Source organism: Rubrimonas sp., from assembly GCF_036788415.1.
Lineage (GTDB): Bacteria > Pseudomonadota > Alphaproteobacteria > Rhodobacterales > Rhodobacteraceae > Rubrimonas.
In genome coordinates this window covers 1-56232 of sequence record NZ_DAIQNN010000011.1, presented here as the reverse complement: position 1 = coordinate 56232, position 56232 = coordinate 1, and the positions used below count along the sequence as shown (strand labels likewise).

The window sequence follows — 56232 nt, the reverse complement described above, 5'->3', positions numbered from 1 at the left end:
CGCAACAGGCGGAGCGTCTCCAGCGCCTCCAGATGGGGCGGGTCGAGATCGAGCAGCGCGAGCGTCGCGTCGCCCTCGGCGAGACGCGCCGTCAGCGCCGCGGCGTCGGGCGCGAGCGCATGGGCGAGCCCCGCGCGGCCGAGCGCGGCGGAGATCAGGCCGGCTTGCGCCGGGTCGCCTTCGACGATCAGGATCATCGCGGTCCAGCGGGCGGGGCGGTCCCGGGACGGTCCCGGGCGCGTTCGGGGATGCTGCCCGGACAATCCTTAAAATTCCGACGATGCGCAGAGTTGCGCGCCACTGTTGTCATTCTGCGACGGCGCCCTCAAACTGATCGCATGCCGGCGGGCGGAGGGCGATCCGCGATTGTGAGCCGACTTGTTTCGTGCCAAAGCACCGGAGTGGAGCCCGATGGGCCGACGAGGGCGTTATCTAATAAGGGGCGGCGGATGCACGCATGCCCCGCAACTGGAACGGAGAGAGGGATGAAAACCATTTCCCGCACGATGGTCGCCTGCGCGGCGCTCGCCGCCGCTGGCTGCACGACGAACCTGCCGGGCGGCTCGCTCGTGGAGACCTTCACTTCCGCCGAGAGCTTCCTCGGCGAGACGATCGGCGGCTCGTCGTTCAACGACGCGCTGGCCCGCGAGTATCAGCAGATCGCCGCCTACAATGCGAACACCGAGGTCAACTGGCTCGACACGACGGTCTATATGGGCCGTTCGCGCGCCGCGTCCGCCGGCTCGCCGCTGCCGCTGTACGATCCGGCCGATTTCGGCGTGAACGGCGACGCCGCCGCGCTCCGCGCCACGACGCTGGCCAATGTCGACCGGTATGCGGGCGACCGTCCGGCCGAATGCGCCAAGATGATGGCGCTCTACGACTTCTACGTCGAGTCGCTCTACCAGGCTCCCGGTCAGGACCCCGAAGCCGCGCGCGCCCAGTACGACGCCGCTGCGACCGCCTGCACCGGCGTGCAGGTCGGCGACATGACGGTCTTCTTCGGCTTCGGCAGCTCCGCGCTGACCGCCGCCGCGAACAGCGTGATCCAGGACGTCGTGAGCGCCATCGGCGGCGCGTCCAAGGCGGTCTCGCTGGTCGGCCACACCGACACGGTCGGCTCGCTCGACTTCAACCAGCGCCTCTCCGAGCGTCGCGCCTTCGCCGTCCGCGACCGCATGGTAGATCTGGGCGTGCCCGCCGGCGACATCACCACGGCCGGCCGCTCCTGGACCGAGCCCGCGGTGGACACCGGCCCGAACGTCCGCGAGGCGCGCAACCGCCGCGTCGAGATCACCGTCTCCGACTGATCGCCCGATCGGCCCTTTCGGCCCGCAACCGCCCCGCGCCCACGCGCGGGGCGGTTCGCTTTCGAGCGCCGCCGCGACGGCGCCCCGCTGGCGGCGCCGCGGCGAACAGGCTAGGCTCCGACGCAGGTTTCCCGCTGCGAGGTTCCGATGCGCGCCCACCCCATCTGTCGCGACCAGCCCGAGACGCCCGGCGGCGGCGGCGCGCTCGGCGATCTGCCGGTGTGGCGGCTCGACGACCTCTATCGCGCGCCCGACGATCCGGCCCTGCGCGCCGATCTCGACTGGGCCCGCGCGCAGGCCGCCGACTTCGCCGCGCGCCTCGAAGGAAAGCTCGCCGCGCTGAGCGGCGACGCGCTGGCCGAGGCGGTCGCGGCCTATGAGCGCATCGAGATGAAGCTCGGGCGGGTCATGTCCTACGCCGGCCTGCGCTACCAGCAGGACACGACCGACGTCGCGCGCGCCAAGATGATGGGCGACCTTCAGGCGGAGATCGCCGACCTCACTTCGCCTCTGGTGTTCTTCTCGCTCGAACTCAACCGCATCGACGACGGCGCGCTCGCCGACAAGCTGGCGGAGAGCCCGGCGCTCGGGCGCTACCGACCCTGGCTCGATCGCGTCCGCGCCTTCCGCCCGCACCAGCTCTCCGACGAGATCGAGCGGCTGGAGCACGACCGCTCGGTCGTCGGCCCCTCCGCCTGGATGCGCCTCTACGACGAGACCACCGCCTCGCTGAGCTTCGAGGTGGGCGGCGAGACGCTCGGCCTTGAGGCGACGCTCAACCGCCTGTCCGACGCCGACCGCGCGCGCCGCGAGACCGCCGCCCATGCGCTGGCGAAGGTCTTCAAGGCCAATCTGCGCCTCTTCGCCCTGATCATGAACACGCTGGTCAAGGAGAAGGAGATCGACGACCGCTGGCGCAAATATCCGACGCCGCAGGCGTTCCGGCACCTCTCCAACCATGTCGAGCCGGAAGTGGTCGACGCTCTGGCGGCGGCGGTGACGGCGGCGCTGCCGCAGCTTTCGCACCGTTATTACGCGCTTAAGGCGCGCTGGCTCGGGCTGGAGAAGCTGCAACACTGGGACCGCAACGCGCCCTTGCCCGAAGCCGACGACCGGGTCGTCCCCTGGGCGGAGGCGCGCGAGATCGTGCTCGGGGCCTACGGCGATTTCGATCCGCGGATGGCCGATCTCGCCCGCCCCTTCTTCGAGGAAGGCTGGATCGACGCGCCGGCGACCAAGGGCAAGAGCCCGGGCGCCTTCGCGCACCCGACCGTGTCGGACGCGCATCCCTTCGTGCTGCTGAACTATCTGGGCAAGACGCGCGACGTGATGACGCTGGCGCACGAACTCGGCCATGGCGTGCACCAGCGCCTCGCCGCGGGCCAGGGAGAGCTGCTCTCGCGCACGCCGCTGACGCTGGCCGAGACGGCTTCCGTGTTCGGCGAGATGCTGACTTTCCAGCGCCTGCTGTCGGCCGCGACCGACCCCGCGAAGCGCAAGGCGCTCCTCGCCGGCAAGGTCGAGGACATGCTCAACACCGTGGTGCGCCAGATGGCGTTCTACGCCTTCGAGGGCCGGGTGCACGCCGCCCGCCGCGAGGGCGAGCTGACGCCCGACGCGCTCGGCGAGATCTGGCTCGGCGTCCAGCGCGAGAGCCTCGGGCCGGCCTTTGAATTCGCCGAGGGCTACGAGACCTTCTGGACCTACATTCCGCACTTCATCCACACGCCGTTCTACGTCTACGCCTACGCCTTCGGCGACGGGCTGGTGAACGCGCTCTACGCCGCCTACGAGGCGCAGCCCGCAGGTTTTCAGGAGAGATATTTCGAGATGCTGCGCGCCGGCGGCGCCCGGCATCACGCGGAGCTGCTCGCGCCTTTCGGGCTGAACGCCGCCGATCCCGATTTCTGGCGCTGCGGCCTGTCGTTGATCTCGGGCATGATCGACCAGCTGGAAGCGATGGAGCAGTGAGCGTCGCCCCGTCCCCACGCCCCGCCGCGGGCGGCGGCCCTGAGGCGTCGGCGCTGGCCGGGGTGGGTCTGAGCCTCGACCATTCGGCGGACGCGCTGCAGGAGCTCGGGCCGGCGCTCGACATGTTCGAGAAGCTCGACCTCGACAGCGTCGAGATCTTCCTGCCCGCGCTCGGCGTGGTCATGGGCGGGCGAATCCGGCGCGGCCCGCTGATGCAGATGCGCCGCGTCTGCGCGGACCGACCGTTTTCGCTGACCGTCCACGGCGCGCTGTCGTGCAATCTCGGCGACCGCCCGAACGCGCAGCTGCATCGAGACATCGTGCGCGCCACCATCGAGGTGGCCGCCGAGATCGGCGCGCCGCTGATGGTGCAGCACGCGGCCCATGTCCTCGACCCAACGCCGGCGCGCGTCGCCGACGCGCTCGCCTGCGAGCGCGAGGGCCTCGCCGAGCTCGCCGCGACCGCGCAGGCCGCGAAGGTCGTCGTCGCGGTCGAGACCGTGAACCCGGACGCGACCGCATGGGCCGCCTCGCCGCGCGAACTCGCCGCCCAGCTCGACGCGGCGGCGAGCCCCTGGATCGCCGCGACGCTGGATTTCAGCCACGCGGCCCTCAACGCCGCGCGGCGCGGCTTCGACATGGTCGCCGAGATGCGCGACCTCGCCCGCCATGCGCGCCATCTGCACCTGCATGACAGCTTCGGGCGCGTCCCCGCCTTCCGGCCCTGGTCGCATGGCGATGCGATGATGTTCGGCTTCGGCGACCTGCATCTGCCGCCGGGCGCGGGCGCGCTGCCATGGGACGCGCTGGCGGGTCTGCCCTATGCCGGACCCGCGATCGCCAATCTCGAATTGAACAAGCGCTGGCAACCCGAATGGCCCGAGGCGCTCGCCTGGGCGCGCCGCTGGGTCGCGCAGGCGCGAGACGCGCAGGCGGCGCGCGCCCGCTGAAGCTCGCCGTTCAGCCGCCGGCGCGCCGCGCCGCGTCCTGCGTCCAGTCCGGCGCGATCACGGGCCGTCCGTAGCGATAGCCCTGCAGACAGTCCACGCCGAGCGCGCGCAGCGTCTCCGCCTCGGCTTCGGTTTCGACGAATTCGGCGACGGTCGCCATGTCGAAATTGCGCGCGATGCCAACGAGAGTGTCCACGAACAGCTTGTTGTCGGGGTCTTCGGCCACGCCCTTCACGAAGCCGCCGTCGATCTTGACCCAGTCGGGCCGGAAGTCGCGCAGCAGCCGGAAGCTCGAATAGCCCGCCCCGAAATCGTCGAGCGCGATCGCGACGCCAAGCGCGCGGATCTCGTCGAGAAACGCCAAGGTGCGCTCGGGGTCGGTGACGGCGGAGCTCTCGGTCAGCTCCACGATCAGCCGCTCCACCACGCCCGGCGTGCGGGCCGTGGCCTCCTGCAGGTCGCGCAGCCAGCCCCGGTCGCGCATCGTGCGCACAGAGACGTTGACCGACAGCCGCTCGGTCGGATGGGCCTCCAGCGAGGCCAGCGCCAGCGCCAGCACCCGACGGTCGAGCGCGCGCACCAGATCGAGCCTCTCGATCTTGGGCAGGAACATCCCCGCGGCGATCCAGCGCCCGTCGTCGTCGAGCACCCGCGCGAGGCACTCGCGGAAGGCGATGCGGTCGGGATCGGCGGAGGTCACGACAGGCTGGAAGGCGATGGCCACGCGGTCCTGCTCGAGCGCGCGCATCACCGCCCGCGCCCCCGCCCGCATCGCGGAGGGCGACAGCAGGGGCGGCTCGTCGTCGGGACCGGCGATGAACAGCCCGGCCTCGCCCTCGCCCGTCGCCTCGTCGAGCGCGGCGAGCGCCGCGTCGAAGGGTTCGGGCGTCGCCAGCGCCTCGGGCCGCGCGAAGGCCGCCCCGATCGACAGCGTCATCGAGACCGGGCCGAAGCCCACGTCGAAGCTCGCCTCGCGCAGTTCGGCGCCGATCGTCTCCGCCAGCGCGCGGAAGCTCTCGGCGGTCTGGCCGACCATCACCGCGCCGAACTTGGCGCCCGCCAGGCGGGCGAATGCCGCGTCCTCGGGCAGAAGCGCGGCGAGCCGGCGGCCAAGCGCCAGCGCCAGCGCGTCGCCCGCGTCGTAGCCATAGGCGCGCACGAATTCGCGCATCCCGTCCACGCCGAAGGCGGCGCAGACCACCAGCGACTCGGGCGGCAGCGTCTCGCCCAAATGCGTCAGATGCGCCTGCAGCCCCGAGCGGCCCTCGCGATGCGACAGCAGGCAGGTCGGCGCGGCCCCGTCCGCCGCGCGCACCACGCCCAGAAAGCGCGGACCGCCCTCGGGGCAGTCGCCGAGCCGCAGCAGATGCGCGTCGACGCCGGGCCCCGGGTCGCCGATCCGGTCGCCTGCCGCGCCGCGATGCGCGCCTTCGAACAGCGCGGCCCCTGCGAGCCAGCGGCGCGACTGGCGCGCCCCCTCATAGAGAAACACGCCCACGCCCGCCGCTTCGAGCGCCTCGGCGAGTTCGCCGAATGTCGCGCGGGGTCCGATCATCGCTCCCTCCACGCTGCTGCGGAACAGGTCCCGCCGCTTCGAGTCAGGCTTACGCCGTCGAGGATGAATCTATCATAAATCCGCCGCGTCATCGCCGCCGCGCCGGTCGATCCCCAGCGCCGCGTCGAGCGCCGCGAGCCACAGATCGGGCGCGCCGTCGGACGGCGCGCGCCAGTCGCCGCGGGGCGAGAGCGCGCCGCCGGAGCTGATCTTCGGCCCGTTCGGCATGGCCGAGCGCTTGAACTGGCTAGACCCGAAGAAGCGCGTCAGGAACACCCGCAGCCACCGCGCGATCTCGTCGAGGTCGTAGGCGCGGCGATCCGCCTCGGCGATCCCCTCCGGCCAGCGCCCCGCCTGCGCGTCGCGCCACGCATGCCAGGCGAGGAACGCCACGCGCCCGGGGTCCATCCCGTAGCGGGTGATGTGGAACAGGTTGAAATCCTGCAGCGCGTAAGGCCCGACCACGTCCTCGGTGCGCTGCGCCGGGCCATCCGCGCCCGCATCGCCCGGCACCAATTCCGGCGAGATTTCGGTGGCGAGGATGTCGCGGATCGCGGCCGACGCCTCCGCCCCGAAGCGCCCGCCCTCCGCCACCCAGCGCAGCAGATGCTGGATCAGCGTCTTGGGGGCCGAGGCGTTGACGTTGTAATGGCTCATCTGGTCGCCGACGCCATAGGTCGCCCAGCCGAGCGCCAGCTCAGACAGATCGCCGGTCCCCAGCACCATGCCCCCTTCATGGTTGGCGACGCGGAACAGGAACGAGGTGCGCGCGCCGGCCTGCACGTTCTCGAAAGCGATGTCGTGCTGCGGCGCGCCGTTCGCCGCAGGGTGGCCGATGTCGCGCAGCATCTGCAGGCAGGCGGGCGTCATGTCGACTTCGCGCGCCGTCACCCCGAGCGCCGCCATCAACCGATGCGCCTGGGCGCGGGTGCGCCGCGAGGTGGCGAAGGCGGGGAGGCTGTGGGCGAGGACGTCGGTGCGGGGCCGCCCCAGCAGGTCCATGCACTGGCATGCCACCAGCAGCGCCTGCGTCGAATCGAGCCCGCCCGAGACGCCGATCACCAGCCGCTTCACCCCGGTCGCCGCGATCCGCTGGCGCAGCCCGTCCACCTGGATCTGGTAGGCCTCGGCGCAGAGCGCGTCGCGCCGCGCCGCATCGTCGGGAACGAAGGGAAAGCGCGGCACGGCCCGCAGCAGCCCCGCGTCGCGCTCGAGATCGGGCGACAGGCGAAGCGCGACGCGGCGATAGGCGCGCGCCGGCGGGTTCGCGCGCGCGCAATCGGCGAAGCTGGAATTGCGGATGCGCTCCGCCTGCAGCAGCCGCAGGTCCACATCCGCCGGGATGATCCGGGGCTCCAGCGCGAAGCGTTCCGACTCCGCCAGCAGCGCGCCCGCCTCGTAGATCATCGCCTGCCCGTCCCAGGCGAGGTCGGTCGTCGATTCGCCCGCCCCAGCCGCCGAATAGAGATAGGCGCAGAGCTGGCGCGCCGAAGTCACCGCGCAGAGCGCGTGCCGGTAATCCGCCTTGCCGACCGACGCGTTGGAGGCGGAGAGGTTGGCGACCACCGTCGCCCCCGCCATCGCCGCGCGCGCCGAAGGCGGGATCGGCGTCCAGACGTCCTCGCAGAGCTCGAGCGCCAGCGTGAAGCCGGGGACGTCCTCGACCTCGAACAGCAGATCGGTCCCGAAGGGCGCCTCCACGCCGGCGATCCGCACGGCGTCGGCCCCTGCGGCGGCGGCCCCCGCCGGCGCGAAATGCCGCGCCTCGTAGAATTCCCGGTAATTGGGCAGATGCGATTTCGGAACGGCGCCCAGGACCCGCCCGCGATGCAGCACCAGCGCGCAATTGTGCAGCCGCCCCGCGACCCTCAGCGGCGCGCCGACGACCAGAAGAACGCCCAAATCGCGCGTCGCCGAGCCGAGCGCCGCAAGGCCCGCCTCGACCCCGTCGAGCAGCGCGTCCTGATGCAGCAGGTCGTCGATGGCGTAGCCGCTCAGGCCCAGCTCGGGCGTCAGCAGGAGGAGCGCGCCCGCCGCCTCGGCCCGCCGCGCCATCCCGGCGATCGCCGCGGCGTTGAAGGCGGGGTCCGCGGGGCGCACCGCTGGGGTCGCCACCGCGACGCGGGCGAAGCCCTGCGCCGTGGCGTTGAAGAAGCGCGGTGGCGGGGCGAGCGTCGGCATCGGCGGATCCATCGGGCGCGGCGCGCGCCGGCGGGAGAGTGCCGCGAAGCGCCTCCCCGAGGCAAGACGCAGGGCGGCGCATCGAAGTGCCGCGCCGATTGACAGGGCGCGGCGCGCGCGCGATGCAGCGTCATGGCCGTCACCCCTCGCACCCGCCTCCTGTTCGCCGCTTTCGGCGTCGCCGCGGCGCTCGGCGCGTTCGGCGTCGGCTGGGCGACCTCCGGGCTGATCGAGCGGACGACCGAGAAGCGCGCGGTCGCCTCCGCGCGCGCCGCAGGACTCGACTGGATGACGGTCGAGGCCGACGGGGTCGCCCTCGCCCTCACCGGCGTTCCGCCGGACGCCGCCGCCGCAGCGCGCGCCAGAACGCTGGCGCGGGAGTTCGAGCGCTTCGCCGCGGTGCGCGACGCCCTCGCCGACCCCGAGACGCCCGCCGCGGCCGAGGCGCCGACCGCCGCCGCGCCGCCGCCGGTCGGCCTGACGGTCCTCGTAGCCCCGGGAACCGCCTCGTTCGCGGGGGCGCTTCCCGACGCCGAGAGCCGCGAGCGCGTCGCTGAGACGCTTGCAACGGCGCTCGGCCGCGCGCCGCAGGATTTCTGCCTGACGGGCTCGGTCGCCCCGCCCGAAAACTGGCCCGAGACCGAACGCGCGGCCGTCGCCGCCGCAGCCCAGCTCGCCCATGGCAAGGTCGTCGCCGAAGCGGGCGCGGTCGCCGTCGAAGGCGCCGCCCGCGACGGCGCAGCCGCAGCGCGCCTCGCGGCGCTCGTGGAGCGGGCCGCGGCGCAGGGCGTCGCGATGACGCTCGGCCTCGATGCGCCCGCGGACCCGGCGCCGATCCAGGCGGCGCCCGAGACCGAGACCGCCGCCGTTCCCGCTCTCGCGCAACCCCTGTCGCAGCCGCCGGCGCCGGACGCCTCGGCATGGCTGCGCGCCCAGCTCGCGCCCGACCTCGCGATCCTGACGGGCGCGGCCCCCGACGAGGCGACGCGCGCGGCGGTGCTGTCCTACGCCGGCGCGGCGCTCGGCGCGCATCGCCTGCATGCGGGCCTGACCCTGTCCGAGGCGCCTGCGCCAGACGGCTGGCGCGCCGCGGCGCTGGCCGCCATCGACGGGCTGGCGGCGCTGGAGCACGGCGCGGCGCTGGTCGCGTCGGGCGAGATCGTCCTGACCGGCGCGACGGGCGACGCCGTCGCCGCAGGTCGCGCCGCCCGCGCCCTCGACGCAGCCGCCCCGGAGGGCTGGGCGCGCCAAAGCCGGGTGACCGTGGACCTGCCCGCCCGCGCCGCGGCGACGCGCCTGCCTCCGGGCCGCTGCGCCGAACGCCTCACCGAGATCGCCGCCGCGGATCCGATCCTCTTCGCCCCCGGCGAGGCCGCCATCGACGCCGCGAGCGGCCCCACGCTCGACGCGCTCGCCGGCGCGCTGCGCCGCTGCGGCGGCGGGGCGATCCGCGTCGAAGGCCACACCGACTCGCAGGGCTCGGAGGGCTACAATGCGCGGCTCAGCCAGTCCCGGGCCGACGCGGTGCGCGCGGCGCTCGTCGCGCGCGGGGCGCCCGAAGGGACGCTGACCGCGCTCGGGGTCGGCGAGGCGCAGCCGATCGCGGACAACGCCACGGAAGAGGGCCGCGCCCGCAACCGCCGGATCGCATTCGCGCCGGTCCATACCGCCGCATCCGCGTCCGACGAGGCCCCATGACTCGCCTGCCCCTCTCCTTCGCCCTCGCGGCGATCCTGCTGCTCGCCGTCGGTCTCGGCTGGCTCGGCTGCTGGCTATGGCGCCGCGCCCATGACCACAGCGCCGAGGCGGCCGCCCACATGGCCGAACTCGCCGCCCGCCTGCACGCCGCCGAAGCCGCGCGCGACCTCGCCGAAGCCCGCCGCGCCGAAGCCGAGGCCGCCGGCGAGACCGGCGTCGCGGAGGTCCGCGCCGAGCTCGCCTCGGAGCTGTCGCAGACCCGCGCAGAGCTTGCGGCGGCCATGGACGCGCTCGGCTCGGCCCGCCGCGAGACCGCAGAATGGCGCGCCGCCTATGAGGCCCTCGTGAAGGAAGACGCCGAGGACCCCTGAGGCCCGCCGCCGCGACGCCGCTGCGCTCATAGCCCGCCTTTCGCGCGCACCAGCGCTGCGAGCGCCGCCGCTTCGGGCGCCGGTTCGGCGTCGAAGCCCTCCGCGACGCCGCGCCTGTCCGCTTCGGGGCGGTTCTGGCTCATCTTCACTTTCGCCTCGACCGAGGCGACGACGATCTCGACGCCCACGATCCCCCGCAGCTGCGCCGTCACGAACGGCGCCGGCGCATCGTCGACCGCCCAGGGCGCGCGCCGCGGCCCTTCCATCATCGCGGTCAGATCGTCGATCTGGCGGCGCAGCCAGCCGGCGTCATCGACGAGCCGCGCCGCGCCGCGCGCCTGAACCACGGCGTAGTTCCAGGTGGGCACGACCTTCCCGGTCTCGCGCTTGGAGGGATACCAGGACGGCGTCACATAGCCCTGCGGCCCCTGGAACACGACCAGCGCCTGCGGCGACGCCCGCAGCGCCTCGACCTGCGGATTGGCCCGCGCGAGATGGGCGCGCAGCGCGCCGAAGGGCCCGGGCTCGGGGTCGTGCAGCATGGGGACCGGATCGGCGACCGCACCGCCGGGGCCGAGCGCGATCAGCAGCGCCAGCGGATGGCTTGCGGCCAGCGCGCGCAGCGCAGCGGCGCCGTCCTCGACGAAAGCCGGCGGCGCGTACATCGCCTCAGCCCGCCCCCCAGCGCGCCGCCGCCGCGTCGTCGGCCTCGCGCGCGTCGACCCATGTCGCGCCCGCGGCGCTTTCCTGCCGCTTCCAGAACGGCGCTTTCGTCTTGAGCCAGTCCATCAGGAACTCAGCCGCCTCGAAGGCGGCCTGACGGTGCGCGCTCGCCGTGACCACAAGCACGATGCGGTCGCCGGGCGCCAGAGGTCCGACGCGGTGGACGATGGCCGACCCGCTCAGGGGCCAGCGCGCCTTCGCCTGCGCCTCGATCTCCGCCAGCGCCTTTTCCGTCATGCCCGGATAATGCTCTAGCGTCAGGCTCTGATCGCCCCCGCCCGCCACTTCGCGCACGAGGCCCGTGAAGGTGACGACCGCGCCGACATCCGTGCGTCCCGCGGTCAGCGCGTCGATCTCGGCGGCGATGTCGAAATCGGCCTCCTGAACGCGCGCGGCCATGCTCAGCCCCCCGTGACCGGCGGAAAGAAAGCGACTTCGCGCGCGCCGGCCAGCGGCGCGTCGAAATCGCGCATCTCCTGATCGATCGCCACGCGGATAGCGCCGAGATCGGCGAAGGCGGCCGCGTAGCGCGGCTCGCGCGCGCGCAGCTCGGCGACCAGATCGGCGACGGTCGCGGCCTCGGTCGCCACGTCCTCGCGCGCGGCGCCGATGCGCTCGCGCAGCCATGCGAAATAGAGAACCTGCATCCTCAGCGCCCCTTCGCCGCGTCGTCGGCCGCGATCACCGCGAGCCCGCGGGCAAAATAGTCCCAGCCGGTGACCGCCGTCAAAGCCGCGGCGAGCCAAAGCAGCCCGCCGCCGAGCCAGAGCATCCACCCCGCCCCGCTCGCCGTCGCCGCGAGCAGGACGGCGATGGCGGCGAGCTGCGCCGTGGTCTTCCATTTGGCCAGCCGCGTCACGGAGAGGATATCGGCGCCCTGGAGATATTCGCGCAGGCCGGCGACCGCCGTCTCGCGCAGCACGATCACCGCGACCGGGGCCGCGAGCCAGAAGGCCGGGCCGTGCAGGCCCATCAGCGCCGCCAGCGCGATCAGCGTCATCGCCTTGTCGGCGATCGGGTCGAGCATGCGCCCGAAGCCGCTCTCCTGCCCCCTCGCCCGAGCCAGCTTGCCGTCGAGCCAGTCCGTCAGCGCAGCGGCGGCGAAGAGGGCGAAGGCGGCCCAGGCCCCCTTCCCCTCCGGCAGCGCGACGATCGCGAGCAGCACGCAGGGCGCGGCGAGCAGGCGGCCGACGGTGAGGATGTTGGGAAGGGTCCACATGCGGCGTAGTTCCGGCTCTGGCGGCGGGCGCAAGGCTTAGCGCGTCGGGCGGAGCGGGAGAAGGATTTTCGCAGGGCGGGATGGCGAGCGTTCCCACCGGTTTACATGCGCGCCAAGGACCGCGCCCTCCCTCGGGTGGGCGCTTCGCTGCGAATGCGCTGTGCGGTTTATGGCCCCAAGTACTTCGAGCGTTCAGCTATTTTCGTCGTTGCAATGCGCCCTCCCCGGGGGGAGGGAGGGCGCGGTCCGCGCTGGTCGCACGGACCAAGGGGCGAGCGGGGAGCCTCGGCCAATGACCGAAACCCGCGCAACTGCGAAGGACGCGTCCTCAGAGGCTGAGCTGGTAGCTCTCCGGAATGAAGCGGAAGCCCTGCCCCTCCGCGACCACATAGCCGACGGCGGGCGGCGGCATGTGGTAGCCGATGAACGGAATCCGGTCGGCGGCGATCATCCCGAACACGCGCTGGCGCGCCGCCACCGCCTTCTCCTTGTCCATGTCGAAGCGCACATGCCAGTCGGGCCGCGCCAGCGACAGCGCGTAATGATTGGCGACGTCGCCCGCGATCACCAGCCGCCGGCCCTCGCTTTCGAGATGATAGGAGACGTGGCCGGGCGTGTGGCCCATCGAATCGATGACTTCGATCCCGGAGACGAGCGCGTCGCCCGGCGCGAGCATCGTCATCTCGTCGGCCAGCGGTTCGACATTGGAGATCACGAGGTCGGTCGCGTTCTCGATGTCGGTCCAGTGGTCGAACTCGACCGCCGAGGCGGCGTAGCGGGCGTTGGGAAAAGCGCGCGCGCCGTCCTCGATCACGCCGCCGATATGGTCGCCGTGGAAATGGGTGAAGGCGACGAGGTCGATCTGCTCCGGCGTCACGCCAGCCGCGGCGAGGCGCGAGAGCAGCAGGCCCGCATTGGGCCGCCGGCCCACGCCGTTGCCGGCGTCGAACAGGATCAGCTCCGACCCGGTGTTGACCAGCGTCACGGTGAAGCTGATCTGCATCTGGTCGGCCGGCAGCAGATTGGCCTCGGCGAAAGCCGCGACGTCCTCGGCGCTCTGGTTCTCGCCGAAGATCGGATGCGGCCCCGGCATCGAGACCGCGCCGTCATGAATCGTGGTCACCTCGAAGCCGCCGAGCTTGAAGCGGCGCACCGCCGGAACCATCGCGCCCTGCATCTCCGCCGCCGCCCGCGCGGGCCGCGCGCCGCCCGCAAGCGCCAGCGCCGCAGCCCCGCCGATCGCCGCGCCCATCGCGCCGCGCCGGGTCATTTCCATGGACATCACGCCTCTCCCCTGTTGAATCGTTGCGCGAAAGGTGACGCCGACGCGCCGCCCGGTCAATCGCGCAACAGTTGCGCTGCGCGTCCGAGGGCGTACAGATCGGTCAACAGATCGTTTCAGGCAGGGGTGGAGCCGATGGCCAGCGTGGCGACATTCGCGCAGCAGAAGGGCGGGGCCGGCAAGACGACGCTCCTCACCCAGCTCGCCGTCGCCTGGGCGCAGGAGGGCGTCCGCGTGGCGCTGATCGACCTCGACCCGCAGCGCAGCCTCGCCGCCTGGATCGACGCCCGCGCACGCTCCCGCGCCGAACGGGGGCTGGAGGGAGTGGACTTCCCGTTCTGGGAGAGCTCGGAATGGCGCGCGAGTTCCGACATCCGCCGCGCCAAGGCCGAGGCCGATCTCGTGCTGGTGGACTGCCCCGGCAACGCCGACGTGCTGCTGCGCGCGGCGCTGCGCGAGGCCGATCTGGTCGCCATCCCCGCCCAGCCCTCGGCGCCGGACGCCTGGGCGACGCGGGCCACGCTGAAGATGACCGCACGCGAGGGCGCGCTCGCCCGCGTCGTGCTCAACCGCCTGCCGCCCCGCGGCGGCCCCGGCGCGGAGGTCGAGCGCATCCTGCTCGACAGCGGCGCCGAGCTGACCGCCGCGCGCATCGGCAACCGCATCGCCTTCGCCACGGCCTTCATGGCCGGCGCCGGCGTCACCGAGATCGAGAAGGCCGGAAAGGCCGCCGCCGAGATCGCCGCCCTGCGCGACGAACTCGCCGCAGCGCTGGCATGAGCCTCGCTCCTCCCCTGCATGAGGGCCTGCGCCCCGGCCTCGGCTGGGACGACTTGCGCGCCGCCTTCCGCTGGCGTCTGCCCGCCCGCTTCAACATCGCCGAGGCGCTTGTCGGGGCGCGGGCGCGCGCCGAGCCCGACCGCCTCGCGCTGATCCATCTGCGCGCCGACGGGACGACCGAGCGCTGGCCCCATGGCGAGATCGACCGCCAGGCGCGCCGCCTCGCCAACGCGCTCGCGGCGCAGGGCGTGGGGCGCGGCGACCGTGTGGCGGTGCTGTTGCCGCAATCGCCGCAGACGCTGCTGGTCCACCTCGCCGCCTATCGCCTCGCCGCCATCGTCGTGCCGCTGTTCACCCTGTTCGGCGCCGACGGGCTGCGCTTCCGCCTTCAGGACAGCGGCGCGCGGGCGATCGTGACCGACGCGGCCAACCTGCCCAAGATCGCCGCGATCCGCGACGATCTCCCCGATCTGCGCCTGATCCTGAGCGTCGACGGCGCGGGCGACGACGCCGAGAGCTTCGACGCCCTGCTCGCCCGCGCCTCCGACGCGCAGGACTGCGCCGAGACCGGGCCGGACGATCCGGCCTTCATCTCCTACACCTCCGGCACCACCGGCCCGCCCAAGGGCGCGCTGCACGCGCATCGGGTGATGGCTGGCCACCTGCCGGGCGCGGCCCTCGTGCACGACTTCCCGCCGCAGCCGGGCGATCTGTTCTGGACGCCGGCCGACTGGGCGTGGATGGGCGGCCTGTGCAACGTGCTGATGCCGGCGCTGCACTGGGGCGTCCCCGTCCTGTCGCACCGGATGGAGCGCTTCGACCCCGAGCGCGCGGCGGCGCTGATGGCCGAGTTCGGCGTGCGCTGCGCCTTCCTGCCGCCGACTGCGCTGAAGCTTATGCGCCAGGCCGGCGCGCCCAAGCCCGGCGCTCTCGATCTTCGCACGGTCGGCTCGGGCGGCGAGGCTCTGGGCGCGGAGCTGGTGGAGTGGGGGCGCGAGGCCTTCGGGCTGACGATTGCGGAGTTCTACGGCCAGACCGAATGCAACAAGGTGCTCGCCAACAACGCCCGGATCATGCCGGTGAAGCCCGGCTCGATGGGCCGCCCCGTCCCCGGCCATGACGTCGCGATCATCGACGCGCAGGGGCGGGAACTGCCGCGCGGCGAGACCGGCGAGATCGCGATGCGCCGCGGCTCGCCGGCGATGTTCCTCGAATACTGGGGCCGGCCCGACAAGACAGCCGAAAAATTCGCCGGCGACTGGATGCGCTCGGGCGACGAGGGGACGATGGACGCCGAGGGCTACGTCTTCTTCTCTGGGCGCGGCGACGACGTCATCACGTCATCGGGCTATCGGATCGGGCCGACCGAGATCGAGAATTGCCTCGTCGCGCATGAGGCGGTGGCGCTCGCCGCGGTGATCGGTCTGCCCGACCCGGTGCGCACCGAAGCGGTGACGGCCTGCGTGACGCTGCGCCCCGGATACGCCGCCTCCGACGCGCTGGCCGAGGCGCTGCGGGCCCATGTCCGCGCCCGTCTCAGCCCGCACATGGCGCCGCGCCGGGTGATCTTCGCGCAGACGATGCCGACGACGGCGACCGGCAAGATCATGCGGCGCGAACTGCGCCGGCAGGCGCTCGAGGATCAGACCTCGTAGCCGAGCCGCGCCATGGTCGGTCCAAAGGCTTCGGTCAGCCGGCGCGCCTGCGCTTCCGACAGCGCCTCGCGCCAGCCGCCCGAGGCGCCCTTGCGGAAGAAGCGCTCGGTAGAACCGGGCGTCTCGGAGAAGCCCGCCCGCCCCTCCTCGGCCCGAAGCCGCGCGAAAGCCGTCGCCTCCACCGCCTTGCGCAGATCGACCGGGCGGAACTGCACGCCGAGCGCCGTCAGCATGCCCCCGAAGGCGCGCTTGGGGTCGGCCAGCATGTCCTCGTAGCGCAGGAGGACGACGCCGCGCGGGGGGTTGATGGTCCAGCTGTCGACATGCGCGCCCCAGCTTCCGAGCGCCCAGTAGGCGCCGTTCATCCGGTCGGTCAGCGCGGCGGGATTCAGCATGTGGTCGATCACCGCGTCCGCATCCATCCCGAGATAGCCGCGATAGCTGACCGCCACGTCGCGGGGGTCGCGCACGGCGACGATGGCGGCGCGGGTGACCTCGCCTGCGATGGTGGGCGTCCCGCGCTCGACCCCGAGGAAGTGATGGCACTTGACGAACATGTCCGCCGGGCGGGAGGCGGCGATGGCGGCTTGCGCGCGCGGGCGGACGGCGGCGATCTCGTCGAGCGCGCAGTCGGCGATGGGGCGCTTCAGGAAGGGCTGGAACCACTGGCCGTCGGCGTCCGACGCCTCGAAGGGGCTGCGCGCCGCCAGAAGCCGCGTCGGCGCCGCCCCGGCGCGGATGGCCGCGAAGGCGCGCAGGAACAGCCGGACCCAAGTGTTGCCCGATTTCGGGTAAGAGACGATCCAGACGATTCCCATCAGAAAGCGCCCGTCATCCGGGCCGGCGCGCGCCTCAGAAGTCCCGCCGGGACAGCGCCACGATCATCTCGCCCGTGCCTTCGTCGCGCTTGCCGTAGAGCGTCTCGCCGTCGAGCCAGTATTCGACCTTCACCCGCCCGAAATTCATCCGCAGCCGGCCGTCCTTGTCGATGTGGGCGGTGCGCCGGAAGGCGCTGGCGGGCTTGCCCCATTCGGGCAGCGGCGCATGCGTCTCGATGACCGTCGCAGCCCCCGAGGAGGCGATGTCGAGCACATAAAGGTCGTGGCACCATTTGCCGTTCCACGCCCCGCCGCCCCAGCGCCCCGAGAAGCCGCGCCATTTCGACGGCACGTCCGCGCCGGGCGCTCGGAGCGAAATCTTGTCGAAGATGTCGACCGTGTAGCACGCGTTGTCGCGGGTCAGCGCGAAAGGATCGACCTCCGGGGTCTTCGAACCGTTCGCGCAGCCGGCGGCCACCGCCGCGACCGCCAGCCATGCCCAATGCCGCACCGACGCCACCTCGATCCTCGCCGCGCTCTCAGAGGCGCTTCCGAAGCGGACTTTAGCGCGACCCGCTCCCGAAAGCGAGAGGATGCGCGCGACTGGCCTTTCGTCCTCTGGGCGTGGGACCGCCGAAGGTATACGCTCCGCCACGAGTCGGGGTGGACCCGCCCTCACGCGCCGCAAGCGCCGATCCGCGGGGAGTCGCTGGGAATGATCACACGCGCGGCCATCGCGCGCGCGCCGGGCGCGCCGCTTGAGATCGTCCGACTGCGCCTCGCCGATCCGGGGGCCCATGAGGCGCTGGTCGAGATCAAGGCGGCGGCGATCTGCGCGGCGGACGCCTTCTCCCGCTCCGGCGCCGACCCCGAGGGCGTCTTTCCGATCCTTCTCGGTCATGAAGGCGTCGGGGTCGTGCGGGCGATCGGCCGGCAGGTGCGCACGCTTCGGATCGGCGATCATGTGCTGCTCTCGCCGCCCGCGGAGTGCCGCGCCTGCGCCTATTGCCTGCATCCCAAGACCAATCTCTGCCAGGCGGTGCGCGGCCTGCCGCGCAATGCGCGGCGCGTCGGCGTCTCGGAGGCGTTCCAGACGCTCGACGGCGCGCCGATCCATCGCCGCAGCCCCGCGTCGAGCTTCGCCAATTTCACCGTCGCGCCCGAAGCGACGCTGCTGCGCATCCGCGACGACGCGCCCTTCGAGATGGTCTGCGCGATGGGCTGCGAGGCCTGCGCGAGCCTCGGCGGCCTGTTCCGCCCGGACCGCGTCCGCCCGGGGGCGCGCTGCGTGATCTTCGGCTTCGGCCCGTCGGGGCCGGCGCTGATCGACGCGCTGCGCGGCGCCGGCGCGCTGAGCGTCATCTGCGTCGCCGCCGACCCGCAGGCCCGCGCCCGCGCCCGCGACGCCGGCGCCTGCGCGGCGCTGGCGCCCGACCCCGACCGGCGCTCCGGAGGGGGGGTAGGCGGCGGGATCGCCGGCCTCGGCCTCGCCGGCGAGGTCGCAAGCCTCACCGAGGGGCGCGTGGACTACACCTTCGAGACCACAGGCCGCGTCGCCGCCATGCGGGACGCCCTCGAGATCGCCCGCGCCGGCTGGGGCGAGACGCTCATCGTGGCCGTCGCGCCCGCAATTGACGCCAAACCCGGCGCCGCGCTCGAAGGCCGCGCCTGGAGCGCTTCGGCCCTCGGCGCCCCGCATGAGGGAACAGCCCCGCGCCCCGAGGCGACCCGGCTGATCGACTGGATGATGGAGGGAACGCTCAGCCTCGACGACGCCCGCACCCATCCCCTGCCGCTCGACCGCGTGAACGAGGGCTTCGACCTGCTGCGCGACGACGCCGATCTGCGTCCGATCCTCGTCTACTGAAACGGCGGCTGATCCCTCGGGCCCAAACGAAAAAGGCGCCCGGTCTCCCGGGCGCCCCGTTCACGCGAACTGCTGCGCTCAGAAGCTCATGATCCGCGCGCCCTTGGCGAGCAGCTTCGCCGCCATGGCGGGCGGGGCCGCGACGCCGACGCCGTCGAGCAGCGCCGACTGGTCGGCGCCCTTGTTGGGCAGGTAGATCGCGCAGACTTCGACCACGGCGCCCTTGCCCATCAGCATCTTCATCAGCCCCTGCGGGCTCATGTCGCGCGGCTTCTGCGGCGCAGTTGCGGAGGCCGGCGCCTCCTTCAGGGCGAGATCGCCGCCGGGGCCGCAGAGCAGGATGTGGCTGGCCGCGCCCTGCTCCATCGCCTGCGCGGTCAGCACCATCGCCATCAGCTGGGTCTGCGGCTCGCCCGTCGCCACCATGGTGACGAGGGTGGTCTTGTCGTCCTCCGCCGAGGCCGGGGCCGCAACGAAGGCGGCGGCGGTCAGGGCGAGGGCGGCGAAGAGTTTGCGCATGGAAAAGCTCCTGTGCTTGCGCTTGGGGAACCCGGCCGGGGTGTCAGGGAGATCATTCGGCCGGAGCGGCGACGCCCGCGAACGGGCGGTCGGGGAAGTGGCGCTGCGCCAGACGCAGCACCAGCCAGATCGTCGCGGCTTGCACGACGAGCGCGAGGCCCGAGACCGCCCAGTAGGCGACCCCGAACTTCGCGATTGCGCCGGCGCCGACGAGACCGAGATTGACGAAGAAATGCAGCATCACGCCCAGCGCCACGCCCGGGCAGACCAGCGCCCAGGAGCCCGCCGATACGTCGCGCCCGAAGACGAAGCGGTCGAAATAGCCCTGCCGGCGCAGCACCGCCCAGCCGAGCAGCAGGAAGCCGAGCTGCGCGCTGAGGAAGGTGGCCAGCACCGAGAGGTTGTCGGCGGCGGTGGTCTCGGCCCCGAGATGGGCGTGCGCGCCATGGCCGGTGCGCATCAGCGCGATGCCGAGCACCGTCAGGATCGGCACGCCGATCCAGAGCGAGGGGGCGCTGTCGGCGTCGGCGCCGCGCTCCATCATCGCGCGCAGGCCGAGCATCATCGCGACGGAGCCGACAAGGACGGCGGCCACGATGAAGAAGCTCGCCAGCAGCCAGGAGAGCGCGGCGATCCAGGGCGTCGCGCTCATCGCCGCAGGCGCGGCGAGGCCCACGCCGACCATCGAGAGGGCGAAGGCGGGCAGCATCTGCGTGAAACTGTTGTTCTTCGCGCAGTCGAAGCCACCCTGCGTCAGCACGCGCCCGTAGAAGTCGCCGAGCATCCGCAGCGCCCAGATCCCGATGACGAGAAAGGCCGCGAGCGCCGCCGGGAACAGCCATTCCACGATCGACCACAGGCCGGGGACGAAGACGAGCCCGATGACGAAGCCGACATTGACGCTCATCGCGAGCGTCAGCGGCAGGGCGAGAAGCTGCGTCTCGGCGTTGCCCCGGCGCAGCGCCGCGCCGGCCGGCGTGGCGGCGAAACGGCGGTATTCGGCGATGTTCCAGACCAACAGGCGGACATGCAGCAGCGCGAACACGGCGACCCCGAGCACCGCGACCGCCGTGGCGATCTGAAGCGGCAGCGCGCCGCTGGAGAGCGCCGCCGCGACATCCTCGAAAGTCGGGACCGGGCGGCCCTCATGCGGGACCCAGAACATCAACCAGACGAAGAAATTCGCCGTCAGCCCGCCCGCGCCGAGCGCGGCGAGGAAATAGAGCGGCGAGTAGCGCTCGCCGAGCGCGTGCGGCATTCGCAGAGCCATGAGGGCGCCTCCCTGGTCAGGTCCCGTTCCGCGCGCCAAAGGCGACCGGCGAAGTCGGGTTTGCCCCTGAATGCCGCAGCACGGCGCGCCGCCCATTGATCGAGATCAATTCCGGGTCGATTTCACGGCAAGTTTTTGTGGATCGAAGGGGGTTGCGAATCGGCTCAGGAATACGGGTCGAGCGCGTCGCGCAGCCCGTCGCCGAGGAAGCTGAAGGCGAGGACCACCATCATCACCGGCGCGAGCGGCGCCAGCAGCCACGGATAAATTTCGACCACCGTCAGATCGAGCGCGTCGTTGAGCATCAGCCCCCACGACACCGCAGGCGCGCGCAGGCCAAGGCCGAGGAAGGACAGCGCCGTCTCGCCGAGGATCATCGTCGGCACGGCGAGCGCGGCCGACGCCACCAGATGGCTCATGAAATTGGGGATCATGTGCGCCCAGACGATGCGGTGCGGCGACGCCCCCATCAGCTCCGCCGCCTGCACGTAGTCCTCGCGCCGCAGCGCCAGGAATTTCGAGCGCACCGCGCGCGCGAGGCCCGGCCAGTCGAGCAGGCCCAGAATGATCGAGATCATGAAGAACACCGAGACCGGCCCCCAGGCCGGCGGGATCGCCGCCGAGAGCGCGAGCCAGATCGGCAACTCCGGCAGCGATCGCACGATCTCGATGGCGCGGCTGACGCCGGCGTCGACCCAGCCGCCGAAGAAGCCCGCCGCCCCGCCAAGCGCGAGGCCGATGGCGAAGCTGACCAAAACGCCGATCAGCCCCACCGTCAGCGACAGCTGCGCGCCGTACATGATCCGGCTGTGCACGTCGCGGCCCAGCCGATCCGTCCCCAGCAGGAAGAAGTCGTGGCCTTCGGGCGCGCAGAGCACGCGGAAATCGGTCTCGAACACGCCGAGAAACCGGTGAGGCGTCCCGCAGCGCGTGAAGAAACGCAAGGGCAGCGGCGTCGAGAGGTCGATCTCCGTCTCGTTCTGGAAGGTGTCGAGGTTGAGCGTCTCGCTCGTGGCGTAAGTGTGCGGGCCGATGAAGGCGCCCTCGTGGAACAAGCGCACCATCTGGGGGGCGGCGTAGATGCGGTCCTCGTTGCGCTCGGTGTGCAGATAGGGCGCGAAGAAGCCGATGAAGGGCAGCGCCAGATAGATCGCCAGCAAATAGACCCCGCAGGCGACCGCCAGCCGATGGCGCAGGAAGCGCCGCGCGATCAACGTCCAGGCCGGCGCGTCGAGATCGGCGCGCGCGCCGGCGCCGGGGTCGAAGCGCGGATCGTCCGCGCTGTCCGAGACGAAATGCGCGTCCGGGTCGCCAGCGGCGCGCGGGTCGGAGGCGAAACGCCAGTTCATCGCGCGAGCCTGATGCGAGGGTCGAGCAGCGCCAGCAGCAGGTCGGAGACCAGCATCCCCACCAGCGTCAGCGCCGAGACGAAGAGCAGGATGAAGCCGGCGAGGAAGATGTCCTGGCTCTTGAGCGCGGCCAGCAACACCGGCCCGATGGTCGGCAGGCTCATCACCACCGACACCAGCACCGAGCCCGACACAAGCTGCGGCAGCAGATTGCCGATGTCGGCGACGAAGGGGTTGAGCGCCATGCGCAGCGGATAGCGGATCAGCGCCTGAGTCGGCGGCGCGCCTTTGGCGCGGGCGGTCTGGACGTAGGGTTTGCCGAGTTCGTCAAGCAGATTGGCGCGCAGCCGGCGCGACATCGCGGCCATGCCGGCGGTGCCGATCACGATCACCGGCGCGATGAGATGCAGGAGGATCGAGCCGAGCTTGGCGAGGCTCATCGGCTCGTCGATGAATTCGGACGCCATGCCGCCGCCGATCGGCAGCCCGACCGCCTTGTTGCCGTAATACATCAGCACCAGCGCCAGCAGGAAATTCGGCGTGGCGAGCCCGACATAGCCGATGAAGGCGGCGAGCCGGTCGATCCAGCTGTTCGCCTTCACCGCCGAGATCACCCCGAGCGGCAGCGCCGTGACGTAGACGAACAGCACCACCGCGAGGTTGAGCCCGATGGTGAAGGCCATGCCTTCGGCCACCACCTCGGCGACCGGGCGGTCGAGTTCGAAGCTGTGGCCGAAATCGCCCTGCAACAGGCCCGAAAAACCGTCCGGCCCCGGCCAGATTCCCATCCACACGCCGAACTGTTCGAGCAGCGGTCGGTCGAGCGCGTATTCGCGCATCAGAAACTCGGCCTGCGCGACGCCCGACTCCTGCCCGCTCGCCCGCAGCTCGGCGATCTGGTTGGACAGGTAGTCGCCGGGCGGCAGGTTGATGATGAAGAAGATCAGCGCCGCGATGACGATCAGCGTGCCGAGCATCGTCCAGAGCCGAAGGATCACATAGCGCAGGAGCGCCGAACTGCTCCGCCTCAGCGCGACCAGCGCGCCGAGCAGCAGCGCCCAGCCCCAGATCGGCGTCGGCCCGGGCCAGAGGATGGTCGCCACCGCCGCAATCATGAGCGCGAGCCCGATCGGCCCCATGACGCGCCGCGTCTCGGGGCTCAGCTGCGTCGAGGGCAGGCGGGCGCGCAGCGGCATGGGCGCGTCACTCGGCATGAAACAGCTCGTCTATGCGGTGGACGCCGAAATGACCGCCCGGCTCCCAGGCGAACACCGCCTCCTCGGGCAGGTTGCGTAGAGACTTAGATACGACCACAGGCTGCGGCGCGGAGGACAGGAGCCCGATCGCGAAGACCTGATCGGCCTGGATGGCGAGGATTTCGCGCCAGGCGGCGGCCCGGCCTTCGTCGTCCGCCGCGGCGCTCCACATCCGCCACAGCTCCATCAGCCGGGCGCCCTCCGGCGTGTCGGGGGCCTCGCCGGATGCGCCGTCGGTCTGAAAATGCTGCCCCCAGGCCGGCCAGGAGAAAACCGACTGGTCGACCGGGGTCGTCTCGGTCGGGGCGGCGTCCGCCGTCGGCACGCCGACGTTCCAGCCGAACCAGGCGGGCATCATCGACTGGCCGGCGAAGACGCGGTTGCGCAGGATGTCGCGGTCGAGCGGGCGGAACACCAGCTTCACGCCGATCTCGGCCCACATCTCGGCGATGAGCTCGAGCGCGTCGAGCTCCTCGCGCCGCTCGCCCGCCGTCTCGACCACCACGTCGAGCCGGCGCCCGTCGGGCAACACGCGGAATCCCCCCGGCCCCTCCGCCAGCCCCATCTCGTCGAGCAGCGCGCGCGCGGCGCCGGGGTCGTAGGCCGCCCAGGCCTGCGCGTGCTCGGGGTCGAAGAACGGGCTCTCGGGCAGCGCCGCCATGTTCACCGGGCGCGCAAGCCCGAAAAAGAGCGAGCGGTTGAGCGTCTTGCGGCTTATCCCGAGGCTGAGCGCGCGGCGGAAGCGCACGTCGCGCAACACCGCGCGCCAGACCGGGTCTGCGACGGTGAGGTTGGGGTAGAGCGCGATCTCCGCACCGTAGCCGGAGGTCCACAGATGCATGCGGTAGCCGCTCGACGCCTCGCCCCGGCGCAGCACCGGCGCGTCGCCCAGCGACAGGCCGCGCGCCTGAAGGTCGCTCTCGCCGCGATTGGTCTTGGCCGGGATCAGCCCGCCCGCGGCGACCGTCATCTCGATCTCGTCGACATAGGGCAATTGCAGGCCGCGCGCGTCGACCCGATGGTAGAAGGGATTGCGCCGCAGCACGTAGCGCTGGCTGTTGGACGGGGTGACGTTCATCCAGGGCTCGAGCGTCGGCAACTCGGGATTGTCGAAATCGTAGAGATTGTCGCGCCGGTTGTGCAGCGCCGCCCAACTGCGCACGCCGGCCTGCGCCACGAGCCCCGCCAGCGCCTCGGGATCGGCGTGATCGGCGTGAAAGCGCTTCAGCGCATGGGCGGGGCGGTAGATGTAGAGCGGGCGGGCGCCGGCCAGCGCCGGCAGGAAGCGCGGATTGGGCGCGTCCCAGGCGAAGCGGATCGCGGTCTCGCTCAGGATGGCCACCTGCGGCGCCTTCCCATCCACCAGCAGCTGCGCGGGCGGACCCGAGGGCGAAAGCTCGGGATGGTTGGCGACATCCTCCCACCAGTAGCGGAAATCGTCGGTGGTGAAGGGCGCGCCGTCCGACCAGCGATGCCCCGGCCGCAGGCGCAGGGTGAAGACGCGGCCGCCCTCGACCTCGACCGCCTCCAGAATGTCGGGAACCAGCCGGTAGTCCGCATCGTAGCCTACGAGCCGCGCATAGCCGTAGACCGAAGCCATCCGCACGTCGCGGGCGCGGGCGATCAGCGTGCGGATGCGCCCGCCCTGCCGCCCGAACTCCCGCCCTTTCGCCGCCAGATCGACGACCAGCGGCGACTTCGGCAGGCGCTCGGCGACCGGCGGGAGCGCGCCTTGCGCGACGGCCTCCGCCAGCGCGGGCGTCTCGCGCAGCTCAAGCGCCGCCGCAGGCGCGGCCAGCAGGGCGCAGAGCGCCAGCGCAAGGGCGCGCGCGCCCCTCACGCCGCGCACCGCACGAAATGCCGCGGCGCCATCTCGCGCAGCGCCGGGACCGCCTCGGGGCCGTAGCCGAAAGGTTCGGGCCAGCTCTCGGGCTCGCCCGCCCCCTGCGCCACCAGCTTGAGGTCGAGCTTGCGCGCCAGATCCGGCTCCGGCGAGGCGGCGAGCAGCGCGCGGGTGTAGGGGTGGATCGGATCGGCCAACAGCCGCGCAGAGGGACCAGCCTCGACCACCCGCCCCCGCCGCATCACCGCCACCTGATCGGCCAGCGCCGCGACCACCGCGAGGTCGTGGCTGATGAAGAGATAGGACAAGCCGAACTCCTGTTGCAGCGCGCCCAGCAGCTCCAGCACCTGCGCCTGCACCGACACGTCGAGCGCGCTGGTCGGCTCGTCGCAGACCAGCAGCTCCGGCTGCAGCGCGAGCGCCCGCGCGATCGAGATGCGCTGCCGCTGCCCGCCCGAGAAGGCGTGCGGATAGCGCCCCAGCATGTCCGGCGACAGCCCGACCTTGCGCAGCAATTCCGCCGCCCGCTCGCGCTGCGCCGAGGGATCGCCGACGCCGTGCACCCGCAGCGGCTCGGTGAGGATGTCGCGGATCGTCATGCGCGGGCTGAGGGCTGCGAACGGGTCCTGGAACACCATCTGCGCGCGCCGGCGGAACTGCTTGAGCGCCGCGCCCCGCAGCGCCGGCACGTCGAGCTCCGCCCCGTCGGCGCCGCGGAACCGGATCTCTCCGCCCGGATCGGGCGCTTCCGCCCCGAGCGCCAGCCGCGCCACCGTGGTCTTGCCCGAACCGCTTTCGCCCACCAGCGCCAGCGTGCGCCCGCGCTCGAGCGTCAGCGAGATGTCCGCCGCCGCGACCACCGCCCGGCCGTCGCGCCCGCCATAGGTCTTGCCGACGTCGCGCAGGGCGAGGATCGGATCGACCCCCGCGCCCGCCGCGCGCCGCCCCGCGGCGATCGCCGAGGCCGCGATCAGCCGGCGCGTGTAGCCATGGCCGGGCGCCCCCAGCACGGCGGAGACCGGCCCCGATTCGACCACCTCGCCCGCCCGCAGCACCGTCACCGTGTCGGCGACATTGGCCACGACCCCCAGATCATGGGTGATCAGCAGCACCGCCATGCCGGTCTCCTCCTGCAGACGGCGGATCAGGTCGAGCACGACGGCTTGGGTGGTGACGTCGAGCGCCGTGGTCGGCTCGTCGGCGATCAGCAGCGAGGGCCGGCACACCATCGCCATCGCGATCATCGCGCGCTGGCGCAGGCCGCCCGACAGCTCGAACGGATAGGCCCGCCACGCCCGCTCCGCGTCGGGAAAGCCGACTTCGGCGAAGGTCTCGAGGCAGCGCGCCTTCGCGGCGCGGGCGTCGAGATCGCTGTGCAGCCGCACCGCCTCCACGACCTGCGCGCCGACCGTGTGCAGCGGCGACAGCGCGCTCATCGGTTCCTGAAACACCATCGCGACGCGGTCGCCGCGCAGCCTGCGCAGCTCCGGTTCCGACAGCGCCAGCAGATCGACCGGCGTCTCGCGGTCCGACAGCAGGGCGGTCCCGCCCAGCACGGTCGCGCCGCGCGGCAGGATGCCGAGCAGCGCCTTGCCGGTGAGCGTCTTGCCCGAGCCCGATTCGCCGACGATCGCGCGCGTCTCGCCGCTGCGCGCCGACAGCGACACGCCGCGCAGCGCCGGCTGCGCCGCGCCGGCGAAGCCGATCGTCAGGCCTTCGACCCGCAGCACAGGCCCAGCGCTCATCGGTCCTCCACAAGCCCCATGGCCCCGCACGTCGAGCGTAGCCGCGCAGACGCGCCGCGCAACGCTTTCATGCCCGAGCTTTGCGACAGTAGTCGCCTCGCCCGCCGCGGAAAGACCGGCTACCGTGTCGCCGACCCCCGTAAGTCCGCGTTAACGCCCGGACCCCTATCACCGCCTGCGGGAGACTCCGGACCGTGACCCACCGCCTCGCCGACGACCTTCAGGACGCGCTTCTCGCCGCGCTGCCCATCGGCGCGGCGCTGCTCGAGCCGTTGCGCGAGGACGGCGGTCGGATCGCGGACTTCCGAATCGCCGCGCTCAACGACGCCGCGAAGGCCCTGCTCGGCGCGGGCGCCGCCACCGCGGCCGGCGGTCGCCTGCGGGCGCTCTGCCCGAGCATGGCCGACGAGGCGCTGTTCGCGCGTCTCGCGGCCGTCGCCGAAGGCGGGCCGCCCGTCGACTTCTCCGAGCGGTGCGACGCCGCGGCCCGGGCCCCGAAGCTGGCCATCCGCGCGGCGCCTTTCGACGGGCGGGTGCTCGCGACGTTCCATGCGCCGGAGGGCGAGGAGTCCGCCCTCGCCCAGCGCCTCGAACTCGCGATGCGGACCGGGCGCATCGGCGTGTGGGAGCTGTGGCCGGCGGAGTACCGCTCGTCCTGGAACGCCGAGGAATGCGCGATCATGGGCGTCGACCCGGCCGATCTGACCGGCACGCCCGACGATTTCCTCGCCCGCGTCGCCCCCGAGAACGCCGATCTGGTCGATCGCGCCTTCCGCGTGCTGGCCGAGACCGACGACTATCTCAACACCGGACGGATCGTCCGACCCGACGGCGAGACCCGCTGGATCCGCGAGCACGCACGCGTGCTGACGCGCGACGCCGCCGGCGCGCCGCTGCACGTGCTCGGCGTCAGCCAGGACGTCACCGAGGAGCGCGAGGCGCGGCTGCGCGCCGAAGAAGCCGAGCGCAGGCTCGACATCGCCGTGCGCGCTGGCCGCATCGGCGTGTGGGAGCTCTGGCCGCAGCGCGGCGAGGCGCGCTGGAACGCCACGAAATGCGAGATCCTCGGCGTCGATCCGACCGACGTCGCCGACCGGGTCCTCCCGGTCCACGCGCTGCCGGTCGGCGGAACCGACGAGCTGCTGCGCAGATTCGCCGAAAGCTTCGCAAAGGCCGACGAGCTGCGCGACGTCACCATCGCCACCGGGCCGGACGGGCGCGAGCGCGCGATGTTGGCGCATGCCCGCACGGTCGCGCGCGACGCCCAGGGAGCGCCCACGCATGTGCTCGGCGTCAGCCTCGACGTCACCGCCGAATTCACCGCCCAGCGCCGCGCCGAAGCCGCCGAACGCCGGCTGCGCGAGGCGATCGAGGCGCTGCCCGACGGCTTCGCGCTTTACGACTCAGACGACCGGCTGGTGCAGTGCAATCAGCGCTATCGCGAGATCTACGACCGCAGCGCCGGCCTGCTCGAGCCCGGCGTCGCGTTCGAGACCGTGCTGCGCGACGGCGTCGCGCGCGGCCAGTATCCGCGCGCCGTCGGTCGCGAAGAGGCGTGGCTCGCCGAGCGCCTCGCCTCCCATTGCGAAGCGGCGAGCGACGTCGAGCACGAAATGCCCGGCGACCGCTGGCTGCGAATCGTCGAGCGGCGCACCGCCGGCGGCGACCGGGTCGGCTTCCGCATCGACGTCACCCCCCTCAAGCGCGCGCAGCGGCGCGCCGAGACCGCCGAGGCGCGGCTGATGGCCGCGCTCGACGCGATGCCCTTCGGCTTCGTGATCTACGACGCCGAAGGCCGGCTCGCGATGTGCAACGAGCAGTATCGCGCCCTCTCGCCTGAAGGCGCGTCGGCGATGCAGATCGGCGCGCGCTACGAGGACATTCTTCGGGAAGGGGTCGAGAACGGCGAGTATCCCGGCATCGACGATCCAGAGGCCTGGGTCGCCGAGAAGCTGCGCCGCCAGACCGCGGGCGCCTCGGACACGGTCGAGACCCGCTCGGGCGACCGCCACATCCGCTGCATCGCAGCCCAGAGCGCCACGGGCGACCATGTCGGCTTCCGCGTCGATCTGACGGCCGAAGTCCGCCGGCAGCGCGCGCTCGAACGCAGCACCGCCGAACTCGGGGAACGCGAGCGCGAACTGGCCGGCTTCTTCGACCTCTCGCTCGACATGCTGGGGATCGCCTCGCTCGACGGTCGGTTCCTACGGGTCAACCGCGCCTGGGCCGACGCGCTCGGCTGGCCGCTCGAAGAGCTGACCGGCGCGAGATATCTCGACTTCATCCATCCCGACGACGTCGAGCGCACCCTGGCGGAGATGGAGCGGCTGCGCGGCGGCGGCGGCGTCGCCGATTTCGTGAATCGCTACCGCCGCGCCGACGGAAGCTATCGCTGGATCGAATGGCGCAGCGCGCCGAGCGCCGCCGACCTCGTCTATTTCGTCGCCCGCGACGTGACCGAACGTGTCCGCGAGGACGAGCGCCGCGCTGCGCGCGCGGCGCAGGAGCGGGTCTTCGCCGAGAGCATGGCGCTGGCCCTGCAACCCACCGGCGTCGACGTCTTCCTGCGCGACGCGCTTGATCTGCTGATCGAGACGACGCCATGGCTGAAGGCGGAGGACCGCGGCGCGGTCTTCGTCGCCGAGCAGGGCGCGGAGAGCGCCGCGCCCGCCCTGCGGCTCGCGGCGTCGCGCAATCTGCCGGCGGAGATCGAAGGCATGTGCGCGCATGTGGCCTTCGGCGACTGCCTGTGCGGGCGCGCCGCCCAGTCTCAGGCGAGCTTCCATGACGGGTCGGCCTCGTCGCGCCACGACCTGCGCTATCCGGGGATGGAGGATCACGGCCACTATGTGACGCCGATCCTGCACGGGCCGCGCACGCTGGGCGTGCTGATGCTCTACCTCGCGCCCGGCCACCCGCCCGACCAGGCCGAGACCGCGTTTCTCGAACGCGTCGCGGGCGTTCTGGCGCTCGGGCTGAACCAGCGCCGGCTGATCGACGAAGCGCAGGCGGCGCGGCGGCGGGCCGAGCAGGCGCTGTCGGAGCTCTCGACCTATCAGGTCGCGCTCGACGCGCATGCGATCATCTCGGCCACCGACCGCGACGGGACCATCGTGTCGGTCAACCGGCGGTTCTGCGAGGTCAGCGGCTATCGCGCGGCGGAGCTGATCGGCCAGACACACCGCATCGTGAACTCCGGCGTCCATCCGCCCGAGCACTGGGAGCGGCTCTGGGGCGCCATCTCCTCCGGCGTCGCCTGGCACGGCGAAGTTTGCAGCCGCGCCAAGGACGGCGCGCTCTACTGGTGCGACACCACCATCATCCCGGTGCGCGACGCCGACGGCGCGATCGACCGCTACGTCGCGATCCGCTTCGACGTCACCGACCGCATGCGCATGGCGCAGCAGCTCGAATCGGCCAACGCGCAATTGCGCCAGGTCGCCGAAATCTCCCGCGTCGGCGGCTGGGAGTTCGACCCGGAGGCGGACGCCCTGCGCTGGGACGCCATCGCCTGCGGGATACTGGACCTCGACCCCGGAGGGGTCTTCAGCCGCGCAGACGTCGAGAGGCTCAGCCTTCCCGAAGCGGCGCCGATCGCCCTCGCCGCGCTGGACGCCTGCCGCGACCGCGGCGAAGCGTTCGATCTCGAGCTGCCCGCACGCACCGCCTCGGGCCGGGCGATCTGGCTCCGCGCCATGGGCCGGCCGGTGCGCGAGGGCGACCGCATCGTCCGCGTCGCCGGGATCATCCAGGACGTCACCGAGCGCAAGCAGCGCGACGTCTTGGCCGAGCGGCTGCAGGCGCGCTTCGAGGCGATCTTCGACAACAGCGACGCGGTGATCTTCCTCAAGCGCCGCAGCGGCGAATTCGTGCTCGGCAACCGCCAGTTCCTCGACCAGCTCGGCGTCCCCGACATCGCGGGCAAGACCGACCGCGACTTCATGCCCGCCGCCGAGGCCGACGCGCTCGCCGCCGTCGAGCGCGAGGTCTTCGAGACCGGCGAGCCGCGGCAGGTAGAGGACGAGGTGGTGCGCCCGGACGGGACGCGCCGCGTCTTCGCCTCGTCGAAATTCCTGATCCCCGACCCGGAAGTTGGCGAGGACCTGCTCTGCGTCATCGCCGCCGACATCACCGAGCAGAAGCGACGCGCGCGCGAAGTGGAGCAGTTGCGCGCCCGTTTCGAGGCGGTGTTCGAGAACGCCGCCTCGCCGATGTTCCTCAAGCGCAGGGATGGGACGTTCATCGTCGCCAACCGGCTGTTCCGCGCCAGCTTCGGCATCGAAGACGTCCGCGGGTTGCGCACCGCCGACCTCCTGCCCCCGACCATCGCTCCGGAGGTGGAGGCGCGGGACCAGGAGATATTCTCGACGCGAACGCCGACGACCGTCGAAGAAGCCATCGCGTTGCCCAATGGCGAGACGCGGCACGTCCTCGCCAACCGCTTCCTCGTGCCCGACCCGGAGACAGGCGAGGATGCGCTGTGCTACGTCGCCGCCGACATCACAGACCGGCTCCAACGCGAGCGCGAAATCGAGCGGCTCAACGAGCGGGTGCGCACGGTCTTCGACAACACCGACGCCGTGATCTTCCTCAAGCGCCGCGACGGGCGCTATGTGATGACCAACCGGCGCTTCCACGACAATCTCGGCCTCGACAGCGTCGAAGGCATGACCAACGCCGATCTGTTCCCCCCCGAGGTCGCCGCCCGGCAGGACGCGAACGAACAGGCGGTGTTCGAGAGCGGCGAGCCCTTCCGCGACGAGGAGGTCCTGCGCCTGCCCTCGGGCGAGGAGCAGCATTACCTCACCTCCAAATTCCTCGTGCCCGATTTCGAGACCGGCGAGATGCTGCTTTGCGGGGTGGCCGCCGACATCACCGTCCAGAAGCTGCGCGAGCAGGAGAACCTGAACCTGCGCGCCCGGTTCGAAGCGGTGGTTGAGAACGCCGAGGCCGCGATCTTCCTCGTCCGGCGCGACGGGCGCTATGTGAGCGCGAATCGCAAGTTCCTCGACCTGCACGGCTGCGCAGCGCGCGGCGTCGCGGAGCTGCGCACCTCGGACCTGTTCCTGCCCGAGCTCGCGGCGGCGCTCGACGCCGAGGATGCGGAGGTTTTCCGCACGGGCCGACCGATGCAGACCGAGCGCGAAGCGGTTCTGCACGACGGCGCGCGGCGGCATTTCCACACGGCGAAATTCCTCGTGCCCGACGCGGAGACGGGCGAGATCGTGCTCTGCGGCATCGCCACCGACGTCACCGCCCAGCGCGGCCGCGAAATCGAGAACCAGAAGCTGCGCGCCCGCTTCGAGGCGATCTTCGAGAACTCCGACAGCGCGATCTCGCTGCGCACCCGCGACAACCGCGTCGTCGCGGCCAACGGGCGGATGCTGCGCATCTTCGGGCGCAGCGCCTTCGATCCGGACTCGGACACCGACTACGCCCCCGAGCCGGTGCGCCGCATGCTGCAGGCCTCGCTCGACCGCGTGTTCGCCGACGGCGCGCCGGAGCGGATCGAGGAGAGCTTCGAGGACCATGAAGGCCGCCGCCGCGACTTCCTCGTCTCGCGTTCGCTGATCGACGACCCGGCGGAGGGCCAGCACCTCCTCTGCTCCATCGCCACCGAGATCACCGAGCTCAAGGACCTCCAGGCCTCGCTCGAGGAGAGCCGCCGCGAGGCCGAGCGCGCCAACGCCGCCAAGTCGAGCTTCCTCGCCACGATGAGCCACGAGATCCGCACGCCGATGAACGGGGTGATAGGCATGGCGGCGCTCCTTCGCCACAAGATCGCCGACCCCGAGCTGGGCCGCATGGCGGGCGTGATCCACCAGTCCGGCGAAGCGCTGATGACGCTGCTCAACGACATTCTCGACTTCTCAAAGATCGAGGTCGGCAAGCTGACGCTGGAGGAGGCCGCCTTCCGCCCCGACGCGCTGGCCCGCCGCGTCGCCGACGTGCATGAGCTGAAGGCGCGCGAGAAGGGGCTGCGTTTCGACATCCGCGTCGCCGACGCCGCGAAGGCGCCCCGGATCGGCGATTCGCACCGCATCCAGCAGATGCTGCACAACCTGCTCGGCAATGCGCTCAAATTCACCGACGCCGGCGCCGTCGCACTGGAAATCGACGCCGAGGGCCCCGGCGCGCCGCTGCGCCTGTCCGTGCGCGACACCGGCGTCGGCATGACCCCGGAGCAGGCCGCGCGCATCTTCGACGAGTTCACCCAGGCCGACGCCAGCACCACCCGCCGCTTCGGCGGCACCGGGCTGGGGCTCGCCATCGTGCGCAGCCTCGCCGAGGCGATGGGAGGCGGCGTCGCGGTCGAGAGCGCCCCGGGCGAAGGCTCGACTTTCACGCTGACGCTGCCCCTGCCCGCCGCCGACGAGACGCCCGAGCCTGCGGCGCGTACGGCTGCGACTGAGGAGGCCCTGGTCCCGCCTGGCCTGCGGGTGCTCGCAGCCGACGACAACGAGATCAACCGCATCGTGCTGAAGGCGCATCTCGACGCGCTCGGCGTGGCCGTTGAGGTGGTGGAGGGCGGGCGGGCGGCGGTCGAGCGGAGCCGCGCCGGCGGTTACGACATCCTGATGCTCGACATCTCGATGCCCGATCTCGACGGCTTCGAGGCGCTCGCCGAAATCCGCCGCGAGGAGGCCGCGCGCGGCGCCGCCCCCGTCCCCGCCATCGCCGTCACCGCCCATGCGATGAAGACCCAGATCGAGACGTTCCTCGGCGCGGGTTTCGACGCCCATCTCGGCAAGCCGCTGCGCCGCGACCAGCTGATCGACCGGCTGCGCGCCTACGCGCCCTCGCGCGTCGAGACCTGACAGGCCCCTTACGCCCGATCCGATAGCGCCCGGTCCAGCAGGGCGTCGAGCGCCGCGGGGTCGTCGAATCGCAGCCGCACCGGCGCGACGCAAACTTCGCGCAGGAAGGCGCGGGGCAGGCGCGCCGCGTCCTTCTCGGTGGTGGCGAGCGTCGCGCCCTGCGCCCGCGCCTCCGCCAGAAGCCGACGCAGCAGCGCCGGCGGATAGGGCGCGTGATCGGCGAAGCCATGCGTCGCGACCAGCTCCGCCCCCATCGCCCGCAGCGTGTCGAAGAACTTCTCCGGCCGCCCGATGCCCGCGAAGGCGACGACGCGCGCGCCGCGCAGGTCGAGCCCGGTCGCCAGCGGCTCGAGCCGCGCGCGCAGCACCGGCGCGCCGGAAGCCGCGATCTCGGGATGGCGCGCCATCGCCCGCGCCGCCGCCGCATCGCCGCCGATCAGCACGACCGCATCGGCGCGCGCGAGCGCGTCGGAGACCGGTTCGCGCAACGGCCCCGCCGGGATCAGACGGCCGTTGCCGAAGCCCTGCCCCGCATCGACGACCAGCAGCGACAGATCCTTCGCGAGCGAGGGGTTCTGGAACCCGTCGTCCATCACCACGACCTGCGCCCCCGCGGCGATCGCCGCCGCCGCGCCCGCCGCCCGGTCGCGCGCCACCCAGGTCGGCGCGAAGGCGCTCAGCAGCAGCGGCTCATCGCCGACGTCGCGGAACCCGTCGCGCGCTGGATCGACGCGATGCGGCCCGGTCAGCCGCCCCCCCAGTCGGCCGCCATGCCCGCGCGACAGCGCATGCCCCGCAACCCCGCGCAGCGCCAGCGCCTGCAACAGCGCGAGGACCACCGGCGTCTTGCCGGCGCCGCCCGCCGTGGCGTTGCCGACGCAGATCACCGGCGCAGCAGCCCGCGCCGGCGCGCCGCCCGCCCGCCGCAGCCGCGCGCCCAGCCCCCAGATCGACGCCGCCGGCGCCAGCAGCCGCGCCGCCAGCCCGGGCGCGTCGGGCGGATTCGACCAGAAGCCCGGCGCGCGCATCATCGCCGCGCCTCCAGAAGCCCCAGCAGCGCCGCAGCGGCGCCGTCCAGCGGACCGGGATCGGGGCGTAGCGCCGCCCGCCCCGCCTCCGCCATCCGCGCCGCCGCGGCGCGCAAGCCGCCGTCCGGCGCCAGCGCCATGCCCAGCGCCGCCGCCAGCGCCGCCGCGTCGCCGATCTCGACCGAGGCCCCCGCCGCCGAGAGCGCGCCATAGGCCTCGCGGAACGCCGCGACGTCGGGGCCGCGCAGGATCAGCGCGCCGAGCGCCGCCGCCTCGTAAGGGTTGTGTCCGCCGAGCGACCCCGTCGAGCCGCCCATGAAGGCGACCGGCGCAAGGCGATACCACAGCCCCATCTCGCCCAGCGTGTCGGCGACGTGGACCTCCGCGCCCTCCGGCCCCTCGCCGGCCGAGCGCCGCGTCGCCTCCAGCCCATGGGCCCGCGCCAGCGCGGCGATCTCGGCGCCCCGTTCGGGGTGGCGCGGCGCGACGATCAGCGCCAGTCCGGGCGCCGCCTCCCGCGCCGCGCGATGCGCCGCGAAGGCGAGCGCCTCCTCGCCGGGATGGGTGCTCGCCGCGAGCCAGACGGGCCGCCCGCCCAGCGCCGCCCGCAACGCCGCCAGCGCTTGCGGATCGGCCTCGGGCGGGGCAACCGAGGCCTTGAGCGATCCCCCGATCCGCAAGCGCTGCCGCGGCGCGCCGAGCCCGGCTAGGCGCTCCGCGCTCTCGCCGTCCTGCGCAAGGATCGCGTCGAAGCGCGACAGGAGCGCCGCCGCCATGCCGCGCGCCCGCCCCCAGCCCCGCGCCGAGGCCGCCGAGACACGCGCATTGACCAGCGCCAGCGGCGCGCCCGTCCGCGCGCTCGCCCAGAGCGTCGCCGGCCAGAGCTCGCTGTCCACCCGCGCGCACAGATCGGGCCGCCAGTGCCTGAGGAAGCGCTCGACGAAGGCCAGCGCGTCGAGCGGGGCGTATTGGTGGGTCGCGCTTTCCGGCAGGCGCGGGCCGATCAGCCGCGCCGAAGTCGCCGTCCCCGTCGTCAGCAGGAACCGCAGATCGGGGCGCGCGCGGGCCATCCGCTCGATCAGCGCCAACGCCGCGAGCCCTTCGCCGACGCTCGCCCCGTGAAGCCAGACCAGCCGCCCCTCGGGCCGGGGCGCCGAGGCCGCGCCTATCCGCTCCGGCAGGCGGGCCGCCTCCTCCTTGCCGCGCGTCAGCCGCCGCGCGAGCAGCAGCCGGGCGGCGGGCGCCGCGATCCGCGAGAGCCCCAGATAGAGCCCCAGCAGCGCCGAACGGCGCGCGGGCGGGCTCATCGCGCCGGCTCGGCTTCGACCGGCGGGCGGTCCATCGCGGCGTCCGCCTGCGCGGTCAGCGCGTTCAGCGCCGCCTCGAGCCGAAGCCGATGCGCCTCGACCCCCGCCTCGCCCGCCGCGCGCGGCGGCGGCTCCAGCGGCGCGCCGTAGATCATCAAGCCGCGATCGAAGGGGATGGGGAGCAGGAAGCGGTCCCAGCTGCCGAGCATGCGCGCATGCCGCGCGCTCCAGGCGATCGGCAGGATCGGCGCGCCGGCGGCGACCGACAGCCCCGCCGCGCCCGACTGCGCGCGCATCCGCGGCCCGCGCGGCCCGTCCGGCGTGATCGCCAGCACGCCGCCTTCGCGCAGCGCCTGCAGACCGCCTACGAACGCCGCGCGCCCGCCCTTGTCCTTCTCCTCCTTGCGCGGATCGGCGGTCGAGCCCCGGACGGTCTCGACCCCGAAGCGCCCGACCACCTCCGCGATCAGATCGCCGTCGCGGTTGTTGGAGATCATCGCGAAGATGCGCCGTCCCGGCGGCGCCCAGAGCGGCGAGAAGATCAGCCGCCCGTGCCAGAAGGCGGGAATGATCGGCCCGCCGCGCGCCAGAAGGTCGTCGAGATGCGCCCGCCCCTCGATCCGCCAGCGCGTCGTGCGCCAGCAAAGGGCCACATAGCCGGCGCCGAGCCGCGCGAGCGCGCCGCGCGCCAGCGGGTCGCTGCGCAGCGCCTTGAGGCTGCGGCGGGGCGCCAGTGTCGGCCCCGGTCTCATGGAGCGCCGGCTCAGCCGAGTTCCTCGGTGGCGCTGGTCTCGAGCTCCTCGTCGCGCAGCCGGTGCAGATGGGCGATGAAGTAGCGCGTCGTCGCCTGATCGACGGTGCGCTGCGCGGCCTGCTTCCACGCAGCATGCGCTTCGGCGTAGCTGGGGAACACGCCGACCACGTCGATCGCGTGGGGATCGGCGAACTCGGTGCGGGCCGTGTCCTTCAGCTCGCCGCCGAAGACGAGATGCAGACGGACGGGCATGGCGGGCCTCCGCGCGAAAGGGTCGCGCGCACCATAGAGGCGCGCGCCGGAGGGTCAATCGCCCCCGCGCGGGCGGCGGCGGCGCACGAGTTCGGCGTGCAGCGCGGGCGGCGCGGCGATCACCCCGTCCGAGCGCGGATCGGGCGCGTTGTAGCTATGCGTCCGACCCCGCCCGTCGCTCACGACGCAGCCCGCCTCCGCTGCGATCAACGCGCCGGCGGCGAGGTCCCATTCCCACAGCTCCCGGAAACTGAGCGTCACGTCCGCAGCGCCCTCGGCGACGAGGCAGAGGCGATGGATCATCGAGGGGCGGAAGGCGCGCCGCAGCGCCGGCGCGCCGCCCGGCCAGTGCTCCGCCCCGAGCTGGGCCGAGGCGGCGAGCGCCAGCGCGCCCCCCGCCCGCGCACCCTCCGCCGCGCGGATCGGCGCGCCGTCGCGCGAGGCCCCGCCGCCCGCCCGCGCGGCGTAAAGCCGCCCCAGCGCGGGAAAGAACGCCGCCGCCGCGACCGGCGCGCCCTGCGCCGCCACCGCCGCCGCGACGCACCAGCCGGTCTCGCCGGCGATGAAGGCGCGGGTGCCGTCGATCGGGTCGACCACGAACACCGACGCGCAGCCGAGCCGGGCGCGGTCGTCCGGGGTCTCTTCGGACAACCAGCCGTAACCGGGGCGCGCCGCGCGCAGCCGGGCCTTCAGCGCCGCGTCGGCCTCGAGGTCGGCCTCGGTGACCGGGCCGGCGCCGCCCTCCTTGTCCCAGACGCGCGGGGCGCGCCCGAACCAGCGCATCGCCCCCTCGCCCGCCGCCTCGACCGCCGCGACGAGCAGCGCCAGATCGTCGGCGGGCTCGGCGACGCCGTCAGGCGCCGGCGACAACCAGACCCTCCACCCGCAGCGACGGAACGGAGACCGAGACGAACGGGTCGGGGTCGTCGGCGGCGTCCATGCGCGGCAGGAATTCGGGCAGGGCGCCGGCGATGGTCGCCTCTTCGACCGGATGGGCGATCCGGCCGTTCTCGATCCAGAAGCCCGAGGCGCCGCGGCTGTAGGCGCCGGTGGTGGGGTTGACGCTCGACCCCATCAGCGAGGTCACCAGCAGCCCGCGCTCGATGTCGGCGATCAGCGCGTCGCGGCTCGCGGCGCCAGGCCCGAGCCGAACATTGGTGGCGCCGGGGCTCGGCGGCGCCGACACGCCGCGCCGCGCATTGCCGGTGCTCGCGAGCCCGAGCTGGCGCGCCGAGGCCGCGTCGAGCAGCCAGCGCTCGAGCACGCCGCCGCGCAGGATCGCCGCCGCGCGCGAGGCCATCCCCTCGCCGTCGAAAGGCCGCGAGGACGGGCCGTCCGGCGCCAGCGGGTCCTCCAGCAGCTCCGCCCAGCCGGGCAGGATGCGCTCGCCCATGCGCTTCGCGAGCCAGCTCGAGCCGCGCGCCACCGACGCGCCGTTGATCGCAGCGAGCACATGGCCGATCAGCGAGGGCGCGACGCGACGGTCGAAGACAACCGGAACCGCCCCCGTCGGCGGCTTGCGCGCGCCGAGCCGGGCGACTGCGCGCGCCGCCGCCTCGCGCCCGATCTCGGCGGGCGGCGGCAGATCGTCGAGCCGCCGGCGCGCCGCATAGTCGTAGTCGCTCTGCATCCCGAGCCCTTCGCCCGCGATGGCCGAGACGGCGAGCGACGCCCCGTCGCGCGCATAGGCGCCGCGAAAGCCGTTGGTCGCCGCCAGCGCGATCTCGGCGCGCCGCCAGCTCGCCGAGGCGCTGTCGACCTGCGACACGCCCGGATGCGCGAGCGCCGCCGCCTCCGCCTCCAGCGCCAGGGTCTGCAACCGCGCGGGATCGGGCGGCGCGGCCTCGGCCGCGGCGAACCCGGCCATGTCCGGGGCGCCCAGCTCTCCCGGCTCCAGCAGGCCGCAATACGGGTCCTCCGGGGCTTCGCGCGCCATGGCGACGGCGCGCTCGGCCAGCGCGCGCAGCGTCTCGGGGCGGGGATCGGAGGCGGAGACGCAAGCCTGCCGGCGGCCCACGAAGGCGCGCAGCCCGAAATCGACGCTCTCGGCTCGCTCGGCCTCCTCGAGCGCGCCGCCGCGCACCGCGACGCCAAGATCGGCGCTGCGCATCACGAGGGCGTCGGCGGCGTCGGCCCCGGCGGCGCGGGCGGCGTCGAGCAGGCGGTCGGCGAGGTCGAGCGGGAAATGCATCGGCGGGGCTTTCGCGAGAGGGGAGCGGTCCCGGCGCAACCTAGAGGCTCCCCCGCCGCGGTTCAAACCCCTACCGCTTCAGTCGCGCCACGGCACGACCCCGGGCGGGGCGCGGCGGCCGAGCAGGTCCAGCGTCAGCATCAGCGCGACGGTGGCGAACACGGTCAGCGTCGCCATCGCGGCGGCCAGGGTGGTGTAGCCGCCATCCTCGTAGTTGAAGATCGCGGTGCCGATCGTCTCGGTACCGCGCGACCACAGCAGCGCCGACACCGTGACCTCGTTATAGGCGGTCAGAAAGACGAGGATCGCCCCCGACGCAGCCGCCGGCGCGGTCAGCGGCAGGAAGATGCGCCGCATCCGCCGCCCGAACCCCGCGCCGCACACCCGCGCGGCGTCGTCCAGAGCCGGGTCGAGCTGGGCGTAGGCGGCGCCGACGGGCTTCAGCGCGATGGCGAAGAAGGCGGCGAGATAGGCCAGCAGGATGATCCAGATCGTGCCGTAGAGCGAGACGCCGAGGATCGGCAGCGGCTTGAGGAACGCCAGAATGAAGGCGACCGAGATCACCAGCCCCGGCACGGCGTAGGCGATCTCGGCGAGCGTCGCCGCCCCGCCCGCGGCGCGGCGCGCGAGCCCGGCGGGGCGCGTCAGGAAATAGCCCAGCCCCACCGCCGCCGCCGCCAGCGCCGCAGAAGCGGCGCCCGCCGCGAAGCCCGAATTGGCGAAGGCGCGCGCGGTGACGCTCTGCGCGAACAGCACTTCGCGGAAATGCTCGAAGGTCAGCGTTTCGGACGTGAGCTTCACGCCGTAGGTCGGCGAGAGCGCGGTCGCCGTCAGCGCCCCGAGCGGCATGACCAGCAGGGCCGCCACCACCACCCAGAGGCCGGCTTCGGCGACGGGCCGCGCCCGCCCGAGCCGCAGCGCGAGCGCGGCCTGCGGCGGGCCGATCAGCGCCGATCGCGCCCGGCGCGCCAGCGCCATCTGCGTCGTCACCGCCGCGACCGCCACCAGCCCCAGCAGCGTCGCGATCACCGCCAGATCGCCCAGCGCCTCCGGCCCGAAACTCGCGAGCCGCTGCCACATCAGCACCGGCAGAGTGGTGTAGCGCCCCGGCACGCCCAGCAGCGCGGGTATCCCGAAATTGCCGAGCGCCGAGACGAAGGCGAGCGCGAAGGCCGCGATCAGCGCCGGCGCGAGCAGCGGCGCGGCGATCCGGCGCAGCATCGTCAGGGGCCCCGCGCCGCAGACCCGCGCGGCGTCGGACATCTCGCGCGGCAGCGTGCGCAGCGCCGCGCGCAGCACGAGGAACGCCAGCGGCATGTGCTGCGCCGCGAGCAGCGCGATCACGCCTTCGCGCGAATAGAGCGGATGCGTCGACCCGATGGGCGGGGCCAGGCCGAGCGCCTGCAAGGGCGGGCTCGACGGCCCGAGCGCCTGAATCCACGCGATCGCCGTCACATGCGGCGGGATCATCATCGGCAGCAGGATCAGGAACACCAGCGGCCCCTTGCCCCGCACATCCGTCAGCCCGACGAGCAGCGCGAGCCCCAGTCCCGCCGCCGTCGCCACCGCCGCCGAGATCAGCCCGCTTTCGAGCGAGTTCCACAGCGCGGTCGTCACCGCCCGCGATTCGAGCGCGCGCAGCAGCGGCGCGAGGCTCGGCGCGCCCTCGGGCGCGAAGCCGAGCCGCGCCACCAGCGCCAGCGGCAGGGCGCACAGCGCCACCGTCGCGGCGAGCAATAGCGCCAGCGTCAGCGGTTCGGCGACGGAGCGGGCGAGGCGCGCGCGCATGAGATCAGCGCCCGCCGGAGACCGGCGGGCGCGGCGTCGCGTCAGCCGCCGAACATCTCGGTGAAGCGCAGCTTGTTGGCCTCGTCCTCGGCCAGCGCCTTCGCCGGATCGAAGGGCAGCAGCCTGATCTGCGCGCGGTCGGGGAAGCCCGCGGGCGGCGCCACGTCGGGATGCGCCGGCAGATAGCCCATCTCGGCGGCGAGCGTCTGGCCTTCCGGCGAGATCAGGAAATCGACGAAGGCCTTGGCCGCGTCGGGGTTCTTCGCGGTGGAGAGGATCGCGACCGGCTCGGTCACCGCCGACACGCCCTCCTCGGGGAAGACGAACTCGATCGGCGCGCCCTTGGCCTTCTCGCGGATGGCGAGGAAGTCCACGAGGAAGCCGTAGAGCTTCTCGCCGCCGGCGATCGACTTCAGCACGCCGCCATTGCCGCCCTGCGCGAGCGCGCCCTGTTTCGCGAGCTTCGCGTAATAGTCCCAGCCGAGATCGGGGTGCCCGGCGATGGAGACCATGTGGATGGTCGCGGCGCCCGAGGTCATCGGCGACGGCATGGTCATCGCCGCCGTCGCCTCCGGCGCAAGCAGGTCCTTGTAGGAAGTCGGCTTCAGCGGCGCGGCGGGGTTGTAGGCGATGCCGGTGGTGATCAGCTTGGTCGAGAAGTAATGGCCCTCGGGGTCCATCAGCCCGGCCTCGTAGGCCGACACGTCGGCTTCGGGATGGGACAGCAGCAGACCCTCGGCCTCGAGCCCCTCCATCGTCACCGTGTCGGCGATCAGCAGCAGGTCGGGCTGGGGCGCGCCGGCGGCGATCTCCGCGCGCAGCTTCGCCATGATCTTGGTGGTGCCGTCGCGCACCCATTCGACCTCGACGCCGGGATGGGCCGCCATGAAGGCGTCCACAGTCCGCTGCGCGTCCTCGTTGGGCTGCGAGGTGTAGAGTACGAGTTTGCCCGTGGGCTGGGCGAGCGCCCCTTGCGCGAGGAGGGCGAGGAGCGCGGCGGCGCCGAGGCGCGCGAGCGTGGGGATGGTCATCCGGTGGTCCTTCCTGCTGGAATTCCGCCCGACGCTCCTAACAGGGGCGCGTGACAGTTTTCCGACAGGACGGACGCGCGGCGGGCGGCGCTACTGCGCCGCGATCATCTGCTCGGTGGGCTCCAGACCCATCAGGCGGCGCAGATCGTCGCCGTCCTCGATCAGATCGGCGAGCGTATAGGTGTCGAGCACCTTCAGGAACGCCCCCATCGCGCCTTCCAGCACGCCGCGGAACTTGCAGGCGTCGCGCAGCGGGCAGGTGTTGGTCTCGGCGTCGTGGCATTCGACGATGCACGAGCCGGTCTCGGTGCCGCGCACGATCTCGCCGACGCTGATCTCCGAGGGCGCCCGCGTCAGCCGCACGCCGCCGCCGCGCCCGCGGACCGTCTCGACATAGCCGTGCTGGGCGAGCCAGTTGGCGATCTTGCCCAGATGCGCCTCGGACGAGTTGCAGGCGCGCGCGATCTCGGCGGCGGGGGTGACCCGCCCGTGATTGAGACCGCAATACATCAGCAGGCGCATCGCATGGTTCGACCTGATCGTCAGATGCATCGCGCGCTCCTCCCCCTCGTCAAAAAGGCGCTTCCGGTTGGCCGCTTTGACGAGGTTTACAGCGTCCTGCGCTGCGCGGAATTGACATGGATCATTCCGTCGCGCGGCGAAGCGCGGCAAATCTGAATGGAAGAGTCGGCTTTGCGCCGGCCCGCCCCGTCGCACCTTTCGCAGGACATCGCGCCATGACCGACATCGCTGCGCCGCAGCACTCAAGGCTCGCCGAATTCCCCATCTCCTTCTTCGCCATCGTCATGGGGCTGAGCGGCTTCGCGCTGGCCACGCGGGCGGGCGAGCATGCGCTGCATCTGGGCCCAGCGCTCTCCGACGGGATCGGCGCGGCGGCGGCGGTCGCCTTTCTCGCCATCGCCGCGCTCTATGCGACCAAGGCGGCGGCGCATGGGCCGTCGGTGCGCGCGGAATGGGCGCACCCGATCCGCATCGCCTTCTTTCCCGCGATTTCGATTTCGCTTCTGCTGCTCGCGACGATCCTCGCGCCCATCGCGCCCGCGCTGGCTCGGGTGGTGTGGCTCGCGGGGGCGGCGGCGCAGGCGGGGCTGATGCTGGCGGTGGTGGCGAACTGGATCGGCCATCGCCCGTTCCAGCACGTCCACCTCAACCCGGCGTGGTTCATTCCCGCCGTTGGCAACATCGTGGCGCCGGTCGCGGGCGCGCAGCTCGGCTTCGTGGAGCTGTCCTGGCTGTTCTATTCGGCGGGGCTGCTGTTCTGGCTGGTGCTGCTGACGCTGGTGTTCAACCGGCTGGTGTTCCACGATCCGCTGCCGGGCCGGCTGGCGCCGACCCTGATGATCCTCATCGCCCCGCCCGCCGTCGCCTTCATCGCCTGGATCAAGCTCGGCGGCGAGATCGACGCCTTCGCGCGGATAACCTTCTATCTCGGCTTCGTCTTCCTTGGGATCGTCGCGACCCAGTCCGTGAAGCTCTCGAAACTGCCCTTCGCGCTGTCGTGGTGGGCATTGTCCTTCCCGGTGGCGGCGCTGACGATCTCGACCTTCCTCTACGCCGAAAAGACCGGCTCGGCGGTTTTCGCCTGGATCGGCTACGGGCTGTGGGTCGCGCTGGCTGCGCTGATCTTGGGGCTTGCAGCGCGCACGGCGTCGGCGATCGCGGCGGGCGAGATCTGCAAGCCCGAGTGACGCTCAGACAAGCGCGTCCATCGCGCGGGCGAGGCGGAGGTCGAGCTCCGTCAGCCCGCCGGCGTCATGGGTGGTGAGCGTCACCTCGACGTCGCGATACACGTTGCGCCATTCGGGGTGGTGGTCGAGCTTCTCGGCCGCGAGCGCGGCGCGGCTCATGAAGCCCCAGGCCTCGGAGAAGTCGCGGAAGCGGAAGCCGCGCGAGATCGCGTCGCGGCCCGGATCGTGGACCCAGCCCGAAGCGGCGAGTTCGGAAAGCGCCGCGGCCCGCTCGGCGTCGGTCAGACGGTCGGCCATCATCCCTCCTTGCGGAACGGGCCGCGCTCGAGGAGGAATTCGATCTCCTCGCTCACGGCCTCGCGCTCGCGGCGCAGATAGTCTGCGACGGCGGCGCGAAAGCCCCGGTCGCCGATCCAGTGCAGGCTGTAGGTCGGGCTCGGCAGATAGCCGCGGGCGAGCTTGTGCGCGCCCTGCGCGCCCGCCTCGACGCGGGCGAGACCGAGCTCGATCGCCGCCTCGATGGCCTGATAGTAGCAGGTCTCGAAATGCAGGCAGGGATGCTCCTCGACGCAGCCCCAGTATCGGCCGAACAGCGTCTCGCGTCCGATGAAGTTCAGCGCGCCGGCGATCCACCGCCCCGCACGCCGGCACATGACCAGCAGGACGTCGTCGCGCAGATGCGTCTGCGCTTCCTCGAAGAAGGCGCGGGTCAGATAGGGTCGGCCCCATTTGCGCGCGCCGGTGTCCTGATAGAAGCGCCAGAACGCCTCCCAATGCTCGGGTTCGATGGCGTCGCCCGTCAGCCGGACGATCTCGACGCCGCCCGCGACGGCCGTTTCGCGCTCCTTGCGCAGCTGCTTGCGCTTGCGGCTTGCGAGATCGGCCAAGAAATCGTCGAAAGCGCCGTAGCCCCGATTCTCCCAGTGGAACTGCTGGTCCTGTCGTTGCAGCAGGCCAAGCTCGCCGCCGCGCCGCCACTCGGCTTCGGTGCAGAAGGTGACGTGCAGCGAGGACAGCCGGTTGCGCGCGGCGAGCTCCACCGCGCCCTGCAGCAGCGCATCCGCCGCGATCTCCGCCTCGGGGCCGGGGCGGGTCAGCCAGCGCCGGCCCGTGGCGGGGGTGAAGGGGATGGCGCATTGCAGCTTGGGATAATAGTCGCCGCCCGCGCGCTCCCACGCATGCGCCCAAGCATGATCGAAGACGTATTCTCCCTGGCTGTGGCTCTTGAGGTAGAGCGGCGCGACGCCCAGCAGCCGACCGTCCCCGGCGCGGGCGAGCAGCGGGCGGGGCGTCCAGCCGGTCCGCCCGCCGACCGATCCGCTGCGTTCCAGCGCGCTCAGGAGGCGGTGCGTCGCGAACGGGTCGCGCGGATGGCCGCCATCGGCGGCTTCGGGGGCAGCGCAGGCGTCCCAGTCTCCGGGGGCGAGCTCTCCGACGCTCTCGCGCGTCTCGATGACGATGCTCTCCCGCTCCGCGCCGTCCGCCATCGCCGCCTCCCCTCGCCACCCGGATGAGGATGGCGCGACGGGGCGGCGCGTCAACGGGCCCCGGTTGGGCCGGGCGCCGGAAGGAAGCCCTCGAAGGTGATCGCATCGACATGCGGGGCGACCTGCGCGGCCTGCGCCGGCGTGCGGATCGTCCAGCTCAGAACGCCCGCCCCGGCTGCGCGCAGGGCGGCGACGCGCGGTTGAGGCAGCGCGCGGGCGTCGTAGGAGACGAAACAGGCGCCGACCGCCGCGAAATCCTCCAGCGCGGCGAGGGCCTCGCAGCGCTCAGAGGCGGCGCCGTCCTCGGCGAAGACCTCGGGCGCCCCGGCGACAAGGCCGCGGGCGAGAGCGGGGGCTGCGTCGCGCAGGGCCGCGACGGAGGCCGGGTTGAACGACATCACGGCGACGGGCCCCGGATACGCCGCCAGCAACGCCGCCACCCGCGCCTCCAGCGGCCCGACCCCGCGCCCATCCAGCGCGCCGCCCTGATCCTTCACCTCCACGACGAGCGGCGTCCGCCCGTCGAGCACGGCGAGGATCTCCGCGAGCGTCGGGATCGTCTCGGCGCCGTCGCGCAAGGGCAGGCGCGACAACTCGGCGGCGGAGCGGGCGCGCAGCGGGCCTGCGGCGCCGGTCAGCCGCTCCAGCGTCGCGTCATGGAAGACCATCGCCTCGCCATCCGACGACAGCTGCACGTCGATTTCGACCGCATAGCCCGCGCGCGCCGCCGCGTCGGCTGCGGCGCGGCTGTTCTCGACGCGCCCCGCCGCCCGGTCGTGCAGGCCGCGATGGGCGAAGGGCGCGCGCAGAAAGCCCGGGGGAAGCGTCATGCGATCTCGAAGATCGCCTCGATCTCGACGGCGGCGCCGAAGGGCAGCGCCGCGCCCACCGCCGAGCGCGCATGCCGCCCCGCCTCGCCGAACACAGCGACCAGGAAGTCCGAACAGCCGTTGACGACTTTCGGCTGGTCCGAGAAGCCGGGCGCGGAGTTGACGAAGGCGGTCAGCTTGACCACCCGGCGCACCCGGTCGAGATCGCCCTCGCAGGCGGCGCGCGCCTGCGCCAGCAGGCTGAGCGCGCAGAGCTTCGCCGCCGCCGCGCCCTGTTCGACGCTCATGTCGGCGCCGAGCAGGCCCTTCACGATCCCGCCCGCATCCATCGAGATCTGCCCGGAGACGAACAGCAGCGGTCCCGAGCGCACCCAGGGGACGTAGTTGGCCGCCGGCGCAGGCGCGTCGGGCAAGGTTTCGCCGAGTTCGGCGAGGCGGGCGTCGATGGCGCCGGGCATGGTCTGGGGTCTCCGTGAGGGGGTCACTGCTCGCGCATCGAGCGTTCGAAGAAGTCGGTCATGGGCTTGAGCATGTAGCTCAGCGGCGAGCGCTCGCCGGTCTGGATGAAAGCCTCGACGGGCATGCCGGCGATCAGCTTCAACCCCTCCAGCTTGGCGAGTTCGGAGTCCTCGATGTCGATCTCGGCGGTGTAGTAGCTCATCCCCGTCGCCTCGTCGGTCAGCGCGTCGGGCGAGACGCGGCCGACCGTGCCGAAAAGCTCCGGCGTGGTGCGGGTGTTGAAGGCGCTGAACACAAGCCGCGCCGGCTGGCCGGGATAGACCGAATCGATGCTGGTGGTGTCGATGCGGGTCTCGACCACCAGCGCCTCCTCGGTCGGCACTATGTACATCACCGGCTCGGCGGGCCGGATCACGGCGCCGACGGTGAACACGGTCTTGCCGAGCACGATCCCGGAGCGGGGCGCGCGGATGTCGAGTCGGTCGAGGGTCTCCTGCGCCGAGAGGCGGCGCTCGCGCAGCTCCGCCTCGCGGGTCTTGAGGTCTCGAAGTTCGCCGATGGCCTCCTCCAGCCGCGTCGCGTCGCGACCGGTGATCTGGATGTCGATCTCGGTGATGCGCCCGCGCGCCTGCGCGATCTGGGCGGTCAGCGCGCCGGTCTGACCGTCGAGCCGGGCCTTCTCGCGTTCGAGCGCCAGCACCCGGCTCGCCTGCGTCAGGCCGCGTTCGAGCAGGCTGCGCTGGTCGGTCAGCTCCTGCTGGATGAAGCCGAGCTGGATCGACAGGCTCTCGCGCTGCGATTCGGCGCCGGCGATCTCCTCGGCGATCTGGGTCTGGCGCTCGCGCAGCTGCTCGGTCTCGCGCTCCACCGTGTCGCGGCGGGCGTCGAACAGCCGGCGCTGCCCGTCGACGAGCGCCTCGACCTCCGGACGGGCGGCGGCGACCTCCTGAAGCTCCGCCGGAAAATTCGGCGCGTCGAAGCCCGCGATCTGCGCTTCGAGCCGGGCGATGCGCGCCATCGTCTCGAAGAGCTGGCTCTCGATGATGGCGAGTTCGGCGCGCGGGCGCGAGCTGTCGAGGCGCATCACGATCTCGCCGGCCTGCACCTGCTGGCCCTCCTCGACCGCGATCTCGGAGACGACGCCGCCTTCGAGGTGCTGCACGACCTGCCGGTTGACTTCGACCTTGAGCCGACCCGGCGAGACGACCGCGCCGGCGATCGAGGCGAAGGCCGACCAGGCCCCGAGCCCGAACACCAGCACGACGACGCCGATCAGCCCGATCGCGACATAGCGCCCGGCGCTCCAGCGCGCCGTCGGGTTCCTGGGGCCCTCAAGTCTGAGCTGGGCGGTCATTCGGCTTGTCCTCCGGGGCGGCTCGGGCCGGGCGCGACCGGCGCGACGCGGGCGGTCATAGATTCGCCGAGGCGCGCCGTGGCCTGAACGGGCCCCTGGGCCGAGGGCTTCGCAGCGGACTGGGCGGACTGGGCGGACTGGGCGGACTGGGCGGGTTGGGCCGGCGCGCCGCCGACGAGTTGGGGATAGTTGGCGGTGGTCTCGCGCAGCACCTGATCCTTGGGGCCGAAGGCGCGCGGCGCACCCTTTTCCAGCATCAGCAGCATGTCGCAGGCGGAGATCGCCGAAGGCCGATGCGCCATCACCACGGCAGCGCGCCCGCGCTTGCGCAGATCGGCGATGGCGGCGACCAGCGCCTGCTCGCCCTGCGCGTCGAGGTTCGAATTCGGCTCGTCGAGGATCACCACCGCCGGATCGCCATAGAGCGCGCGCGCCAGCGCCAAGCGCTGACGCTGACCGCCGGACAGGTTGCCGCCGCCCGGTCCGATCATCGTGTCGTACCCCTTGGGCAGGTTCAGGATCATCTCGTGCGCGCCGGCGCGCTGGGCGGCGAGCACCACCGCCGCGTCGTCGACCTGCTCGGCCATGCGGGCGATGTTCTCGGCGACCGTGCCGTCGAACAGCGCGACTTCCTGCGGCAGATAACCGATGTGCCGGCCCCGCGCGTCGTCCTCGAACTGGTCGAGCGCCGCGCCGTCGAGCCGGATCGCGCCGGCGTAGGGCCGCCAGACGCCCGCCAGCGCCTTGGCCAGCGTCGACTTGCCCGATGCCGAGGGGCCGATCACCCCCAGCGCCTGACCGGGGCCGATCTTGAAGGAGACGTTGCGGATCGTCGGCGCGGTCGCTCCCGGCGCGACCACGGTCACACCCTGCGCCTCGAGATGGCCGTGCGGCGTCGGCAGTTCGGTGCGGCTTTCGGGCGGCGGGGTCTTCTCCAGAAGCTCGGCCAGCGACGTCCAGCCCTTGAAGGCGCGCTGCATCACCGACCATTGCGCGATGGCCTGCTCGACAGGGGCCAGCGCCCGGCCCATCAGGATCGACGCCGCGATCATCATCCCCGGCGAGATGATCTGCTCGATCGCGAGCAGCGCGCCGAGCCCGAGCATCGCCGATTGCAGATAGAAGCGCAGGGTCTTCGAGGTGATCGCGTAGCCGCCCGTCGCGTCCGACGCGGCGATCTGGGCGCCGAGCGTGTCGTCGCGCAGCTTGCCCCAGCGCGCGATCGCCGCGCCGCGCATGCCCAGCCCCTGAACGGTCTCGCCCTCGCGCCGCAACGTCTCGGCGAAGCCCTCGGAGCGCGCGGAAGCCTCGGCTGCGGCCATCATCGGCTCGCGCGAGCGGCGCTCGTTCAGAAGTGCGATCACGAACAGCACGAGACCCCCGCAAATTGCGAGCAGGCCCAGCGACCAGTGGAACAGGAAGATCGCCGCCAGAAACAGCGGCGCGAAGGGCGCGTCGAAGAAGGCGAAGGGCGCAGGCCCCGACAGCGCGCGCTGGATCGCCTCGAGGTCGCGCATGCCGCTCGCATGCCTGCCGCGCTCGTCGGGCGAGATCGACCGCCGCAGCACCGCCTCGAAGACCCGCCGGTCGAGCAGCGCCTGAAAGCGCGCGCCGACGCGCGCCAGCACCCGGGTGCGGGCGAAGTCGAGCACCCCCATCAGGCCGAACAGCGCGGTGATCAGCAGGAACAGGGTCGCCAGCGTCGCCTCCGACCCGCTCGCCAGAACGCGGTCGTAGACCTGCAGCATGAAGATCGGGCCGGTCAGCATCAGCAGGTTCACGAACACGCTGAACAGCCCGACATTGACGAACAGGGCGCGCGAGGCGCCCAGCGCGCCGCGCAACTCCGGCCTGCCGATCATCGCTCTCGCCCGCATCTCCCGCGTCCTCGCTCACGCGGCCCGCGACCGCTGATCGCAGCGCCTCTAGCACCATTTTTCGCGGGGCGCCATTTTTCGCGGCGAGGGACTCATCTTCGCCACAGCGCGCCGACGGATGCGTCCGGGCGCCTTGCGCAGCCCCGGACTTGTCGTAGGTTCCCTCATGCGCAGCAAACGGCGTGCTGCAGGGTCGCGCGGGGGTTGAGCGATGCGGAGCGGTCGGGTCGCGGCGAAAATGGCGGCGGCGCTGGTTGCGGCGGCGCTGGGCGGATGCACGGCGGCGGCCCCGGAGGGCGCGCTGATCGCGGACCCCTATGAACGGCTCAACCGCGACATCCACGAGTTCAACCGCGGCTGGGACCAGGTGCTGATCCGCCCGGCCTCTCAGGCCTATGACGCGGTGACGCCGGCGCTGTTCAAGCATCTGATCTACAACCTCGATCGCCATTTGCGGCTGCCGGTCGACGCGGTCAACTACGTGCTTCAGGGCGATCTGGAAGGCGCCGGCGAGACGGTGCTGCGCTTCGTCGCGAACACCGCGCTCGGGGCCGGCGTGCTCGACCCGGCGACCGAGCTCGGCCTGCCCTACCAGCCCAACGATTTCGGCAAGACGCTCGCGCGCTGGGGCGCGGGCGAGGGCGTCTTCGTGATGCTGCCCCTCCTCGGGCCGTCCACGGCGCGCGATTCGGTCGGCTTGGGCGTCGACTTCGCCATCGATCCGTTCAACTTCATCGCGATCTCGGACGAGGTGGCGATCGAGGCGGCGCGGCTCGGCCTTCCGATCGTCGACCTGCGCAGCCGAAACGACGAGCTGTTCCAGACGCTGTTCTACGACTCGCCCGACAGCTACGCCACCGTGCGGTCGGCCTATGTGCAGGCGCGGCGGCGCGCAGTCGGCGGCGGCGAGACCGACCCGGGCGCGCTGCCCGACATCTTCGACGAGGACGAATGACCATGCCGACACCGCTCACCCGCCGCGACGCGCTCGCACTCGGGGCGACCGGCGCCGCAGCGCTGATCGCCCGCCCCGCCGCTGCGCTCGCCCCCGCCGAAGCCGAGCGCTTCATCCGCGCCCTGATCGACGAGGCCACCGAAATCGTGCGCCGCGACGCGCGGCAGGGCGCGCGCGCCGACGAGTTCCTGCGCTTCCTGCGCGAGAAGGCGGCGCTCGACGCGATCGCGCGCTTCACAATGGGGGTGAACTGGCGGCAGATGGACCCGGCGCAACAGGCCCGCTTCGTGAGCGCCTTCGAGAACTACGCCGCGCGGGTCTATGCGGCGCGGGTCGGCGAGTATTCCGGTCAGGTGATCGAAGTCGTCGGATCGCAGGACGTCGGGCGCAAGGGCGTGCTGGTGCGCAGCCTGCTGAAATCCCCCAGCGCCGCCGACATCACCGTGGAATGGCTGGTCGACGACCGCTCGGGGCGGCCGCAGCTGGTGGATCTGATCGCCGAGGGCGTGTCGCTGTCGATCTCGCAGCGCGAGGAGTTCGCGGCGATGGTCGAGCGGCGCGGCGGCGACATCGACCGCTTCATCGCCGATCTCGACGGGCTCGGCGCCTGAGGCGACGCGCGCCGGAAGAACGGCGCGCAAGGGGGGCGCGATGCGCTTTCTGCCGAAACTGCTCGCCCGAGCGGTCCGCAAGGGGCGGCTGACCGTCACGGGGCCGCAGGGCGAACGCCATGAGTTCGGCGACGGCGACGGGCCGTCCGCCGCGATCCGCATCTCCGACCCGGCCTTCGACTGGCGGATTTTCCTCAATCCCGAACTGAACGCCGCCGAAGCCTTCATGGACGGCGCGCTGACCATGGAGGAAGGGTCGGTCGCCAATCTGCTCGAGGTGTTCTACGTCAACAAGCGCGCCTTCGACCTGACGCCGAGCCAGATCTTCTGGCGGACGCTGGCGCGGCGCGGACGGCGGTTCCTGACCGACAACACGCTGGCCCGCGCCAGCCGCAACGCGCGGGCGCATTACGACATCGGCGAGGACCTCTACGCGCGGATGCTCGACCGCGACATGCAGTATTCCTGCGCCTACTGGTCCGAAGGCGTCGAGACGCTGGAGGAGGCGCAGACCGCCAAGAAGCGCCGCATCGCCGCCAAGCTCGCGCTTTCGCCGGGGATGCGGGTGCTCGACATCGGCTGCGGCTGGGGGGGCATGGCGCTCTACCTCGCCGCGATCTGCGAGGCGCGGGTGGTGGGAGTGACCCTGTCGCCGGCGCAGCTGCAGGTCGCGCAGGCGCGGGCGCAGGCGGCGGGGCTGGCCGACCGGGTGGAGTTCCGGCTGTGCGACTATCGCGCGGTGGCGGAGCGCTTCGACCGGGTGGTGTCGGTGGGGATGCTGGAACATGTCGGCGTCGGACGGTTGCCGGAGTATTTCCTGACCGTCCGCGACCGCCTCGGCCCCGGCGGCGTGGCGCTGATCCACTCGATCTCGACAAAATCCCCGCCCGGCGTGACCGGCCCCTTCATCCGCAAGCACATCTTCCCCGGCGGCTATGCGCCGTCGATGTCGGAGATGCTGGCGGCGGTGGAGACCACCGGGCTGTGGACGCTCGACGTCGAAATCTGGCGCGTGCATTACGCCGACACGCTGCGGGTCTGGCGCGAGAATTTCCTCGCGACCGCGCACGCGCTGCCCCCCGCCTATGACGACCGGTTCAAGCGGATGTGGGAGTTCTATCTCGCCGCGAGCGAAGGAGCGTTCCGCCACGGCTCGTCCTGCGTCGCGCAACTCCAGCTCGGGCGCGAGCGCGACGCGGTCCCGCTGAGGCGCGGCTATGTCGGCGAGACGGAGAAGTCGCTCGCCGCGCGCGAGACGGGGCGGCTGGAGCCGCTGCTCGCCTCCACGCAAGCGGCGCTTGCGGAGATCGGGGCGCAGGGCTGACGCACGGGGGACACTCGCGGCGACCTCCGGCTGCGCCGCTACCCCTCTAGCGCCGCGTCGCGCAGGAAGAAGATGCTGAGCTGGCCGATCTCGACGCCGAACTTGTCGACATAGGCGCGGTTGATCGCCACGCGCCCGTCCATGCCCCAGATCCAGTCCTCGATCGACACGTTCAGCACGCCGTCCGGCGTCGGCAGGTCGATCTCGTAGGCCCAGGTGAAGGCGTTGCCGCGCGTCTCGCCGGTGGCCTGCCCGATCACGCCCTCCGCCGAGCCGGCCCAGGTCGTCGGGCCGGTCTTGCGCAGCGACCACACCCTCCGCTCGGTCGAGCCGTCCTCATAGGTGAAGCGCTCGTCGAGCGTCAGCGTCTCGCCGTCCCAGTCCCCGTCGATGTCGACGACGAAGCTGCGGCGGACTTCGCCGAAGCGGTCCTGAAAGAGACCCCAGGCGGTCAGCTCGCCGTCGAAGAACACCTCCGGCGCGAAGGGCGGGCCGGCCTCGGCGTAGTCCGCGAGATCGGGGCGGCCCGCGCAGGCGGCGAGCGCCAGCGCCGCCGCTCCGAAGGCCGCGGCCCTCAGCGCGCGGCGCAGGCTCACAGCGCCTCGTAGATCGGGAAGCGGTCGCACAGCGCCTGCACCTTGGCCTTCACCGCGGCCTCGACAGCGCCATTGCCCTCTTCGCCATTGGCGGCGAGGCCGTCCACCACTTCGACGATCAGCCGCCCGATCTCGCGGAACTCGTCCTCGCCGAAGCCGCGGGTGGTGCCCGCAGGCGAGCCGAGCCGCACGCCCGAGGTCACCGTCGGCTTTTCGGGGTCGAAGGGGACGCCGTTCTTGTTGCAGGTGATGTGGGCGCGGCCGAGCGCCTTCTCGGTGGCGGCGCCGGTCACGCCCTTGGGGCGCAGATCCACGAGCACGAGGTGGGTGTCGGTGCCGCCCGTCACCAGCGCGAGCCCGCCCGCGACCAGCTCCTCGCCCATCGCCTGGCAGTTGCGGATCACCTGCGCGGCATAGGCGCGGAATTCGGGGCGCAGGGCCTCGCCGAAGGCCACCGCCTTGCCGGCGATCACATGCATCAGCGGGCCGCCCTGAAGGCCGGGGAAGACGGCGGAGTTGAACTTCTTGGCCAGATCCTCGCGGTTGGTCAGGATCATGCCGCCGCGCGGGCCGCGGAGCGTCTTGTGGGTGGTCGTGGTCGCCACATCCGCGAACTCCAGCGGGTTGGGATACTGCCCGCCCGCGACCAGCCCGGCGAAATGCGCCATGTCGACCATCAGCAACGCGCCGACCTTGTCGCAGATCGCGCGGAAGCGGGCGAAGTCGATGATGCGCGGGATCGCCGAGCCGCCGGCGATGATCAGCTTGGGCTCGCACGCCAGCGCCGCCGCCTCGATCGCGTCGTAGTCGAGCAGGTTGGTGTCGCGGGTGACGCCGTATTGCACCGCATCGAACCACTTGCCGGACTGGTTGGGCGCCGCGCCGTGGGTCAGGTGCCCGCCGCTCGCCAGATCCTGCCCCATGAACGTGTCGCCGGGCTGAAGGAGCGCAAGGAACACCGCCTGATTGGCCTGCGCGCCGGAATGCGGCTGGACGTTCGCGAAGCCGCAGTTGAACAGTTTGCAGGCGCGCTCGATGGCGAGGCTCTCGGCCACGTCCACATGCTGGCAGCCGCCGTAATAGCGCCGGCCCGGATAGCCTTCGGCGTATTTGTTGGTCATCACGCCGCCCTGGGCTTCCAGAACGGCGCGGCTGACGATGTTCTCCGAGGCGATCAGCTCGATCTCGTCGCGCTGGCGGCCGAGTTCGGCGTCCATCGCGGCGGCGAGCTCGGGATCGCGGGCGTGCAGCGTGTCGGTGAAGAAGCGCGCGTCGCGCAGGGAAGCGTCCATGATGCAGATCTCCCGGACAGCGGTGACAGGCGCTCGCGCCCTCGACTCATCGGGTTTCTAGCGCAGCCAAGGCCCCGCGCACAGGGTCTGCGGCGCTGGAACCGGTCTTTCACCGCGGGGAGGGCGCGCGGGCGAACAGGTCCCCCGGCAGGCGCGTCACCGTCCCTTCGAGCTCCAGATCGAGCAGCGCCGCCGACAGTTCGCGGGCGCCGAGGCCGGACGCCTCGGCCAGAGCGTCGAAAGCGACCGGGGCGGATCCGAGCAGGTCGAGCAGCGCGGACCCGGACGCCGCCGGCGCCGCGGCGGGCGCGGGGACGGGGCGCGCCGGCGCCGCCGCGCTACGGGCCGCGGGCGCCCGCGACGCCGGCGCGCCGAGCGCCTCGACCACGTCCTCGGTCGAGCGGATCAGCGCCGCGCCCTCGCGGATCAGCGCGTTGCAGCCAGCGGCCCGGGGGTCGAGCGGCGAGCCGGGGACCGCCATCGCCTCGCGCCCCTGCTCCAGCGCCATGCGCGCGGTGATCAGGCTGCCCGACCGCTCCGCCGCCTCGACCAGCACCACCCCCGCCGAAAGCCCCGAGACGATCCGGTTGCGCCGCGGAAAGGCGCGGGCGGTCGGCGCTTCGCCCATCGCGGCCTCCGACAGGATGAGGCCCGCCTCGGCGATGCGCGCGGCCAGCGCGTCATGCTCGGGCGGGTAGATCACGTCGACGCCGCTCGCCAGCACGGCGACGGTCCCGGTCTCGAGCGCCGCCTCGTGCGCCGCCGCGTCGATCCCGCGCGCGAGGCCCGAGACGACGGCGAAGTCCTGCGCGCCGAGGCCGCGCGCCAGCATCCCCGCCATCCGCCGCCCCGAGGCCGACGCGTTGCGCGCGCCGACCACAGCGACGCAGGGCCGCGCCGCCAGCGCCGGGTCGCCCAAGGCCCACAGGACCGGCGGCGGATCGGGGATTTCGGCGAGCGCCGCCGGATAGCCCGCATTCCCGACGATCAGAAACCGGGCGCCGACCCGCGCGCCCGCCTCGATCTCGCGCAGGGCGTCCGCCTCGGGGAAGGCCTCGACACCCTTCAGCCCGGCGCCTGCGGCGATCTCGGGCAGCGCGTCGAGCGCGGCCTCGGCGTCGCCGAAGCGCGCCATCAGCCTGGCGAATGTGCGCGGCCCGACATTGCGCGACCGCGCCAGCCGCAGCGCCGCCAGCTCAGCCACGCGCGCGCCCGAAGGAGATGCGGGGCTCCTCGCCGCGCAGCAGGCGGCGAATGTTGGCTTCGTGCTTCAGCCAGATCAGCGCCGCCAGAACGCAGGCGAGCAGCACTTCGCCCCAACGGTCGAATACGATCAGCCAGACCGGGGCCAAGGCCGCCGCCGCCAGCGCCGAGGCCGAGGAGATGCGGGTGAGAACCGCCGTCGCGAGCCATGTCGCGCAGACCATCGACCCGGTCGGCCAGTGCAGCGCGAGCATGATCCCGATGAACGTCGCCACGCCCTTGCCGCCGCGAAACCGAAGCCAGACCGGAAACAGATGACCCAGAAACGCCCCGAGCCCGGCCAGCATCGAGGCCGCCGGCCCCCAGACCGCGAGCAGCAGCACCGCGACCGCCCCCTTGGCGCCGTCGAGGATCAGCGTCGCCGCCGCCGCCTTTTTGTCGCCGGTGCGCAGCACGTTGGTCGCGCCGATGTTGCCCGAGCCGATCGCGCGCAGATCGCCCAGGCCCCGCGCCTTCGCCACCAGCACGCCGAAGGGGATCGCGCCGAGCAGATAGCCGATGAGAAAGGCCAGCGCGAGCCAGGGCGCGGCGCGCTCGACGCCGAGAATGTCGTGAAACACCGGGTCAACCCTCCGCAGCGCGGTCGAACACCGTCCGCCCCCGCACGACCGTGCGCAGCACGCGGCCCGTCATCCGCGCGCCGTCGAAGGGCGTGTTCTTCGACTTCGAGCGCAGCGTGGTGCGGTCGAGCACATGGGGCGCGTCCGGGTCGAACAGCACCAGATCGGCCGGCGCCCCGCGCGCCAGCCGCCCCGTCTCGAGCCCCAGCAGCCGCGACGGGTTGAGCGAAAGCGCGCGGAACAGCGCCGGCAGCCCCATGATCCCGGCGTGATGCAGCCGCAGCGCCGCCGGCAGCAGCGTCTCCAGCCCCGCCGCCCCCGCCGCCGCGGCCTCGAAGGGCAGGCGCTTGCTCTCCTCGTCCTGCGGCATGTGGCCCGAGCACA

At 72.5% G+C, this 56232-nt stretch carries 49 protein-coding genes (1 of these 49 only partly in view); 13 read left to right on the top strand and 36 right to left on the bottom strand.

Annotated elements, in window-relative coordinates; all coding sequences use genetic code 11:
• On the bottom strand, positions 1-197 hold the 5' end (the start) of the coding sequence (locus tag V7Q31_RS05015) for a sigma-54 dependent transcriptional regulator (protein WP_333832581.1). The gene continues 1186 nt to the left of window position 1, outside the view; only the first 197 of its 1383 coding nucleotides appear in the window; it begins with the start codon at positions 195-197; the stop codon falls past the left edge of the window.
• 288 nt (positions 198-485) lie between these two features.
• Here V7Q31_RS05015 and V7Q31_RS05010 point away from each other — a divergent pair, with 288 nt between their 5' ends.
• The 3 genes from V7Q31_RS05010 to V7Q31_RS05000 all read left to right on the top strand — a co-directional run bounded on the left by V7Q31_RS05010 (position 486) and on the right by V7Q31_RS05000 (position 4231).
• Positions 486-1310 (top strand): OmpA family protein, encoded by an 825-nt coding sequence (locus V7Q31_RS05010; RefSeq protein WP_333832580.1) that lies wholly within the window; start codon positions 486-488, stop codon positions 1308-1310.
• A 147-nt stretch (positions 1311-1457) separates the two neighbouring features.
• A complete protein-coding gene (locus V7Q31_RS05005) occupies positions 1458-3281 on the top strand; it encodes a M3 family oligoendopeptidase (protein WP_333832579.1) in 1824 nt (607 codons plus the stop codon).
• The gene (locus V7Q31_RS05000) at positions 3278-4231 is read left to right on the top strand and encodes a TIM barrel protein (protein WP_333832578.1); all 954 of its coding nucleotides are present in this window, start codon (positions 3278-3280) and stop codon (positions 4229-4231) included. The genes V7Q31_RS05005 and V7Q31_RS05000 overlap by 4 nt, the downstream gene beginning before the upstream one ends.
• Positions 4232-4241: 10 nt before the next feature.
• Here the strand turns inward: V7Q31_RS05000 and V7Q31_RS04995 are convergent, their stop codons facing one another.
• Positions 4242-5786, bottom strand: coding sequence for an EAL domain-containing protein (locus V7Q31_RS04995; RefSeq protein WP_333832577.1), 1545 nt, complete (start codon positions 5784-5786; stop codon positions 4242-4244).
• A 72-nt stretch (positions 5787-5858) separates the two neighbouring features.
• Positions 5859-7967 carry an NAD(+) synthase gene (locus V7Q31_RS04990; protein ID WP_333832576.1) on the bottom strand — a complete coding sequence of 703 codons (2109 nt, stop codon included), beginning with the start codon at positions 7965-7967 and terminating at the stop codon, positions 5859-5861.
• A 132-nt stretch (positions 7968-8099) separates the two neighbouring features.
• Between V7Q31_RS04990 and V7Q31_RS04985 the strand changes: the two genes are divergently transcribed.
• Both V7Q31_RS04985 and V7Q31_RS04980 read left to right on the top strand, forming a co-directional pair.
• A complete protein-coding gene (locus V7Q31_RS04985; RefSeq protein WP_333832575.1) occupies positions 8100-9665 on the top strand; it encodes an OmpA family protein in 1566 nt (521 codons plus the stop codon).
• Positions 9662-10036 carry a hypothetical protein gene (locus V7Q31_RS04980; protein ID WP_333832574.1) on the top strand — a complete coding sequence of 125 codons (375 nt, stop codon included), beginning with the start codon at positions 9662-9664 and terminating at the stop codon, positions 10034-10036. Before V7Q31_RS04985 ends, V7Q31_RS04980 begins: the two co-directional genes overlap by 4 nt.
• Positions 10037-10062: 26 nt before the next feature.
• Here the strand turns inward: V7Q31_RS04980 and V7Q31_RS04975 are convergent, their stop codons facing one another.
• The 5 genes from V7Q31_RS04975 to V7Q31_RS04955 form a co-directional block, all read right to left on the bottom strand.
• Entirely contained in the window at positions 10063-10701 is a 639-nt protein-coding gene (locus tag V7Q31_RS04975) for an FMN-binding negative transcriptional regulator (protein WP_333832573.1), read from the bottom strand.
• A 4-nt stretch (positions 10702-10705) separates the two neighbouring features.
• A complete protein-coding gene (gene moaE, locus V7Q31_RS04970; protein ID WP_333832572.1) occupies positions 10706-11158 on the bottom strand; it encodes a molybdopterin synthase catalytic subunit MoaE in 453 nt (150 codons plus the stop codon).
• Positions 11159-11160: 2 nt separating this feature from the next.
• Positions 11161-11406 (bottom strand): molybdopterin converting factor subunit 1, encoded by a 246-nt coding sequence (gene moaD, locus V7Q31_RS04965; protein WP_333832571.1) that lies wholly within the window; start codon positions 11404-11406, stop codon positions 11161-11163.
• Between the two features lie 2 nt (positions 11407-11408).
• Positions 11409-11978 carry a CDP-diacylglycerol--glycerol-3-phosphate 3-phosphatidyltransferase gene (gene pgsA / locus V7Q31_RS04960; RefSeq protein ID WP_333832570.1) on the bottom strand — a complete coding sequence of 190 codons (570 nt, stop codon included), beginning with the start codon at positions 11976-11978 and terminating at the stop codon, positions 11409-11411.
• Positions 11979-12306: 328 nt separating this feature from the next.
• On the bottom strand, positions 12307-13260 hold the full coding sequence (locus V7Q31_RS04955) for an MBL fold metallo-hydrolase (RefSeq protein WP_333832569.1): 954 nt from the start codon (positions 13258-13260) through the stop codon (positions 12307-12309).
• 144 nt (positions 13261-13404) lie between these two features.
• On the opposite strand from V7Q31_RS04955, the gene V7Q31_RS04950 reads away from it, so the two are divergent.
• On the top strand, positions 13405-14040 hold the full coding sequence (locus tag V7Q31_RS04950; RefSeq protein ID WP_333832568.1) for a ParA family protein: 636 nt from the start codon (positions 13405-13407) through the stop codon (positions 14038-14040).
• Positions 14037-15695: an AMP-binding protein gene (locus V7Q31_RS04945; RefSeq protein ID WP_333832567.1), complete on the top strand. Its 1659-nt coding sequence runs from the start codon at positions 14037-14039 to the stop codon at positions 15693-15695. The genes V7Q31_RS04950 and V7Q31_RS04945 overlap by 4 nt, the downstream gene beginning before the upstream one ends.
• Here V7Q31_RS04945 and V7Q31_RS04940 read toward each other — a convergent pair.
• Both V7Q31_RS04940 and V7Q31_RS04935 read right to left on the bottom strand, forming a co-directional pair.
• Positions 15683-16513 (bottom strand): sulfotransferase domain-containing protein, encoded by an 831-nt coding sequence (locus V7Q31_RS04940; RefSeq protein ID WP_333832566.1) that lies wholly within the window; start codon positions 16511-16513, stop codon positions 15683-15685. The genes V7Q31_RS04945 and V7Q31_RS04940 overlap by 13 nt on opposite strands.
• A 34-nt stretch (positions 16514-16547) precedes the next feature.
• Positions 16548-17033: a hypothetical protein gene (locus V7Q31_RS04935; RefSeq protein ID WP_333832565.1), complete on the bottom strand. Its 486-nt coding sequence runs from the start codon at positions 17031-17033 to the stop codon at positions 16548-16550.
• Between the two features lie 195 nt (positions 17034-17228).
• Between V7Q31_RS04935 and V7Q31_RS04930 the strand changes: the two genes are divergently transcribed.
• Positions 17229-18380, top strand: a complete 1152-nt coding sequence (locus V7Q31_RS04930; RefSeq protein WP_333832564.1) for an alcohol dehydrogenase catalytic domain-containing protein — start codon at positions 17229-17231, stop codon at positions 18378-18380.
• 78 nt (positions 18381-18458) lie between these two features.
• On the opposite strand, the gene V7Q31_RS04925 is transcribed toward V7Q31_RS04930, so the two are convergent.
• From V7Q31_RS04925 to V7Q31_RS04900, 6 genes are all read right to left on the bottom strand, one after another.
• Positions 18459-18899 carry a hypothetical protein gene (locus V7Q31_RS04925; protein WP_333832563.1) on the bottom strand — a complete coding sequence of 147 codons (441 nt, stop codon included), beginning with the start codon at positions 18897-18899 and terminating at the stop codon, positions 18459-18461.
• A 52-nt stretch (positions 18900-18951) separates the two neighbouring features.
• Positions 18952-20169, bottom strand: a complete 1218-nt coding sequence (locus V7Q31_RS04920) for a TsoY family (seleno)protein (protein ID WP_333832562.1) — start codon at positions 20167-20169, stop codon at positions 18952-18954.
• 164 nt (positions 20170-20333) lie between these two features.
• Positions 20334-21518, bottom strand: a complete 1185-nt coding sequence (locus V7Q31_RS04915) for an ABC transporter permease (protein WP_333832561.1) — start codon at positions 21516-21518, stop codon at positions 20334-20336.
• Positions 21515-22495 (bottom strand): ABC transporter permease, encoded by a 981-nt coding sequence (locus V7Q31_RS04910; RefSeq protein WP_333832597.1) that lies wholly within the window; start codon positions 22493-22495, stop codon positions 21515-21517. The genes V7Q31_RS04915 and V7Q31_RS04910 overlap by 4 nt, the downstream gene beginning before the upstream one ends.
• A gap of 226 nt (positions 22496-22721) precedes the next feature.
• The gene (locus tag V7Q31_RS04905; protein WP_333832560.1) at positions 22722-24614 is read right to left on the bottom strand and encodes an ABC transporter substrate-binding protein; all 1893 of its coding nucleotides are present in this window, start codon (positions 24612-24614) and stop codon (positions 22722-22724) included.
• Positions 24611-26362: an ABC transporter ATP-binding protein gene (locus tag V7Q31_RS04900; RefSeq protein WP_333832559.1), complete on the bottom strand. Its 1752-nt coding sequence runs from the start codon at positions 26360-26362 to the stop codon at positions 24611-24613. Before V7Q31_RS04900 ends, V7Q31_RS04905 begins: the two co-directional genes overlap by 4 nt.
• A 194-nt stretch (positions 26363-26556) precedes the next feature.
• Here V7Q31_RS04900 and V7Q31_RS04895 point away from each other — a divergent pair, with 194 nt between their 5' ends.
• Positions 26557-33180 (top strand): PAS domain S-box protein, encoded by a 6624-nt coding sequence (locus tag V7Q31_RS04895; protein WP_333832558.1) that lies wholly within the window; start codon positions 26557-26559, stop codon positions 33178-33180.
• 8 nt (positions 33181-33188) lie between these two features.
• Here V7Q31_RS04895 and lpxK read toward each other — a convergent pair whose 3' ends face one another.
• From lpxK to V7Q31_RS04850, 9 genes are all read right to left on the bottom strand, one after another.
• Positions 33189-34208, bottom strand: a complete 1020-nt coding sequence (gene lpxK / locus V7Q31_RS04890; protein WP_333832596.1) for a tetraacyldisaccharide 4'-kinase — start codon at positions 34206-34208, stop codon at positions 33189-33191.
• The gene (locus V7Q31_RS04885) at positions 34208-35515 is read right to left on the bottom strand and encodes a 3-deoxy-D-manno-octulosonic acid transferase (protein WP_333832557.1); all 1308 of its coding nucleotides are present in this window, start codon (positions 35513-35515) and stop codon (positions 34208-34210) included. The genes lpxK and V7Q31_RS04885 overlap by 1 nt, the downstream gene beginning before the upstream one ends.
• On the bottom strand, positions 35512-36267 hold the full coding sequence (locus tag V7Q31_RS04880; RefSeq protein WP_333832556.1) for a lysophospholipid acyltransferase family protein: 756 nt from the start codon (positions 36265-36267) through the stop codon (positions 35512-35514). The genes V7Q31_RS04885 and V7Q31_RS04880 overlap by 4 nt, the downstream gene beginning before the upstream one ends.
• Positions 36268-36278: 11 nt before the next feature.
• Entirely contained in the window at positions 36279-36521 is a 243-nt protein-coding gene (locus V7Q31_RS04875) for a DUF4170 domain-containing protein (RefSeq protein ID WP_333832555.1), read from the bottom strand.
• 54 nt (positions 36522-36575) lie between these two features.
• On the bottom strand, positions 36576-37391 hold the full coding sequence (locus V7Q31_RS04870; protein WP_333832554.1) for an inositol monophosphatase family protein: 816 nt from the start codon (positions 37389-37391) through the stop codon (positions 36576-36578).
• The gene (locus V7Q31_RS04865; protein ID WP_333832553.1) at positions 37375-38712 is read right to left on the bottom strand and encodes a TldD/PmbA family protein; all 1338 of its coding nucleotides are present in this window, start codon (positions 38710-38712) and stop codon (positions 37375-37377) included. Before V7Q31_RS04865 ends, V7Q31_RS04870 begins: the two co-directional genes overlap by 17 nt.
• A 78-nt stretch (positions 38713-38790) precedes the next feature.
• A complete protein-coding gene (locus tag V7Q31_RS04860) occupies positions 38791-40500 on the bottom strand; it encodes an ABC transporter permease (RefSeq protein ID WP_333832552.1) in 1710 nt (569 codons plus the stop codon).
• 41 nt (positions 40501-40541) lie between these two features.
• A complete protein-coding gene (locus V7Q31_RS04855; RefSeq protein ID WP_333832551.1) occupies positions 40542-41531 on the bottom strand; it encodes an ABC transporter substrate-binding protein in 990 nt (329 codons plus the stop codon).
• 90 nt (positions 41532-41621) lie between these two features.
• Positions 41622-42083 carry an Rrf2 family transcriptional regulator gene (locus tag V7Q31_RS04850; RefSeq protein ID WP_333832550.1) on the bottom strand — a complete coding sequence of 154 codons (462 nt, stop codon included), beginning with the start codon at positions 42081-42083 and terminating at the stop codon, positions 41622-41624.
• A gap of 185 nt (positions 42084-42268) precedes the next feature.
• Between V7Q31_RS04850 and V7Q31_RS04845 the strand changes: the two genes are divergently transcribed.
• Complete coding sequence (locus V7Q31_RS04845; protein ID WP_333832549.1) at positions 42269-43240, top strand: SLAC1 anion channel family protein; 972 nt, start codon at positions 42269-42271, stop codon at positions 43238-43240.
• A gap of 3 nt (positions 43241-43243) precedes the next feature.
• On the opposite strand, the gene V7Q31_RS04840 is transcribed toward V7Q31_RS04845, so the two are convergent.
• From V7Q31_RS04840 to V7Q31_RS04815, 6 genes are read right to left on the bottom strand one after another with little or no spacing between them, the layout of a single operon-like run.
• Positions 43244-43537, bottom strand: coding sequence for a 4a-hydroxytetrahydrobiopterin dehydratase (locus tag V7Q31_RS04840; protein ID WP_333832548.1), 294 nt, complete (start codon positions 43535-43537; stop codon positions 43244-43246).
• Positions 43537-44727: a GNAT family N-acetyltransferase gene (locus V7Q31_RS04835; protein ID WP_333832547.1), complete on the bottom strand. Its 1191-nt coding sequence runs from the start codon at positions 44725-44727 to the stop codon at positions 43537-43539. The genes V7Q31_RS04840 and V7Q31_RS04835 overlap by 1 nt, the downstream gene beginning before the upstream one ends.
• Positions 44728-44777: 50 nt before the next feature.
• Positions 44778-45557 (bottom strand): glycerophosphodiester phosphodiesterase family protein, encoded by a 780-nt coding sequence (locus V7Q31_RS04830; RefSeq protein WP_333832546.1) that lies wholly within the window; start codon positions 45555-45557, stop codon positions 44778-44780.
• Positions 45554-46015 (bottom strand): RidA family protein, encoded by a 462-nt coding sequence (locus V7Q31_RS04825; protein WP_333832545.1) that lies wholly within the window; start codon positions 46013-46015, stop codon positions 45554-45556. Before V7Q31_RS04825 ends, V7Q31_RS04830 begins: the two co-directional genes overlap by 4 nt.
• Before the next feature lie 23 nt (positions 46016-46038).
• Complete coding sequence (locus tag V7Q31_RS04820; RefSeq protein ID WP_333832544.1) at positions 46039-47370, bottom strand: HlyD family type I secretion periplasmic adaptor subunit; 1332 nt, start codon at positions 47368-47370, stop codon at positions 46039-46041.
• A complete protein-coding gene (locus V7Q31_RS04815) occupies positions 47367-49232 on the bottom strand; it encodes a type I secretion system permease/ATPase (RefSeq protein ID WP_333832543.1) in 1866 nt (621 codons plus the stop codon). The genes V7Q31_RS04820 and V7Q31_RS04815 overlap by 4 nt, the downstream gene beginning before the upstream one ends.
• Positions 49233-49458: 226 nt before the next feature.
• On the opposite strand from V7Q31_RS04815, the gene V7Q31_RS04810 reads away from it, so the two are divergent.
• The 3 genes from V7Q31_RS04810 to V7Q31_RS04800 are packed head-to-tail and all read left to right on the top strand — an operon-like array spanning position 49459 to position 52137.
• Entirely contained in the window at positions 49459-50202 is a 744-nt protein-coding gene (locus tag V7Q31_RS04810) for an MlaA family lipoprotein (protein ID WP_333832542.1), read from the top strand.
• Entirely contained in the window at positions 50199-50813 is a 615-nt protein-coding gene (locus V7Q31_RS04805; RefSeq protein WP_333832541.1) for an MlaC/ttg2D family ABC transporter substrate-binding protein, read from the top strand. Before V7Q31_RS04810 ends, V7Q31_RS04805 begins: the two co-directional genes overlap by 4 nt.
• Positions 50814-50853: 40 nt before the next feature.
• The gene (locus V7Q31_RS04800; RefSeq protein WP_333832540.1) at positions 50854-52137 is read left to right on the top strand and encodes a cyclopropane-fatty-acyl-phospholipid synthase family protein; all 1284 of its coding nucleotides are present in this window, start codon (positions 50854-50856) and stop codon (positions 52135-52137) included.
• A gap of 38 nt (positions 52138-52175) precedes the next feature.
• Here the strand turns inward: V7Q31_RS04800 and V7Q31_RS04795 are convergent, their stop codons facing one another.
• The 5 genes from V7Q31_RS04795 to V7Q31_RS04775 all read right to left on the bottom strand — a co-directional run.
• Positions 52176-52733, bottom strand: coding sequence for a DUF3833 domain-containing protein (locus V7Q31_RS04795; protein WP_333832539.1), 558 nt, complete (start codon positions 52731-52733; stop codon positions 52176-52178).
• Positions 52730-54025 carry a serine hydroxymethyltransferase gene (glyA, locus tag V7Q31_RS04790; RefSeq protein ID WP_333832538.1) on the bottom strand — a complete coding sequence of 432 codons (1296 nt, stop codon included), beginning with the start codon at positions 54023-54025 and terminating at the stop codon, positions 52730-52732. The genes V7Q31_RS04795 and glyA overlap by 4 nt, the downstream gene beginning before the upstream one ends.
• Before the next feature lie 109 nt (positions 54026-54134).
• Complete coding sequence (gene dprA / locus V7Q31_RS04785) at positions 54135-55220, bottom strand: DNA-processing protein DprA (protein ID WP_333832595.1); 1086 nt, start codon at positions 55218-55220, stop codon at positions 54135-54137.
• A 1-nt stretch (position 55221) separates the two neighbouring features.
• Positions 55222-55836 (bottom strand): glycerol-3-phosphate 1-O-acyltransferase PlsY, encoded by a 615-nt coding sequence (gene plsY, locus V7Q31_RS04780; protein ID WP_333832594.1) that lies wholly within the window; start codon positions 55834-55836, stop codon positions 55222-55224.
• Between the two features lie 16 nt (positions 55837-55852).
• A partial coding sequence (locus V7Q31_RS04775) for an amidohydrolase family protein (protein ID WP_333832537.1) occupies positions 55853-56232 on the bottom strand: 380 nt, incomplete at its 5' end.

What these genes read in the sequence shown, in the direction of transcription:
- V7Q31_RS05005 (WP_333832579.1), top strand. Translation starts at nt 1,458, where the DNA reads ATGCGCGCCCACCCCATCTGTCGCGACCAGCCCGAGACGCCCGGCGGC.
- V7Q31_RS04875 (WP_333832555.1), bottom strand. Translation starts at nt 36,521, where the DNA reads ATGCCCGTCCGTCTGCATCTCGTCTTCGGCGGCGAGCTGAAGGACACG.
- V7Q31_RS04865 (WP_333832553.1), bottom strand. Translation starts at nt 38,712, where the DNA reads ATGCATTTCCCGCTCGACCTCGCCGACCGCCTGCTCGACGCCGCCCGC.
- V7Q31_RS04885 (WP_333832557.1), bottom strand. Translation starts at nt 35,515, where the DNA reads ATGAGCCCGCCCGCGCGCCGTTCGGCGCTGCTGGGGCTCTATCTGGGG.
- V7Q31_RS05010 (WP_333832580.1), top strand. Translation starts at nt 486, where the DNA reads ATGAAAACCATTTCCCGCACGATGGTCGCCTGCGCGGCGCTCGCCGCC.
- V7Q31_RS04810 (WP_333832542.1), top strand. Translation starts at nt 49,459, where the DNA reads ATGCGGAGCGGTCGGGTCGCGGCGAAAATGGCGGCGGCGCTGGTTGCG.
- pgsA (WP_333832570.1), bottom strand. Translation starts at nt 11,978, where the DNA reads ATGTGGACCCTTCCCAACATCCTCACCGTCGGCCGCCTGCTCGCCGCG.
- V7Q31_RS04855 (WP_333832551.1), bottom strand. Translation starts at nt 41,531, where the DNA reads ATGACCATCCCCACGCTCGCGCGCCTCGGCGCCGCCGCGCTCCTCGCC.
- V7Q31_RS04920 (WP_333832562.1), bottom strand. Translation starts at nt 20,169, where the DNA reads ATGGCTCTGCGAATGCCGCACGCGCTCGGCGAGCGCTACTCGCCGCTC.
- V7Q31_RS04975 (WP_333832573.1), bottom strand. Translation starts at nt 10,701, where the DNA reads ATGTACGCGCCGCCGGCTTTCGTCGAGGACGGCGCCGCTGCGCTGCGC.
- V7Q31_RS04835 (WP_333832547.1), bottom strand. Translation starts at nt 44,727, where the DNA reads ATGGCGGACGGCGCGGAGCGGGAGAGCATCGTCATCGAGACGCGCGAG.
- V7Q31_RS04800 (WP_333832540.1), top strand. Translation starts at nt 50,854, where the DNA reads ATGCGCTTTCTGCCGAAACTGCTCGCCCGAGCGGTCCGCAAGGGGCGG.
- V7Q31_RS04815 (WP_333832543.1), bottom strand. Translation starts at nt 49,232, where the DNA reads ATGATCGGCAGGCCGGAGTTGCGCGGCGCGCTGGGCGCCTCGCGCGCC.
- V7Q31_RS04940 (WP_333832566.1), bottom strand. Translation starts at nt 16,513, where the DNA reads ATGGGAATCGTCTGGATCGTCTCTTACCCGAAATCGGGCAACACTTGG.
- V7Q31_RS04820 (WP_333832544.1), bottom strand. Translation starts at nt 47,370, where the DNA reads ATGACCGCCCAGCTCAGACTTGAGGGCCCCAGGAACCCGACGGCGCGC.
- V7Q31_RS04850 (WP_333832550.1), bottom strand. Translation starts at nt 42,083, where the DNA reads ATGCATCTGACGATCAGGTCGAACCATGCGATGCGCCTGCTGATGTAT.
- V7Q31_RS04805 (WP_333832541.1), top strand. Translation starts at nt 50,199, where the DNA reads ATGACCATGCCGACACCGCTCACCCGCCGCGACGCGCTCGCACTCGGG.
- V7Q31_RS04955 (WP_333832569.1), bottom strand. Translation starts at nt 13,260, where the DNA reads ATGTCCATGGAAATGACCCGGCGCGGCGCGATGGGCGCGGCGATCGGC.
- moaD (WP_333832571.1), bottom strand. Translation starts at nt 11,406, where the DNA reads ATGCAGGTTCTCTATTTCGCATGGCTGCGCGAGCGCATCGGCGCCGCG.
- V7Q31_RS04830 (WP_333832546.1), bottom strand. Translation starts at nt 45,557, where the DNA reads ATGACGCTTCCCCCGGGCTTTCTGCGCGCGCCCTTCGCCCATCGCGGC.
- V7Q31_RS04980 (WP_333832574.1), top strand. Translation starts at nt 9,662, where the DNA reads ATGACTCGCCTGCCCCTCTCCTTCGCCCTCGCGGCGATCCTGCTGCTC.
- V7Q31_RS04880 (WP_333832556.1), bottom strand. Translation starts at nt 36,267, where the DNA reads ATGAGACCGGGGCCGACACTGGCGCCCCGCCGCAGCCTCAAGGCGCTG.
- V7Q31_RS04845 (WP_333832549.1), top strand. Translation starts at nt 42,269, where the DNA reads ATGACCGACATCGCTGCGCCGCAGCACTCAAGGCTCGCCGAATTCCCC.
- V7Q31_RS04945 (WP_333832567.1), top strand. Translation starts at nt 14,037, where the DNA reads ATGAGCCTCGCTCCTCCCCTGCATGAGGGCCTGCGCCCCGGCCTCGGC.
- V7Q31_RS04910 (WP_333832597.1), bottom strand. Translation starts at nt 22,495, where the DNA reads ATGCTCGGCACGCTGATCGTCATCGCGGCGCTGATCTTCTTCATCATC.
- V7Q31_RS04995 (WP_333832577.1), bottom strand. Translation starts at nt 5,786, where the DNA reads ATGATCGGACCCCGCGCGACATTCGGCGAACTCGCCGAGGCGCTCGAA.
- V7Q31_RS04900 (WP_333832559.1), bottom strand. Translation starts at nt 26,362, where the DNA reads ATGAGCGCTGGGCCTGTGCTGCGGGTCGAAGGCCTGACGATCGGCTTC.
- V7Q31_RS04840 (WP_333832548.1), bottom strand. Translation starts at nt 43,537, where the DNA reads ATGGCCGACCGTCTGACCGACGCCGAGCGGGCCGCGGCGCTTTCCGAA.
- V7Q31_RS04925 (WP_333832563.1), bottom strand. Translation starts at nt 18,899, where the DNA reads ATGCGCAAACTCTTCGCCGCCCTCGCCCTGACCGCCGCCGCCTTCGTT.
- V7Q31_RS04985 (WP_333832575.1), top strand. Translation starts at nt 8,100, where the DNA reads ATGGCCGTCACCCCTCGCACCCGCCTCCTGTTCGCCGCTTTCGGCGTC.
- lpxK (WP_333832596.1), bottom strand. Translation starts at nt 34,208, where the DNA reads ATGCGCGCGCCGGGCTTCTGGTCGAATCCGCCCGACGCGCCCGGGCTG.
- glyA (WP_333832538.1), bottom strand. Translation starts at nt 54,025, where the DNA reads ATGGACGCTTCCCTGCGCGACGCGCGCTTCTTCACCGACACGCTGCAC.
- moaE (WP_333832572.1), bottom strand. Translation starts at nt 11,158, where the DNA reads ATGGCCGCGCGCGTTCAGGAGGCCGATTTCGACATCGCCGCCGAGATC.
- V7Q31_RS04825 (WP_333832545.1), bottom strand. Translation starts at nt 46,015, where the DNA reads ATGCCCGGCGCCATCGACGCCCGCCTCGCCGAACTCGGCGAAACCTTG.
- V7Q31_RS04860 (WP_333832552.1), bottom strand. Translation starts at nt 40,500, where the DNA reads ATGCGCGCGCGCCTCGCCCGCTCCGTCGCCGAACCGCTGACGCTGGCG.
- V7Q31_RS04990 (WP_333832576.1), bottom strand. Translation starts at nt 7,967, where the DNA reads ATGCCGACGCTCGCCCCGCCACCGCGCTTCTTCAACGCCACGGCGCAG.
- V7Q31_RS04930 (WP_333832564.1), top strand. Translation starts at nt 17,229, where the DNA reads ATGATCACACGCGCGGCCATCGCGCGCGCGCCGGGCGCGCCGCTTGAG.
- V7Q31_RS04915 (WP_333832561.1), bottom strand. Translation starts at nt 21,518, where the DNA reads ATGAACTGGCGTTTCGCCTCCGACCCGCGCGCCGCTGGCGACCCGGAC.